61 protein-coding genes, 1 pseudogene and 1 riboswitch (1 of these 63 running past the window's edge) are annotated in these 57671 nt (G+C 45.7%); of the genes and pseudogenes, 19 read left to right on the forward strand and 43 right to left on the reverse strand.

All coding sequences use genetic code 11. The features are described 5' to 3' along the window. Positions 1-201 precede the first annotated feature (201 nt). Entirely contained in the window at positions 202-411 is a 210-nt protein-coding gene (locus ACFQU8_RS04175; protein WP_382357923.1) for a hypothetical protein, read from the forward strand. A 101-nt stretch (positions 412-512) separates the two neighbouring features. Then, positions 513-770, forward strand: coding sequence for a hypothetical protein (locus ACFQU8_RS04180; protein WP_382357924.1), 258 nt, complete (start codon positions 513-515; stop codon positions 768-770). A 262-nt stretch (positions 771-1032) separates the two neighbouring features. Here the strand turns inward: ACFQU8_RS04180 and ACFQU8_RS14225 are convergent, their stop codons facing one another. Next, positions 1033-1473: a respiratory nitrate reductase subunit gamma gene (locus ACFQU8_RS14225; protein WP_449280298.1), complete on the reverse strand. Its 441-nt coding sequence runs from the start codon at positions 1471-1473 to the stop codon at positions 1033-1035. Here ACFQU8_RS14225 and ACFQU8_RS04190 point away from each other — a divergent pair. Together ACFQU8_RS04190 and ACFQU8_RS04195 are read left to right on the forward strand one after the other, a co-directional pair. After that, positions 1427-2071, forward strand: a pseudogene (locus ACFQU8_RS04190) (ABC transporter ATP-binding protein); the annotation flags it as partial. The gene ACFQU8_RS14225 and the pseudogene ACFQU8_RS04190 overlap by 47 nt on opposite strands. A 73-nt stretch (positions 2072-2144) precedes the next feature. Continuing rightward, complete coding sequence (locus ACFQU8_RS04195) at positions 2145-2795, forward strand: pentapeptide repeat-containing protein (RefSeq protein WP_382357926.1); 651 nt, start codon at positions 2145-2147, stop codon at positions 2793-2795. Positions 2796-2854: 59 nt separating this feature from the next. Here the strand turns inward: ACFQU8_RS04195 and ACFQU8_RS04200 are convergent, their stop codons facing one another. The 6 genes from ACFQU8_RS04200 to ACFQU8_RS04225 all read right to left on the reverse strand — a co-directional run bounded on the left by ACFQU8_RS04200 (position 2855) and on the right by ACFQU8_RS04225 (position 9417). Continuing rightward, the gene (locus tag ACFQU8_RS04200) at positions 2855-4366 is read right to left on the reverse strand and encodes a potassium/proton antiporter (protein ID WP_382357927.1); all 1512 of its coding nucleotides are present in this window, start codon (positions 4364-4366) and stop codon (positions 2855-2857) included. Between the two features lie 159 nt (positions 4367-4525). After that, positions 4526-5680 (reverse strand): rod shape-determining protein RodA, encoded by a 1155-nt coding sequence (gene rodA, locus ACFQU8_RS04205; protein WP_382357928.1) that lies wholly within the window; start codon positions 5678-5680, stop codon positions 4526-4528. Positions 5681-5936: 256 nt separating this feature from the next. Beyond that, the gene (locus ACFQU8_RS04210) at positions 5937-7676 is read right to left on the reverse strand and encodes a GMC family oxidoreductase (RefSeq protein WP_382357929.1); all 1740 of its coding nucleotides are present in this window, start codon (positions 7674-7676) and stop codon (positions 5937-5939) included. A 15-nt stretch (positions 7677-7691) separates the two neighbouring features. Further along, positions 7692-8516: a gluconate 2-dehydrogenase subunit 3 family protein gene (locus ACFQU8_RS04215; protein ID WP_382357930.1), complete on the reverse strand. Its 825-nt coding sequence runs from the start codon at positions 8514-8516 to the stop codon at positions 7692-7694. Positions 8517-8698: 182 nt separating this feature from the next. Beyond that, on the reverse strand, positions 8699-8914 hold the full coding sequence (locus ACFQU8_RS04220; protein ID WP_382357931.1) for a YjzC family protein: 216 nt from the start codon (positions 8912-8914) through the stop codon (positions 8699-8701). Positions 8915-9042: 128 nt separating this feature from the next. Continuing rightward, positions 9043-9417, reverse strand: coding sequence for a hypothetical protein (locus ACFQU8_RS04225; RefSeq protein ID WP_382357932.1), 375 nt, complete (start codon positions 9415-9417; stop codon positions 9043-9045). 252 nt (positions 9418-9669) lie between these two features. Between ACFQU8_RS04225 and ACFQU8_RS04230 the strand changes: the two genes are divergently transcribed. Continuing rightward, positions 9670-10899, forward strand: coding sequence for a dicarboxylate/amino acid:cation symporter (locus tag ACFQU8_RS04230; RefSeq protein ID WP_382357933.1), 1230 nt, complete (start codon positions 9670-9672; stop codon positions 10897-10899). A gap of 53 nt (positions 10900-10952) precedes the next feature. Here ACFQU8_RS04230 and ACFQU8_RS04235 read toward each other — a convergent pair whose 3' ends face one another. Both ACFQU8_RS04235 and ACFQU8_RS04240 read right to left on the reverse strand, forming a co-directional pair. Next, positions 10953-13496, reverse strand: a complete 2544-nt coding sequence (locus ACFQU8_RS04235) for a heavy metal translocating P-type ATPase (RefSeq protein WP_382357934.1) — start codon at positions 13494-13496, stop codon at positions 10953-10955. 11 nt (positions 13497-13507) lie between these two features. Next, entirely contained in the window at positions 13508-13831 is a 324-nt protein-coding gene (locus ACFQU8_RS04240) for an ArsR/SmtB family transcription factor (RefSeq protein ID WP_382357935.1), read from the reverse strand. Positions 13832-14043: 212 nt separating this feature from the next. Between ACFQU8_RS04240 and ACFQU8_RS04245 the strand changes: the two genes are divergently transcribed. After that, on the forward strand, positions 14044-14670 hold the full coding sequence (locus ACFQU8_RS04245; protein ID WP_382357936.1) for a metal-dependent hydrolase: 627 nt from the start codon (positions 14044-14046) through the stop codon (positions 14668-14670). A 28-nt stretch (positions 14671-14698) separates the two neighbouring features. Here ACFQU8_RS04245 and ACFQU8_RS04250 read toward each other — a convergent pair whose 3' ends face one another. After that, a complete protein-coding gene (locus tag ACFQU8_RS04250) occupies positions 14699-15088 on the reverse strand; it encodes an RNase H family protein (protein WP_382357937.1) in 390 nt (129 codons plus the stop codon). Positions 15089-15131: 43 nt separating this feature from the next. Continuing rightward, the gene (locus tag ACFQU8_RS04255) at positions 15132-16373 is read right to left on the reverse strand and encodes a CynX/NimT family MFS transporter (RefSeq protein WP_382357938.1); all 1242 of its coding nucleotides are present in this window, start codon (positions 16371-16373) and stop codon (positions 15132-15134) included. 312 nt (positions 16374-16685) lie between these two features. Here ACFQU8_RS04255 and ACFQU8_RS04260 point away from each other — a divergent pair, with 312 nt between their 5' ends. Both ACFQU8_RS04260 and yidC read left to right on the forward strand, forming a co-directional pair. Then, positions 16686-17054: a hypothetical protein gene (locus ACFQU8_RS04260; RefSeq protein ID WP_382357939.1), complete on the forward strand. Its 369-nt coding sequence runs from the start codon at positions 16686-16688 to the stop codon at positions 17052-17054. After that, positions 17009-17815 (forward strand): membrane protein insertase YidC, encoded by an 807-nt coding sequence (gene yidC, locus ACFQU8_RS04265; RefSeq protein WP_382357940.1) that lies wholly within the window; start codon positions 17009-17011, stop codon positions 17813-17815. Before ACFQU8_RS04260 ends, yidC begins: the two co-directional genes overlap by 46 nt. 87 nt (positions 17816-17902) lie before the next feature. Here yidC and ACFQU8_RS04270 read toward each other — a convergent pair whose 3' ends face one another. Continuing rightward, the gene (locus ACFQU8_RS04270; RefSeq protein WP_382357941.1) at positions 17903-18253 is read right to left on the reverse strand and encodes a hypothetical protein; all 351 of its coding nucleotides are present in this window, start codon (positions 18251-18253) and stop codon (positions 17903-17905) included. Between the two features lie 212 nt (positions 18254-18465). Next, a riboswitch (guanidine-I (ykkC/yxkD leader) is annotated at positions 18466-18564 on the forward strand. Positions 18565-18619: 55 nt separating this feature from the next. Between ACFQU8_RS04270 and ACFQU8_RS04275 the strand changes: the two genes are divergently transcribed. The 4 genes from ACFQU8_RS04275 to ald all read left to right on the forward strand — a co-directional run bounded on the left by ACFQU8_RS04275 (position 18620) and on the right by ald (position 21628). Further along, positions 18620-18964, forward strand: a complete 345-nt coding sequence (locus ACFQU8_RS04275; protein WP_382357942.1) for a DMT family transporter — start codon at positions 18620-18622, stop codon at positions 18962-18964. Continuing rightward, positions 18964-19278, forward strand: coding sequence for a DMT family transporter (locus tag ACFQU8_RS04280; protein ID WP_382357943.1), 315 nt, complete (start codon positions 18964-18966; stop codon positions 19276-19278). Before ACFQU8_RS04275 ends, ACFQU8_RS04280 begins: the two co-directional genes overlap by 1 nt. A 14-nt stretch (positions 19279-19292) precedes the next feature. Beyond that, positions 19293-20345, forward strand: coding sequence for a C45 family autoproteolytic acyltransferase/hydolase (locus ACFQU8_RS04285; RefSeq protein WP_382357944.1), 1053 nt, complete (start codon positions 19293-19295; stop codon positions 20343-20345). A 164-nt stretch (positions 20346-20509) separates the two neighbouring features. Further along, positions 20510-21628, forward strand: coding sequence for an alanine dehydrogenase (gene ald, locus ACFQU8_RS04290; RefSeq protein ID WP_382357945.1), 1119 nt, complete (start codon positions 20510-20512; stop codon positions 21626-21628). A 64-nt stretch (positions 21629-21692) separates the two neighbouring features. Here ald and ACFQU8_RS04295 read toward each other — a convergent pair whose 3' ends face one another. The 4 genes from ACFQU8_RS04295 to ACFQU8_RS04310 form a co-directional block, all read right to left on the reverse strand. Next, a complete protein-coding gene (locus ACFQU8_RS04295) occupies positions 21693-22340 on the reverse strand; it encodes an SDR family oxidoreductase (protein ID WP_382357946.1) in 648 nt (215 codons plus the stop codon). A 159-nt stretch (positions 22341-22499) separates the two neighbouring features. Continuing rightward, complete coding sequence (locus ACFQU8_RS04300; protein WP_382357947.1) at positions 22500-23243, reverse strand: hypothetical protein; 744 nt, start codon at positions 23241-23243, stop codon at positions 22500-22502. Positions 23244-23306: 63 nt separating this feature from the next. Then, a complete protein-coding gene (locus tag ACFQU8_RS04305) occupies positions 23307-23909 on the reverse strand; it encodes a D-glycero-alpha-D-manno-heptose-1,7-bisphosphate 7-phosphatase (protein ID WP_382357948.1) in 603 nt (200 codons plus the stop codon). 107 nt (positions 23910-24016) lie between these two features. Then, positions 24017-24154 carry a hypothetical protein gene (locus ACFQU8_RS04310; protein ID WP_382357949.1) on the reverse strand — a complete coding sequence of 46 codons (138 nt, stop codon included), beginning with the start codon at positions 24152-24154 and terminating at the stop codon, positions 24017-24019. A 223-nt stretch (positions 24155-24377) separates the two neighbouring features. On the opposite strand from ACFQU8_RS04310, the gene ACFQU8_RS04315 reads away from it, so the two are divergent. Next, positions 24378-25616 carry a dicarboxylate/amino acid:cation symporter gene (locus tag ACFQU8_RS04315; protein WP_382357950.1) on the forward strand — a complete coding sequence of 413 codons (1239 nt, stop codon included), beginning with the start codon at positions 24378-24380 and terminating at the stop codon, positions 25614-25616. A gap of 52 nt (positions 25617-25668) precedes the next feature. On the opposite strand, the gene spx is transcribed toward ACFQU8_RS04315, so the two are convergent. The 8 genes from spx to ACFQU8_RS04355 all read right to left on the reverse strand — a co-directional run bounded on the left by spx (position 25669) and on the right by ACFQU8_RS04355 (position 34107). Continuing rightward, positions 25669-26079 carry a transcriptional regulator Spx gene (gene spx / locus ACFQU8_RS04320; RefSeq protein ID WP_382357951.1) on the reverse strand — a complete coding sequence of 137 codons (411 nt, stop codon included), beginning with the start codon at positions 26077-26079 and terminating at the stop codon, positions 25669-25671. A gap of 81 nt (positions 26080-26160) precedes the next feature. After that, positions 26161-26763, reverse strand: coding sequence for a TetR/AcrR family transcriptional regulator (locus tag ACFQU8_RS04325; protein ID WP_382357952.1), 603 nt, complete (start codon positions 26761-26763; stop codon positions 26161-26163). A gap of 183 nt (positions 26764-26946) precedes the next feature. Continuing rightward, positions 26947-27306 carry a glycosyltransferase gene (locus ACFQU8_RS04330; RefSeq protein WP_382357953.1) on the reverse strand — a complete coding sequence of 120 codons (360 nt, stop codon included), beginning with the start codon at positions 27304-27306 and terminating at the stop codon, positions 26947-26949. A gap of 210 nt (positions 27307-27516) precedes the next feature. Continuing rightward, positions 27517-28077 (reverse strand): helix-turn-helix domain-containing protein, encoded by a 561-nt coding sequence (locus tag ACFQU8_RS04335; RefSeq protein ID WP_382357954.1) that lies wholly within the window; start codon positions 28075-28077, stop codon positions 27517-27519. Positions 28078-28280: 203 nt separating this feature from the next. Further along, complete coding sequence (locus tag ACFQU8_RS04340; RefSeq protein ID WP_382357955.1) at positions 28281-29186, reverse strand: hydroxymethylglutaryl-CoA lyase; 906 nt, start codon at positions 29184-29186, stop codon at positions 28281-28283. 218 nt (positions 29187-29404) lie between these two features. After that, entirely contained in the window at positions 29405-30019 is a 615-nt protein-coding gene (locus tag ACFQU8_RS04345; RefSeq protein WP_382357956.1) for an NUDIX hydrolase, read from the reverse strand. Between the two features lie 202 nt (positions 30020-30221). Further along, on the reverse strand, positions 30222-32054 hold the full coding sequence (locus ACFQU8_RS04350; protein WP_382357957.1) for a YhgE/Pip domain-containing protein: 1833 nt from the start codon (positions 32052-32054) through the stop codon (positions 30222-30224). A gap of 4 nt (positions 32055-32058) precedes the next feature. Continuing rightward, on the reverse strand, positions 32059-34107 hold the full coding sequence (locus tag ACFQU8_RS04355) for an efflux RND transporter permease subunit (protein WP_382357958.1): 2049 nt from the start codon (positions 34105-34107) through the stop codon (positions 32059-32061). A 162-nt stretch (positions 34108-34269) separates the two neighbouring features. On the opposite strand from ACFQU8_RS04355, the gene ACFQU8_RS04360 reads away from it, so the two are divergent. Together ACFQU8_RS04360 and ACFQU8_RS04365 are read left to right on the forward strand one after the other, a co-directional pair. Continuing rightward, positions 34270-34815: a TetR/AcrR family transcriptional regulator gene (locus ACFQU8_RS04360; RefSeq protein ID WP_382357959.1), complete on the forward strand. Its 546-nt coding sequence runs from the start codon at positions 34270-34272 to the stop codon at positions 34813-34815. Positions 34816-35031: 216 nt separating this feature from the next. Further along, a complete protein-coding gene (locus ACFQU8_RS04365; RefSeq protein WP_382358105.1) occupies positions 35032-36492 on the forward strand; it encodes an aldehyde dehydrogenase family protein in 1461 nt (486 codons plus the stop codon). 67 nt (positions 36493-36559) lie between these two features. Here the strand turns inward: ACFQU8_RS04365 and ACFQU8_RS04370 are convergent, their stop codons facing one another. Genes ACFQU8_RS04370 through ACFQU8_RS04400 form a run of 7 tightly spaced genes read right to left on the reverse strand, consistent with a single transcriptional unit; the run spans position 36560 to position 42540 of the window. After that, a complete protein-coding gene (locus ACFQU8_RS04370; protein ID WP_382357960.1) occupies positions 36560-37198 on the reverse strand; it encodes a GDSL-type esterase/lipase family protein in 639 nt (212 codons plus the stop codon). An 18-nt stretch (positions 37199-37216) separates the two neighbouring features. Beyond that, positions 37217-38113, reverse strand: coding sequence for an ROK family protein (locus ACFQU8_RS04375; RefSeq protein ID WP_382357961.1), 897 nt, complete (start codon positions 38111-38113; stop codon positions 37217-37219). A 27-nt stretch (positions 38114-38140) separates the two neighbouring features. Continuing rightward, entirely contained in the window at positions 38141-39418 is a 1278-nt protein-coding gene (locus ACFQU8_RS04380) for a TRAP transporter large permease (protein WP_382357962.1), read from the reverse strand. Then, positions 39419-39895: a TRAP transporter small permease gene (locus ACFQU8_RS04385; RefSeq protein WP_382357963.1), complete on the reverse strand. Its 477-nt coding sequence runs from the start codon at positions 39893-39895 to the stop codon at positions 39419-39421. A 17-nt stretch (positions 39896-39912) separates the two neighbouring features. Then, positions 39913-40953, reverse strand: coding sequence for a sialic acid TRAP transporter substrate-binding protein SiaP (locus ACFQU8_RS04390; protein ID WP_382357964.1), 1041 nt, complete (start codon positions 40951-40953; stop codon positions 39913-39915). Between the two features lie 17 nt (positions 40954-40970). Next, positions 40971-41633, reverse strand: coding sequence for an N-acetylmannosamine-6-phosphate 2-epimerase (locus ACFQU8_RS04395; RefSeq protein WP_382357965.1), 663 nt, complete (start codon positions 41631-41633; stop codon positions 40971-40973). A gap of 31 nt (positions 41634-41664) precedes the next feature. Further along, entirely contained in the window at positions 41665-42540 is an 876-nt protein-coding gene (locus ACFQU8_RS04400) for an N-acetylneuraminate lyase (RefSeq protein ID WP_382357966.1), read from the reverse strand. Between the two features lie 181 nt (positions 42541-42721). On the opposite strand from ACFQU8_RS04400, the gene ACFQU8_RS04405 reads away from it, so the two are divergent. Beyond that, positions 42722-43564, forward strand: coding sequence for a MurR/RpiR family transcriptional regulator (locus ACFQU8_RS04405; RefSeq protein WP_382357967.1), 843 nt, complete (start codon positions 42722-42724; stop codon positions 43562-43564). Positions 43565-43578: 14 nt separating this feature from the next. Here the strand turns inward: ACFQU8_RS04405 and ACFQU8_RS04410 are convergent, their stop codons facing one another. The 4 genes from ACFQU8_RS04410 to ACFQU8_RS04425 all read right to left on the reverse strand — a co-directional run bounded on the left by ACFQU8_RS04410 (position 43579) and on the right by ACFQU8_RS04425 (position 48128). After that, a complete protein-coding gene (locus tag ACFQU8_RS04410; protein ID WP_382357968.1) occupies positions 43579-44931 on the reverse strand; it encodes a sodium-dependent transporter in 1353 nt (450 codons plus the stop codon). 166 nt (positions 44932-45097) lie between these two features. Continuing rightward, complete coding sequence (gene mqo / locus ACFQU8_RS04415) at positions 45098-46603, reverse strand: malate dehydrogenase (quinone) (protein ID WP_382357969.1); 1506 nt, start codon at positions 46601-46603, stop codon at positions 45098-45100. A 205-nt stretch (positions 46604-46808) separates the two neighbouring features. After that, positions 46809-47288, reverse strand: a complete 480-nt coding sequence (rlmH, locus tag ACFQU8_RS04420) for a 23S rRNA (pseudouridine(1915)-N(3))-methyltransferase RlmH (protein ID WP_382357971.1) — start codon at positions 47286-47288, stop codon at positions 46809-46811. Between the two features lie 177 nt (positions 47289-47465). Then, positions 47466-48128, reverse strand: coding sequence for a hypothetical protein (locus ACFQU8_RS04425; protein ID WP_382357972.1), 663 nt, complete (start codon positions 48126-48128; stop codon positions 47466-47468). 212 nt (positions 48129-48340) lie between these two features. Here ACFQU8_RS04425 and gdhA point away from each other — a divergent pair, with 212 nt between their 5' ends. Beyond that, entirely contained in the window at positions 48341-49723 is a 1383-nt protein-coding gene (gene gdhA / locus ACFQU8_RS04430; RefSeq protein ID WP_382357973.1) for an NADP-specific glutamate dehydrogenase, read from the forward strand. A 226-nt stretch (positions 49724-49949) separates the two neighbouring features. Next, positions 49950-50297, forward strand: a complete 348-nt coding sequence (locus ACFQU8_RS04435) for a hypothetical protein (protein WP_382357974.1) — start codon at positions 49950-49952, stop codon at positions 50295-50297. A 243-nt stretch (positions 50298-50540) separates the two neighbouring features. Here ACFQU8_RS04435 and ACFQU8_RS04440 read toward each other — a convergent pair whose 3' ends face one another. The 4 genes from ACFQU8_RS04440 to ACFQU8_RS04455 all read right to left on the reverse strand — a co-directional run bounded on the left by ACFQU8_RS04440 (position 50541) and on the right by ACFQU8_RS04455 (position 53845). Beyond that, a complete protein-coding gene (locus tag ACFQU8_RS04440; protein WP_382357975.1) occupies positions 50541-50945 on the reverse strand; it encodes a hypothetical protein in 405 nt (134 codons plus the stop codon). A gap of 307 nt (positions 50946-51252) precedes the next feature. Next, entirely contained in the window at positions 51253-52419 is a 1167-nt protein-coding gene (locus tag ACFQU8_RS04445; RefSeq protein ID WP_382357976.1) for a TraB/GumN family protein, read from the reverse strand. 136 nt (positions 52420-52555) lie between these two features. After that, positions 52556-53152: a YpjP family protein gene (locus ACFQU8_RS04450; RefSeq protein WP_382357977.1), complete on the reverse strand. Its 597-nt coding sequence runs from the start codon at positions 53150-53152 to the stop codon at positions 52556-52558. Between the two features lie 141 nt (positions 53153-53293). Then, the gene (locus ACFQU8_RS04455) at positions 53294-53845 is read right to left on the reverse strand and encodes an O-acetyl-ADP-ribose deacetylase (protein ID WP_382357978.1); all 552 of its coding nucleotides are present in this window, start codon (positions 53843-53845) and stop codon (positions 53294-53296) included. A gap of 192 nt (positions 53846-54037) precedes the next feature. Here ACFQU8_RS04455 and ACFQU8_RS04460 point away from each other — a divergent pair, with 192 nt between their 5' ends. Continuing rightward, positions 54038-54613, forward strand: coding sequence for a GNAT family N-acetyltransferase (locus tag ACFQU8_RS04460; protein WP_382357979.1), 576 nt, complete (start codon positions 54038-54040; stop codon positions 54611-54613). Between the two features lie 6 nt (positions 54614-54619). On the opposite strand, the gene ACFQU8_RS04465 is transcribed toward ACFQU8_RS04460, so the two are convergent. The 4 genes from ACFQU8_RS04465 to ACFQU8_RS04480 all read right to left on the reverse strand — a co-directional run. Beyond that, positions 54620-54916: a 4a-hydroxytetrahydrobiopterin dehydratase gene (locus ACFQU8_RS04465; protein WP_382357980.1), complete on the reverse strand. Its 297-nt coding sequence runs from the start codon at positions 54914-54916 to the stop codon at positions 54620-54622. 523 nt (positions 54917-55439) lie between these two features. Further along, entirely contained in the window at positions 55440-56663 is a 1224-nt protein-coding gene (locus ACFQU8_RS04470; protein ID WP_382357981.1) for a S1C family serine protease, read from the reverse strand. 59 nt (positions 56664-56722) lie between these two features. Next, on the reverse strand, positions 56723-57508 hold the full coding sequence (locus ACFQU8_RS04475; protein WP_382357982.1) for an MBL fold metallo-hydrolase: 786 nt from the start codon (positions 57506-57508) through the stop codon (positions 56723-56725). A gap of 6 nt (positions 57509-57514) precedes the next feature. Then, on the reverse strand, positions 57515-57671 hold the end of the coding sequence (locus ACFQU8_RS04480) for a two-component system regulatory protein YycI (protein ID WP_382357983.1). It continues 764 nt past the right edge of the window; 157 of the gene's 921 nt are visible here — the last part of the coding sequence; the start codon falls outside the window, past its right edge; the stop codon is at positions 57515-57517.

Genomic DNA, 57671 nt, shown 5'->3' on the forward strand with positions numbered 1-57671 from the left:
AATTACGTTAGATGGAACGCGGAATGCGGGGAAACTTGCACGTTCCGTGTGGAGCAGGGGAAAAGCCGGAGATAACTTCAAACGCTTACCTATTGCTGACGATTCCTTAATAAAGAGCAGCGCCCATATTGCGTATAAGGGCCAGATTGTGAAGTAAAATATGTTAAAATTAAAGTTAATCATCGATAAGGAGGGGGTAACTTGTCACCAGGAAAGCTATATGAAGATAAAAAAGGAAATGTTTTATTATTGGTTTCTCGAACAATAATTACAATATTTCTGGTTTTTGGTATATACACTTTTTTTAATAAGGAACCAATGGCTGCTAAATTACTTGCGACAGGTGGTTCTATCGGATTTTTGTTTTTATTAATTATTACCTTTAAGTCGTCATTAACATCAAAGAGTTAATTCTTCAAACGGGCGCAATTCTGGAATAAAAATTATACTGGAATCGGGCCAGATTATGAAATAAGAATTTGTTAAAATTAAATTATAGGGAGGTCATTTAGATGCAGTGGTCAGAAATAAGCTCAATACTAATTATGCTTTTGCTCTTAGGTTGGGGTATCAGTTTAATGCGTCAAAATAGTGCTTTAAAAAAAGAAAAACTTAGACTTTTGGAGAAAACTGGAGAATATGGCGATATAAAAAATGAAGCAAAAGAAATATTAAAAAGTTCAACAGAAGTAAAGACTGTGAAATCATTGAGAGAGAAATACGATTTGTCATTGATAGATGCAAAAAAAATCGTTGATTCAGTAAAATAGTATCCATCAGCAAACGGGCGCAGTTGTGGAAGAGTCTGGCCATATTGCAGTAAGAAGAAGGTGTCAAAGTGACGAAAGTGAGAATAATTACAACTGTTATTTGGATGTTTCTCATTCTTTATTTACCCAAGGTAATTGGGATAGATAAAAATATTTATTTTTATCTTATTGGTTTCCCAATATCCCTAATCGGGATGTTTGTAATCCAATATCTTTTTGATAAAAAATTGAGAAATACACAGACCCATAATGAAAAATAGTCTTATAACAACTTATACTGCAATCGGGCGCAGTTGTGGAACAACAGAGTAAATATATTATAAAAATCGCTCAATTGATATGAGCGATCTTTTCGTTTTAAAGTCATACTAAAACGAGTGTGATTTATTGCTGCGGTGCTCTTGCCGGATAGCCAGCCGGCAGACTGTAAAAATGAACAAGCCGGGTAAATGGAAGCAAACAGCCCAAATGCAAACACGACATGCATCTTAAAAACATACGGGGTGCCTTCCATTAGCTGATACCTTGGCTGCAGCATGAAGAGACTCCGAAACCATGGCCCGATTGTTTCGCGGTATTCGTAAGCCGTGACCGTCGTATTATAGACAAGTGCCACATATGTACCGGTTCCGGCTACAATCAGCAGTGCGATAACGGCAAAACTATTTTTAATGGACGAACCGCTGTCAAATCTAGACGCCAAACTGCGCTCGCAAATGCGTTATGAAATTCAAAAACTGCATCAGCGCCTGCAGACAACGACGATTTATGTAACACATGACCAGACTGAGGCGATGACCCTGGCAACACGGCTTGTCGTTTTAAATGATGGCGTCATCCAGCAAATCGGGGCGCCCAAAGAAGTGTATGATTATCCCGAAAACACGTTTGTCGGCGGATTTATTGGCTCGCCATCCATGAACTTTTTATACGGAACCCTGCGAAGTGGGCAGTTTATAATTGGAAACGATTCTTTTGCCATTCCAGAAGAAAAAGGGAAAGAGCTGCGTGAACACAATGACTCAAACAAGTGCATGGTTCTTGGAATCCGTCCCGAGGCTATTCACGACGAACCAGCGTTTATAAACGCGTCACCTGACACATCATTTTCGGCGGTCATTGATACTGTTGAACTGCTGGGAGCAGAGACCTGCTTGTATGCGCGTTTAAATGACTATGAGCTGACTGTTCGTGTTTCTTCAAATGCCCGGTATGATACCGGCGACACGATTAAGCTGGCGTTCGATATGACGAAAGCCTCTTTTTTCGACGCGGATACGGAAAACCGTATCTATGGCTGATCGCATTTAACCGAGAAGTCTATTGCCTCCCTCGTAATCTTCAACTATACTAGTCTAAGAGGAGGCCGTCATTGTGAAAAAACGCCAGCGATCGATCCAGACACCAGATTTACCGGAACAGCTGGATCCTCTCACCATTGAGGAGCTAACTGATCACGCGTCTTACGAAATGGGTGCCATCTATTCGGCAATCGGCCCGGTATATGCTGAGCATGTGCGATTTGAACAAATCTATTTTAAAAACGTTACTTTCAGGGATACGGCATTGCCATTTTCCGAATGGCTGGATGTTTCCTTCGAGAATTGTGACCTGTCCGCCGTTAATTTACAGGGGGCTCGCTTGAACAGAGTCACTTTCCATCATTGTAAATTGGCCGGTGCTGACTTTGACCGGGCGATCATGCAGGATGTCACCTGGATAGACTGCCAGGCCCCGTACCTTATCTGTAATGAAACCAAACTCCGGGATGTCTTGTTTGAGCGTTGTCTCGTGAAGGGGGCTAACTTTATTGATGCATCACAGGAGAATCTGCAGCTGGGTGATGCAGACATTGAGGATGTCCAGTTCAGTGGAACCTCACTCCAGGCTGTTGATTTGAGCCATTGTCAGTTCACCCATATCCATGTAGGCGAAGAAGAATTGCGCGGTGCCGTGATTGCACCGGAACAGGCAAGTGGGTTCATTGAACTGTTTGGCATCAGGCTAAACGACCAGGACACATAAATAGGCCGCCAGAGATAGCAGACTGTGGGTGCCTGCCATCGGACAGCCCTCGTGTGGCGCTACTCGCGTTTTCGTCCGAATAACTTCTCTAACTTCTGCGACTTTTGCTTTTGTTTTTCTTTTTTCGCTTTTTTCCCTAAAAAGGCCTGCCTCACCTTAGCTCGCTGATTTTTATCACTCAGCACAAATAACACATCGCCCGCTTCAATTGTTGTATCACCATCTGGTGTAACCAATTCGTCATTCCTGACAACACCAATGACAAGCGTATCATTAGGCAGCATCATATCATTCAGCGTTGACTGGACAACAGGTGCGGTTTTACTGATGGGAAGCTTCATAATTTCCGAATTGGTATCACCCAGATTAATCATTTCAAAACCGCTTGAGTCGAAGTCGTTGCGTTCCTCAGTCAGACCCAGTTTTGTTGCCAGAGGTGACAACGTACTGCCCTGCACAAGGGCTGAAATAAGCACAACGAAAAAGACGGCATTAAAAATAATCTGCGCATTTTCCACATCGGCTACAATCGGATATGTCGCCAAAACGATCGGCACAGCACCTTTCAAGCCTGTCCAGGAGAGAAAGAGCTGCTCCCGCGGACTGTACTTAAAGAAGATCATACACAGACTGGTTGCAACAGGCCTCGCTACAAACATTAGAATGATAGCCAGGAGAATACCTTGCCAGCCAACTTCCAGCAGATCACCCGGAAAGACCAGCATACCGAGAAAAATAAACATGATAATCTGCATCATCCAGGCGAAGCCTTCATTAAAGCGTACAATGGCAAACTTATGCATGAGATCACTATTGCCGACAATGATCCCCATCACATAAACTGCCAAAAAACCGCTCCCGCTCAGATAATCAGTGACACCATAAGTCATAACGGCGCTTCCCAATGCCAGAAGCGGATACATGCCTGAAACATCAAGCTTAATATTATTAATTAACAGCACACTCAGCCGGCCAAATAACAGGCCCAAAACCAAGCCCACTCCCATTTGGACGAAAAAACCGCCTATCGCGGTCCAGATTGTGCTATCCGGCACCTGAATCAGCGTAATAAAGCTGACCGTCAAAAAGACTGCCATTGGATCATTCGTTCCGGATTCAGCTTCCAGTATGGCTGTCAGCCGTTTATTAATATTCTTGCTTCCGAGTACAGAAAAGACTGCTGCAGCATCGGTCGAACCAACAATGGCCCCGAGCAGCATCCCTTGAAGCATCGACAGATCAAGAATATAATACGCAGCCAGACCCGTAATAAGTGACGTCAGCAAAACGCCAACAGTCGCTAATACACCCGCTGGTGCAAGCACAGGCCGCATATTGTTCCACTTCGTCTGTGAACCACCCTCGAACAAAATAATAATGAGAGCCATGATACCAATGAGCTGGGTTAGTTTGACATTATCAAAGTAAAAAAAGTCATTGAGCAGCATTCCGACGAACAGAAAGAGTACAAGGGAGGGCAGCCCTAGGCGGGTCGAGAATTTCGTTGTAAATACACCCACAACGAGCATGAGAGCAAATAGTAACACAAAAGATGTTACACTGGGGTCCATGGCACAAAGTCCTTTCAGAGAAAGAGTCATTTTATAACCAGTTTATCGAATTTTTCGGTAAAAAACAAAAAAATTGCTCCCTTAATTTATTCAAATGAGCAAATAATGGTATTGAACCCGGGAGCTTTTTAGACTAACTTCAAAGATGAACAAAGCTGCCTATTCACTGAACATATACTGACGTGAATGCAATTGCACACTGAACACAAGTCCCAGTGCCAGCATATTCGTAAGCAGCGAACTGCCGCCATAACTCATAAAAGGAAGCGCTAAGCCCGTAATAGGCATGATGCCAATCGTCATCGCGATATTTTGAAATATTTGAAAAGTTAATAATCCAACAACGCCAACACAAATATAGACACCGAACAAGTCCTGGGCTTTAATAGCAATAAGGATAATCCGGTAAATCATCAGGAAGAAAAGGCACAGCAAAAGGCTCGAACCGATAAAACCAAATTCCTCCCCGACAACCGTGAAAATAAAGTCGGTATGCACTTCAGGCACAAGGCCACTCTGCACTTGCGTCCCTTGATCAAAACCTTCACCAGTCAATTGTCCGGAGCCAATGCCCATCCTTGCCTGTTTTAACTGAAAGCCGAAGCCTGATCCGGACTCATCCGTATTAAGCCAACCGTAGATTCGGCCGATCTGGTGCGGTTCCAGCACTTTAGATAAAATGTCCAAATGTTCCTTATACATGTAAAGAAACCCGCCGGCCAGACTCACAGCACCTGCAAACATAGCTGCAATAATTTTAAGAGAAATACTCGATGTAAAAATCAGCACAGCAGCAATAACAGCAATGATAAGTGACGTCCCCAAATCCGGTTGCTTAATAATCAGAACAAATGGTACAAGGGCAAGACCAAGCGCTTTCAGCACGGCCGGTATGCTTGCTTTAAATCCTAAACGTTCACTGCCGATTTTGCTCAACACACTGGCAAGCGCCAGAATAAGAAATAGTTTCATAAATTCGGATGGCTGAACTTCTGTAAAACCTACATTAATCCAGCGCTGCGATCCATTATCACTGGTGCCGAAAAAGTGTACAAACAGAAGCAGCACAACACCAGCTGCATACAGAATATACGAAGACCGCTTCAGCAATTCATAATCAAAACTGGCCACCGCCGCCATAAACAGTAAGCCGATCACATACCAGATGGCCTGCCGTTTCACAAAGTGTAACAAATCACCATTATCAATATACTGCCCCGATCCGCTGTAAATGGCGATCAGACTGAAAATGGCCAGACATATGATGATACTTATTAAGGTTAAATCAATTTGTGGTTTATTTTCTCGCTGCATAGACTTAAACCTCTTTACATTCGTATAACGGAAGGTGATGATCCCTTGTGAGCCAGGACTGTTATCGCTTAACACTGATTATGGGAACGATGTCACCTTGCATATAATCGCATTATACTAGATTACTTGAGTCACACCCATTTTACCTGATTCTGGCCTTAATAAAAAGCATGAAGTGCCCGCCTGAATTCTGAAGAGCACTTCATGCTTGCCATAATGATTTAAAATTCATAAGCAGGAACCATCAGGACAGCTCCTACGCTTTCTGTTTGCCTTTTACCAGCTGACCACCATTTTTGAGATATTGTTTAATGCCATCAGCTGCTCGGTAACCCAGCGTTCCAATGGTTACGGTCGGATGATGCCCCGGAAAGTGCGGAAAGGCAGAGCCACCGACAACAAAAAGGTTATCGACATCCCACATTTGCAGATAACTATTGACAGCAGACGTCTCGGGGTCATCACCCATAATCACACCGCCAGCATAATGGCCGCCCTGGTACATATGATCAAATTCATCCGGAATCTCATCATCTTCAATAATATCAGCACCCATTTTTTCCATAATCTCATGGCACTTATCAATTCCGAATTTAGCGATATTCTTGTCCTGGTCCGAATATTTATTGGTGACACGCAGCAGCGGATCGCCGAATTCATCCTTATAAGTCGGGTCCAAATCCATATAGTTGTGGTACCATGGCATGGTTGCCGCTGTATACCACACTTCCAGGTTTCTGTAGGCATAAAAGTTGGCGTTTTTCTTGAACTCCGCTCCCCACTTAGGTGTGCCCTTTGGAACACGGTTGCTGGTTATGGCACCTTCACCATATTGTCGCTGTTCAATAGCCCCGCCATTAATAAAATTAACGTCCGAGTGATCGAAATTATCGGCTGCAAAATCGTTCATTGTTCCGCCAAGGGCACCAGCACCTGCGTAGAGATTGAATTTTTTATTTTTGAAAAAGCCTCTCGCTCCCAGAAACGTGATATTCATCTGACCGTTGAAGTTTTTGCCGATAACACCCTTTCTGGTATCCGGGTTATACCGCTTGCCGATATCCGACAGCATAAGCAGACGATTATTTGTAAATGTAAATGCCCCCAGCACAACAACATCAGCCGGCTGTTCAAACTCCTCACCGGTTTGCCTGTCGACATACATGACGCCATTCGCCTTGTTGCCGCCGTCATATAGCACACGCCGCACATAAGCCTGCGTCCGCAGTTCAAAATTGTCCTGTTTTTGTGCGGTAGGGATGACCGTTACCAGCGGGTCCGATTTTGCCCCGAAGTCGCAGCCATAGTAGTGACAGAACGCACAATACTGGCAAGCATTCAGTGTTTCGCCATCCGGATTCTTATATTGCTGGGAGACATTGGCCGATGCAACCTGATAGGGGTGATAGCCGAGTTCTTTCGCAGCATCTTTAAACATACGAATAGGCGGTGATTCCTTCAGCGGCGGATTCGGGAAATCATTTGAACGTTCTGGCCCCAGCGGATCCTCTTCACCAGAGATGCCGGCTGTTTTTTCAAACTGGTCATAGTAGGGTTCCATTTCATCATAAGTGATGCCCCAGTCCTGAATCGTCATGCCGTCTGGTATTTTGTCTTTTCCATAACGATCAACCGTTTTGCTGTAAATTTCAAAATCATACGGCGGATAACGGTAGACAGCCCCTGCCCAGTGGACACCGCCACCGCCAGTATCGGTCCCCGCCATCATCTCATCCCGAGTCCGGACTGGCAATGCCCGCTCGTCCAACTCGTTTCGCGATGTAATTGTTTCGTATGATAAATTCTGCATCATTTGAAATCGGTTCATAAAACGCAGTTCATCCTTAACACCCGTATAATCGTCCCGGGTTTTATTTTCACCTCTTTCCAGCGCTACAACCTTCTTGCCGGTCTTGGCAAGTTCCGCTGAAATAACACCGCCTGCCCAGCCTGTACCAACAACAACAACATCCACTTTATCCAGTTTCTTTGCCATAAGTATTACCTCCTATCATGATTGATAATCGATTAGACTTTTCGGTTTTTTCTTGATAAACTCCTCACTTTCCACTTCATCGGCGTAGTTCATCCGGGGTCCTGGATATTCTTTCATCTTCCAGCCCATCATATTGCGATTGCCGCCATATACCGGGTCAGAATAAGCGCCTTCCAGCGTCATTTGCCGCAGCAGGTTAAAAAATGTAATGCCGGCAACACCCTTCAAATTAATTTCGCCATCGTCAAACATTTGTAGAATCTTATCCTGCTTATCACCATCAAGATCGACAAATTTGTTATCGAACTGTTTCTGGCTTTCATCGTTCATGCGTCTCAGAGCCTGTAAATAAATGTCACCTCTGTTCAGCCTTGTTTGGTACCTCGGCGTGTCCGACGGTGCCTGTGTGCTTGTGTTGGGCCCTGATTTATTCTGCTTCGAGTCCATATGCTGATAATTATGGGTCTGTTCATCCTGATAAAAAGGGCCTTTCATATAAGCTTTATCATTCGTGCCCCATGACCCGTTTAATTGCTTATCAATGAAGAACGGAACTCCCAGCTCAATCGCACCCGGACCATCGTCATCTTTAGGGAGAATGCGCTCCGTTGCCGCCTTCAGCGTATCAAAATCCTCTTTACGGCTAAAAAATGTCCGGGCTTCCTGCAGCGTCTGAGCGTTTTCTTTATTTTTGGTTTGTGTATCCGACTCATCCTGAAACTGGTCGGTAACAAGGCCGCCTAATAAAGAACCGCCTACGACACCACCAGCAACCCAGCCTGTATTCTTCATAAATCGGCGGCGGCTTTCATCTGGCTTATTGTCGTCATTATTTGCCATTACAGTTGCCTCCTGACGATTGGTAATAGTCTCTTATAAGATTTCTATCTTATCTTTCCCTGCTTTTCCAAAATGATACATTGGATTTATTATAAAAAAAGCTGCTGATCCATTATCAGCAGCTACACTTGTCTGGTGAAAAATGCTCCGGTATTTTTTAGTTATCAAGAAAGCATGTCAATTCAGTGACTGCTGCTCCTGTCGTCCACGCCTTTCTTGGATAGATCGCGTTTATGGACCCAGATGCGATCCTGGTTCGACGTTTCCGGAAATTTGTCACCAGCTTCCATCTCGATTTGATCAGGAGATTCCACATTGCTGCCTGTTTCACCATGTTCGATGTAAACGCCGTTATTAGGGGCTTTGTCGCCATGGTTAAATTGCGATTGTTCACCCATTTTTCATCATCCTTTCATAAAGATAGCTGTATTTAGCATGCCCGAATTAGTGCAGAGCTATCATATAGATCCGATAACGGCGCATTACGTTTTGAACACGAGCGCTCTCTTTTTTTCGCTGAAGCGTATTAAACGGTCGTGTCCTGATACTGATCGTTTTCCGTCGTCTGCTCGAGTTCTTCGTTATCCTCAGGTACCTCTGCTGCATCATGATTCGGTTCGCCTTCGATGAATGGCCGGAGAGCTGCATCAAGTTCGCGTGCCTTTGTATCCAAAGCTATCATATCAGCTGCTGCATCCGCTGTTTCCTCAGCAGACAGCCGCTCACGCACCTCAGCCGCCAACTGGCTAACCTCCCAGAAGCGTTCCTGCCACTCCGCCGATCCTGCCTCAGCATCAGATTGATCAGCTCGAGTTTCAATCGAAGCTGCCAGCGTCGTACATTCTTCTGCCCACGCCTCTAAACGCGTCAGCCAGTTAATTTCAGATGATTGTGCAGACATAACAGCCGTATCCTCCTTTTAATCCATAAAGATAGTTCCATCATAGCCTATGCCAGAGGGGTCATTTTGTTCATATAAGAACATGCCGAAGATAGTCATAACAGCTGGAATCATTCAAAGGCGTATGCAGGTCAGGCACAGCGTGATTTTTTAACTTTCTAGAACAAAAGTAACCTTCTCATTTCAACTGGAGAACCGTTTGCTGTTAGAATGGGCTGGAACGGAGCAAAAATAAAGGTGTGATCATAGACAATGTCGTTATGGACGTGGTACAAACAATTATCGCTTGCTAAGAAAATGACGACCGGATTTATTCTCGGTCTTGCTGCTGGCCTTATTTTCCAAGATCAGACAGCCTTCCTCGAACCGCTTGGAACGCTGTTTATACACCTTTTGAGCCTAATAGCGATTCCCGTCATCTTTCTCACTGTCGTGCTGGCGGTAGACAGTCTGAATACGAAGCAGCTCGGCCGCATGGGCGGAAAGCTCTTGCTCTATTATATGACAACAACAGCCGCTGCCGTTTTCATTGGCGTCAGCCTGGCTCTGTGGATCAAACCTGGTGAGGGAGTGACACTGCCGGATGCTGACGTCTCGCAGCCGGATACACCGACATTCTCAGATATGCTTTTCAAAATTGTACCGGAAAACATATTTCAGGCATTTGCGAATGGGGATCTGATGGCGATATTATTTATAGCTATTATCGTCGGCATCGCCACTTCCATCATGCGTTATACGTCTAACGAGCAATCTAATCAATACGGTGAAATGCTGCACAAATTATTCTCAGCTCTTAATGAGATGTTTTATAAAATCCTCGGTGGTGTTTTGCTGTATGCTCCTGTTGGCATCTTTGCCATCAGTGCGACGTCATTTGGCGGCCAGGGCTGGGAAACCCTTAAGTCCCTGCTCACTTTTCTTGGCGTGTTCTATGCTGGGGTAGCGTTAGTGATGCTGGTGGTTTATACATCGTTTTTAAAACTGTCGGGCCATCATGTTATATCATTCTTTAAACAGGCCAAGGACGCCTATATAACAGCCTTTGTAACGTCTAGCAGTATTGCATCACTGCCGGTTGCAATCAACGCTGCCAAAAAAGCAGGCGTAAGCGACACAACAGCAAACTTCGCACTGCCGCTTGGTTCCGTCTTTAATGCTGACGGGGGTGCGCTGCGCATGGGTGTTTCAATCGTCTTTGCTGCCAATATTACCGGTCTTGATTTAGCACCAGCTGACCTTGTCGTGGTTGTTCTGATTGGCACACTTCTGTCAATTGGTACAGCTGGTGTCCCCGCAGCCGGCCTGGTCACCTTATCCGTCGTCCTGACTATGTTCGGCCTGCCGATGGAGATTGTCGCGCTGATATCCGGGATTGACGCTTTGATCGGCATGGCCGGCACCGCTTCCAATGTCATGGGAGATGTTGTTGGTGCAGCTGTGATCGACCGGACCGAATCCAAACATCGCCAACAGACCTGATACGTAACGTAAACAGGGTACGCTGCCGTTATGACAGCGTACCCTGTTGGGTGCTATGCGGGGGAAAGCCGCTGTTTATCAGACTGGCGGGATTTCCCCTTGTTTCCGTCACGTTTTAAGAGCCGAAGTGAATTAAGAATCACCAGAACAGCAGCACCTGTATCACTGATAACTGCAAGCCAGAGCGTCAGCCAGCCAGGAACAATCAGAGCCAGGGCAACCAGTTTGATGATAAGGGCGAACCAGACGTTCTGTTTAATAACCCGAAGCGCTTTCCGGCTCAGCCGCATGGTGTGCGGCAATTTTTCCAGGTTATCCGCCATCAGCACAATATCCGCTGTTTCCATAGCCGTATCGGTACCGGCACCACCCATGGCAATGCCCAGTTCAGAGGTTGCAAATGCAGGAGCATCATTGATGCCATCCCCCACCATTGCAACTTTATAGCCTTCCTTCTGCAATTGTTTAACCGCATCAACCTTATCTTCAGGAAGCAACTCCGCAAAATAGCGATTGATGTGAGCCATTTGCGCGATGTTTTTGGCCGTAACATCCTGATCGCCTGTCAGCATGGCAACTTCCTTTATGCCGGCTCCCTTCAGATTGTCGAGAGCACTGACTGTTATCGGACGAATCGTATCGGCAAGAGCAATCACGCCAAGGATTTCCGTTTCAGTTCCAACGATAACAATTGTTTTACCCTGCTGCTGCAGCTGAGTGACCTGATCTTGTAGCGACTCAGGAAACAGGCCCAGCTCATGAAACAGTTTCTGATTCCCGGCATAATAGACTGTACCCTGAATGGTCGCCTGAACGCCGCGGCCTGTAAGATTTGTGAACAATGATCCCGGTTTGGTCTGAATATTCCGCTCACGTGCATAATCGACCACTGTTTTCGCAATGGGGTGTGTCGAATATTCTTCCAGCGTCCGAACCACGGACAAAAGGTCATCTGTGGAAGCAGACACCGGAATCACCTCTGTTACATCCGGTTTGCCAGCCGTCAGCGTTCCCGTTTTATCGAACGCCATCGCCTTAACATGACCAGCCTTTTCTAAGAAGGTGCCGCCCTTGACCAGCACGCCTTCTTTGGCGGCGTTGCCAATCGCGGAGACAATCGCAACTGGCGTGGAAATAACGAGAGCGCACGGACAAGCCACAATCAGAAGTGCCAGCCCTCTGTAAGCCCACTCACTCCAGTCACCGTATCCCAGCAGCGGCGGCAGCAGAATAACGGCGAGCGCTATAATAAACGCAGTTGGTGTATAGATCGCGGCAAACTTATCAATGAATGCCTGTGCAGGCGCTCGTTGTTCCTGCGCTTCTTCTACCATGTGAATAATCTTCGACAGCGTGGTATCCTCTGCAAGTTTCGTCACTTCCATTTCGAGTGACCCGCTTTCATTAATAGAGCCAGCATAGACAGCATCACCGGCTGTTTTATCCACTGGAATCGATTCACCGGTGACAGGGGCCTGATTGACACTTGTTTCGCCGGTGAGCACTTTCCCGTCCAGCGGAATGCGGTCACCGGGTTTTACGACAATCGCATCACCAGGCGTAATCATCTCCACGGCCTTCTCAACTAATCCATTGGCCGTTTTGACCCAGGCTTTCGACGGCACCATATCCATTAGACCGCTGATAGACTGGCGGGTCTGCTCCATCGACCGCTCCTGCAGCACATTTCCGAGAGAAAACAGCCAGACAACCATGGCACCCTCAAGCCATTCACCGATGATTACGGCGCCAATCGCTGCCATGGACATCAGAACGTTCATATCAAGCGAGCGATTTTTGATGGAAAAGTACGCTGCTTTGACCGGCTTGCGTCCGCTGAGCACAATAGCAGCTGCAAACAAGATGGCCGGCAGCCACTCAGTCAGTGCAAAAAGCTGACTGGCAAAACCGGCAGCGATCAAAACGCCCGACGCAATAATGGTACCAAAGCCGGACTTTTTGCCCTGAGAACTTTCGCCATCCTGTTTATGTGCCACAGGTGCCGCAGTATAACCAAGTTTGCCGACCTCAGTCTCGACTCCTTCATTACGCATGGCGTGGGCGATCTTCAGCTGACCGGTGGAAAAGGAGACATGCGCATCTTCAACCTCGGGCAATGACAGAAGATGTTTTTCAATCGTTTTGGCGCAATTGCCGCAGTCCATACCTTCCACTTTAAATGTCTGCATCGGACTTTGCGGCTGAACAGGTTCCGCTGTGTAGCCAAGCTTTTTCACCTGATCTTCCACCGCATCAAGCGAAAGGTCCGCCGCACCGGCAAATTTCAGCTTGCCTGTGCCATAACTGACGTGTGCTTCCGCTATACCCGTTAATTTATTTAAACCCTTTTCGATGGATTCGGCACATGAGGGGCAATCCATACCATAAATCCGGTATTCAAACCTTTCCGAGATGGTGTCTGTTGTTGATGCCTTCAGGTCAGCGTCATCGCTGTGATCGGCCGCGTCCGCACCTTCGCCCTTCGTTTCAGTACTGCAATTATGATGGTTATGGGCAACATCGGGAGACACCTCATGCTCGCTGCAGCATGCCCCAGAGCTGCAGCTATCTTCCTGTGTATCTTGTTCATCTTTCATACGATTACCTCCTATTCAGCAACGTCCGATTCACACGTTATGACATCTGACTCGACATCGGTTAAGACATCATCGAACATATCGAGCAGTTCACGGATCTGGTCATTGCGCAGCCGGTAATACATGAATTTCCCTTCTTGCCTGCCTGCAATCAACCCACACCCGCGCAAACAAGCTAAATGCTGTGATATATTCGACTGACTTCCCTGCACATCAGACATAATCTCCGAAACGGTTTTTTCACCTTCCTGAATACTATCCAGTATTTGAATTCGCACTTTATGCGAAAAACCGTGCAAAAATTTAACTTTTAAATCAAGATCGACCGTTTGCATGATTCAGGACCCCCAGCGTGTCATATATTAATAATGACTAATATGTTATCATCATATTAACTCTTTCTAATATGTGTGTCAATATTGGCAGCCTAAAACTGGATTCGAACATAAGGCAATTAAGCCACAGCAAACCGTATGGCGCCAGACCCTGCACAAACGTTCTGGTATCCTGTATAATAACGATGTCATAAAACTTAAGGAGAATAACTATGGATGGAAAATTCCACGCGGTCATCGGGGCGGGAACCGGTGTTGCAGTAGCACAGACGACTGGTCAGGACGCCATCGGTACAGCTGTTTTACTGGCTGCGGGCATGGTCGCTTCACTGGCACCCGACTTGGATACAGCTGGAAAGCTTGCTAATAAAATCTCACTGTCACATAAAATGATCCAGGGGTTCGTGCGGACAGCCGGCATTTTGCTGGGAGGGTATGCATTGCTTGCCTTGTCAGGAGCCGCTATGTATATCGGTCTCGCACTGGGTGTGTTTTTACTGCTGCTTGCCCCTAAATTTTCACAGAGACTGATGCTTTTGGTCAGCGGCATCGCCATCATCGCAGCCGGAATTGCTCTGGAAGCAATCTGGGCCGGACTGGCAGGGCTTTACGTCGTCATTGCCTCAATCGCGTCGCATCGGGGCTGCACCCATTCATTGATAGGGTTGTTATTTTTTGGGGTAATTACTTTCTATATTCATGAACAGTTCCAGATAACAGGTTTATGCTGGACACTCATGCTGGCCTATCTCAGCCATTTGCTGGCGGACATGCGTTTTATACCGGGCAATAAACGCGGGATTAAATTATTCTGGCCGCTCAGCCGGAAAGCGATTTAGCCTGCTGAAGGGTGTAGCTCTTCTGGGCTCACCCGCCGGCTATCGCTTGTCTGGCCAGCTGGTCAGCATGCAAATTATGTTTCTCGGAGATCCATTTGATAAAAAAAAGCGGAAATTCCTCTATTCGTTCATTAATCGCCGTCAGCAATGGCTTAAAAGCCGCATTCCGTGCATAACCAGTCTCGATCGCATCCACGACCAATTTGGAGTCAGAGCGAAAAGATAAAATCTCACCTGTAAAGTTCTCCACGCATACGTCCAGTGCTTTGATAACAGCATGAAATTCCGCCTCATGGTTGGACATGACCGGAAGCGGGAAAGTGAACTCCCAAGCATTGTCTTCCAATTTAATATAAACACCCGCTCCGCTGACTCCAGGATTGCCGCTGGATGCTCCATCCGTATAAACCTCAATCATCCATTTTGCTCCTTTATCATTAACACGTTCGTTTGATTAATCATTAGCTGGCTTTATCTTTCTTAGCAGCCATATCCGTAAATTCATCTTCAATTGTCCGGTTTCGTCCTGCACCATAACCAAACACCGTCATTATCATACTCAAGATTAGCACAATAGCAAGCGGCAGCTGCCATCCGCCAGTCATATCATTCAGAAAACCAATAACTGGCGGGCCAGCCGCTGAGACAAAGTAACCAACTGCCTGGGCCATGCCGGATAATTCCGCTGCCCGTTGAGCGCCTTGTGTCCGCATGCCCAAATAGGCAAGCGCCAATGGAAATAAACCGCCCATTGACAGCCCAATTAATGTAACGCTGATAACCATCGTGACAAAAGAATCGCCCACCAGTAAACCAAACATACCAGCGCAGGCTACCAGACTGATACCAGCTGTCAAAAAGCTTTGTGATTTGAGTTTTCCTGCAACCACCGGAAGAAGTGCAGCCGGCAAGCCGATAAACTGGGCATACGATAACATCCAGCCCGCTGTCTGACTGCTCACGCCATAGTCCTGCAGAATCACTGGAAGCCAGGCGATTACGACATAATATAAAAATGCCTGCAAACCAAAAAAGGCCGCCACTTCCCAAGCCAGACGGGACCGCCACATTCGTGTATCACTGGCAGCGATGTATTTAACAGGCACATCATTAGCAGCCTGGCGCCGTTTCACAAAGTAAACCCAGATGACAATAGCGAACAACGCGGGTAAACCCCAAACAGCCAGGGACCACTTCCAGCCAAGTCCAGCATTAGCTGCAAGCGGTATACTGAGTCCGGAGGCAAGTGATGCAACCAGGTTCATCGCAATCGAATAAACACTCGTCATCAGAGGGACCCGATACGGAAAACGTTCTTTGATCACACCAGGAAGCAACACATTGGAAACGGCAATGCCCAGTCCGATTAAGACCGTTCCACTGAACAGAAAGAGCGAAAACGGGAGCGAGCGCACTGCAACACCCGCCATAAGCATGACCATCCCGGCAATTAATACAACTTCATTAGAGTATCGATTGCCAAGCTTCGGTGCAATAGGCGACATCACCGCAAATGCTACAAGCGGTAAACTGGTCAGGAGTCCGACACTCCAGCTTTCCAGCCCCAGATCTTTTCCAATAACATTTGCCAGAGGGCCGACCGACGTGATCGCTGCACGCAGATTAAAAGCAATACTGATAATACCAGCAATAAGCAGCGATCGAGTATAACGTCTCATGTCTTCAAACTGGTAATTGTTCATAAAAAAAGATGCTCCTTCCGCGCAGCTATAAGACAATGTTAAGTTATAGTATTCAGTTTTTCTTCCGGCGCTGAATCAATTTAAAATTAGGTTTCAGCTTGAACATTTAAACACCCACTTAGCAAAGCGTCAACCGCCGCCAGAGGCATATCCATCATTCTATGGTCTCATTATTTAACCGTTTTCCCAGTTATCCGCACCTCAGGCTTTAAAAAACAGACAGCCATGATTTTTCCTTACGATTTCCGCGAATATGTAGTATGATGACATCATACAGAAATGTTTTTGAATTTATTAAGGAGGTGAATACAGATGATCACCGAGCTCTTGTATGAGTTGTTTGTTGATACGTCACCGGTTTACTTATACGTCAGTGTCTTCCTGTCGGTCATTGGTACAATCAATCTGGCCCAGCTTGATTTGCATCAAAACCATGAACTCGCACATGTAGCAACACGCAAGTCCCACGCCATCCGGATTCAGGCCGCTCCGGTTCAGGAGTCCATTGGCGAGTCAACAGCTATTATGGACTGGATTGTTCAAAAAGCTAAGCGTATTGACGCACCAGATGATGATACTGACGATCACACCTTCTCTTTTTTCAAAACAATAACGAAAAAACGAGGAGGAGCACAATGCAACGCACATCTGTATTCACAGCTTTTAAAAAATATAGTTTAATTGGGTTGATCCTGGTAATTTTCCTTGCTGGCTGCGGATCACTCAATGAGCCGATCACCGAGGACACAGAGGGGATTTTTAATCACTACTTTGTCTACAACTTTTCTTTATTAATTAAGTCGATTGCATCCGTATTTAACGGAAGCTATGGGATGGCGATTATTATCATCACGCTCATGATCCGTCTTGTCGTGATGCCATTCATGCTGAAACAGACACGCAGCAGTATGGAAATGCAGGATAAAATGAAAGAACTCAAGCCGGAAATGGACGCGATTCAGGCAAAATATAAAGATCAAAAAGACAAGGATTCACAAATGAAGCAGCAGCAGGAAATGATGGAACTGTATCAAAGACACAATTTCAACCCGTTGTCGTCATTGGCAGGCTGCCTGCCCCTGATTATTCAGATGCCGATATTGATCTCGTTTTACTGGGCAATCCGCCGGACACCAGAGATTGCGTCACATCAATTTTTATGGTTTGACCTTGGCGAGACGAATATGATACTAGCACTTATCGCGATTGCTGTCTACTTCATTCAGTTCAAAGTCTCCCAAATTGGCTTGGAGGCACAGCAAAAGAAACAAATGGCGATCATTGGCCTTTTGAGTCCGGTTATGATCGGTATTATTTCCTTCAACACACCGGCCGCTCTGCCATTATACTGGGCCGTCGGCGGCTTGTTCACGATTGGTCAGACACTGATCTCCAAGAAGATCTTTTTAGCGCATAAGAAAAAGACAGAGGAAACGTCTTAAACGATTCGCAGCGTAAAGGCGGCAGCCACGAGCTGCCGCCTGTTTCTTGAAATGATTGAACAAACTAATGAGATAGCGTGGTTATTTCTATTGATATGCCCTATTATTATCATTTCGTTTATGATAAACAGCCAGCCATGTCTTCCGGCGCACCATTAATAAAGTGATAAGAGCTGCTTCACTGACTGCGAACAGGACTGATAAAAGCACCAGTCCGCCAAAAAAAAGTGCCTTTCCAATATCAAATGCATACAAAAACCAGCCAAATACGGCACATGCCCACAAAAATAAATTGATCATACCAGCCATCGCAATCTGTGATCCAACAAAGCCGCTCAACTCAATCATTTTCCAGCCATACAGATAACTGACAGCCCAGGCTGTGAGAATAGCCACAATCAGGATACTGATGGCTGCATTGCTGCCTTCCAGCGTCATAGGCATAATCACCTGCCATTTTGTTTAGTTTAACGAGTGTTATTCTGTCAATTCATATGTTGACAGCTAAATCATTTGAACCCGGTTTATACATGATATGATACAAGTTCGCCGTAATGGCCAAAATTCCTTCTTTTAAAACATATAGCTTTGCAAAATTACTGAAACGAAATATTTGACCGACTAAGACAGTTGTGTATAATGTGAGATAGATAATTGTTTTCTAGGGTTCCGCAGAGACATACTGGTCTGGACCAAGAGAAAACCCACAGCTGATGGCTGTGCCACGGAGGGATAAAAGCCCGGGAGAAACTGGATGATCAGTTGCTCTCAGGGCTTTTTTAATTGAGTCTGGAGGTTCTGTAAATGGATAAAAACTGGCTGAAAGTCATTATAGCGGCTATTATTGAAGTGATGTGGGTGATCGGCCTGACACATGCCTATGACGTCTGGACATGGACCGGCACCGTTATTGCCATTATTGTAAGTAACTATTTAATGATAACGGCGGCGCAAGTGCTCCCGGCCGGCACTGTCTATTCCGTATTCGTCGGTCTGGGAACAGCGGGAACCGTTCTATCAGAGATCCTTTTCTTTGGCGAGTCATTTCAATGGGCCAAAATCTTGTTAATAGCGCTTTTATTGGCCGGCGTCATCAGCTTGAAACTAATCACAGATGATGCTAGTGAACAGGAAGGAGCTGAGTCCTGATGGCTTGGTTCGTTTTAATAATAGCAGGTGGATTGGAAGCTTTTGGTGTTGCCATGATTAATCAGTTAAGCTACACGCGCAATTGGCAGACAGTCGTCCTGTTGATTCTGGGATTTGGTGCAAGTCTTGGGCTGCTCAGTTATGCACTGCGTTCACTGCCAATGGGAACAGCTTATGCTGTCTGGACCGGCATTGGGGTGGTTTTTGGCACCTTAGCAGGCATGTTTATTTATGGTGAGTCAAGAGACTGGAAGCGGTTAGTCGCCATAGCCGTTATATTGGCTGCCACCATTGGTCTGAAACTTATTTCTTAAAAAGGATGATGACTATGACAGACGTCCATACAGACATCACACAATTCCGCGGCAGCCATGATGATTTTGGCTATGCCCAGGGGCGGGCACTGCAGGGTTCAGCTATACTCAAAAACCGGCAGGCAGGCTGGCGCATCAGAAAACCGCGTTTTCATATTGCTGAAGAGGAGGTCAAAAGCGCATTCAGACAATTCGCCCCAGGTATCTGGGAGGAATTGCTGGGTCTCAGTGAAGGTCTGGATATGCCTTTAAAAGACGTTCTGCGTGATTTTGGCCACTACCGCGTGAATTGGGTACCAAGCGGCTGTTCCATTTTGACAGGCTCGGACTTCCTGGTCCGCAATTATGATTATCATCCACTCACCTATGATGGACGCTTCAGCTTTTTCCAGCCAACCGATCAGGGCTATGCGATTGCAGGACCCGCCTCCCGTGTAACCGGCCGCATGGATGGCATGAACGAACAAGGGCTGGTAATGGGCTACAACTTTATGCAGCGGCGCAAACCGGGTGATGGCTTCATCTCGCCAATGATTGGACGAATGATTCTGGAGACATGTGCCACAGTTGATGACGCCATTCACTTGCTGCGCGAGATTCCTCATCGCGGTTCATTCAGCTATGTCGTTCTTGACCGGTATGAGCGAACTTATGTGATTGAGGCGTCGCCGCGATCTGTTAGCGTGAGGGAGTCCCAGACGTGCACGAATCATTTTGAACTGCTTCAGCATGAAAACCGACACCATTTAGTGGATTCCAAACGGCGTGAGCAAATTATTGAACAGAAGGCGGCAGAGTCGATTGAGCCTCATGATGCATTTCGGCTCATGAACGATAAAGATCGGGATGTCTTCTCTGATTTGTATAAAAGCTGGGCCGGCACAATTCATACTGCTGCCTATTTTCCAAAAGATCTTAAAGTATGGTTTGCGCTGGGCGGCGATCAGGATCCGGCTGTCTTTGACTTTGCCGCCTGGCTGCAAGGTACACCTATCACAGCTAAGCAGATTCAGGGAAAACTCGACACGCAGCTGGGACTTGCAAATACACAGCCATATGGCAGCTAGTATGCTTCAGTCTCAGTTTAAATGGCAATCTAAACGAATTCGTTGCTAGAGTTCTCTAAGAAGTGGTTATGGCTATTGAACTTTGTGCTAATAAAGGATAGAATTTAATTGGAAACACTTTCAATCGCCCAAATAAGAGAAATATATGAAAGTGAGGGATGAAGATGCGTATCGGTGTACCACAGGAGATTAAAGACAATGAAAACAGAGTGGCCATGACCCCAACAGGTGTCAGCAATCTGAAAAAAGCGGGACATGACGTGTCAATTGAAGCCGGCGCAGGACGTGGCTCCAATTTCACCGATGATGAATATAAGCAGGCAGGTGCCACCATTGTTTCTTCTGCCGAAGAAGCCTGGAACCAGGAAATGGTCATGAAAGTAAAAGAACCGCTCCCGGAAGAGTTTGGCTATTTCCGCGACGGTCTGATTTTATTCACTTATCTGCATCTCGCCAACGAGCCTGAACTTACGAAAGCACTTGTCGACAAGAACGTCGTAAGTATTGCTTATGAAACGGTACAGATGCCAGACAACTCCCTGCCGCTATTGACGCCAATGAGTGAGGTAGCAGGTTACATGGCAACACAGCTCGGATCACACTATCTGGAAAAACCACAGGGCGGAAAAGGCATCGTGCTTGGCGGCGTTCCAGGTGTCAAACGCGGCAAGGTCACAGTAATTGGCGGCGGTGTTGTTGGTACAAATGCTGCTAAAATAGCTACAGGTCTTGGGGCAGAGGTATCTATCCTTGATCTTGATCCGAATCGTCTGCGTCAGCTGCGTGAGCTATTTGGCAGCTCCGTCAACGTCATTATGTCCAATCCCGCCAACATTGAACAGGAAGTCATTCAATCCGATATTGTTGTCGGCTCTGTCTTAGTGCCTGGTGCTAAAGCGCCTGTCCTGGTATCAGAAGACACGATTAAACAAATGGACGAAGGCTCTGTTATCGTGGATGTGGCTATTGATCAGGGTGGAAATTTTGCCACCAGCACGCACGCGACAAGCCATGCTGATCCCGTCTATACAAAACACGGTGTTATCCATTATACGGTTTCGAATATTCCCGGTGCCGTTCCGCGTACAGCAACGATCGGCCTGACCAATGTCACGGTGCCATATGCGATGCAGATTGCCAATAAAGGCTATAAGCAAGCATGTCTTAATAATACGGCATTGCTGCAAGGTCTCAACGTCCTGGACGGAAAAGTAACCGCTAAGGGTGTTGCCGATGCAGTGGGTCAGCCTTATCAGAATGCTGAAGAACTGCTGAATCAATAACTAATTGATCAGGAAAAGCCGCTCCTTATAATCGGGGCGGCTTAATTCAAATCAGTATCACATATTAAAGGTTTTGTAACGCCTCAGCAACTGGTGTGTCACCGGAGACCAGATCGAAAGCCCGTTTATTGGTGTCTTTCTCAGTAAGCGAGGCCACAACTGTACGCGCCACATCCTCTCGCGGAATGAAGCCGGGGTTAGCTGCGTGTTCTGCCAGGTTCACCCTGCCTGTTCCTTCCTCATTTAGCAAGCCGCCCGGACGGATGATCGTATAATTCAATTGGCTCGCCTCTAGCATTCTATCTGCATAGTGCTTAGCTGCAAAATAATGCCGGAGATTCTCATGCCAATTATCCCGGTTGTCAGCATACAGCGCACTCACCATAATAAAACGATTGGCACCTGCTTCCTCAGCTGCTTCAATCATCTTGACCGCACCGTCCAAATCCACAAGAAGTGTCTTATCAGGACCGGTGCCACCGCCCGATCCGGCCGCAAACACAACTGCGTCACAGCCTTTAGACGCTTTTGAAAGCGTGCGTTTCGGTCCTTCCAGATTGGCCATAACCGCATCAATACCCAGTTTCTTTAGCTCCTCAGCCTGTTCCTCTTTCCGGACCATTGCGCGAACTGTATGGTCATTGTGATGCGACAATTGTTTGATGATATGCCGGCCAATTTGCCCATTAGCACCGACAACCAATACCTTCATAGCTCCCACTCCTTCGTGTTCAAAATCACACTTAAGACTGTTCTTATTATTCCAAATTAACGGATTTATGACAACCAGAGTGTTTTGCAGGCTGACTCTGCAGCCTGCAGATTGACGTTAAAAACTGAGACTGGAAAACGAAAGTGATCAACAGGCGATTTAGGTATTTGTCATATGATAACCATTAAAAAACAATCCCTGGTCAGATTCAAAGGGATACAAATGCTGCTTCTTCGCTCGAACAGCATGCTGTGTCATAATTTCATGAAAAAGCTCAGATGTCTCCTGACCATCCGTTTCTAATTCCAGTGCTTGCGCAGTGCGGGTAACTTTCGCCTCATGAACAGCTTGCTGCAATTCGTGAATATCCATTCCGTCTGTTTCAAGGCCAAGTGTGTCAGCTTCTTGTTTCAGCAAAGCGATAAGAACTGCTTTTTTCAGATCATCGATTTTTTTGCCCTCTGTATCGACATCAAGATCAGCAGCTTTTTGCTTCAGCAGCGCCTCATATACTTTTTCGGCAAGCAGCTGCGGGTCTTTCCCTTTTTGCTTAATTCCCAATTTCTCTGCCTGTTCCTGTACTTCCTTATGGTGCACTTCTTTACCAAGTTCTTCGATGTCCTCGCCCTCTGTTTCCATACCTTTTTCTTCAGCTGCCCGTTTGATTTTCGTCTCCTTTACATCCTCTTCCAATTGCTGCTTATCCTTGCCCTCTGTATCAATTCCTAATTCCCGGGCCTCAAGGTTCAGGAAAATGTTATAATACGTTTCTTTTTCTGTATCCCCAATCTGATACTGATAATCGAAATCTTTGGCCGATACTTTATAAAAACCTGAATAAATTGGCATACTGAGTATAAAAGCCGCCATCATTGCGAGGGTCACTTTAAGTAAACGCTTCATACCGGATTCATCCTTTCGTAAGTAGGGTGGCCACTCGTGTAGTATGCCACAGCTCAACAAATCCTAAGCGTCATCAAGCCAGCTTGTGAATGTAAAAAGATCTGGAAACAACATGTCAGCAGATGCCGTATGCCGTTCCTTTTGACTGATCAGAACCGTTTTGACACCGGCTCGCTTTCCTGCGCTGATATCCGGTTCCCGGTCACCGATCATATAGCTTTCCGACAAATCAATGTTATGTTTTGCGGCAAGATCAAGAAGCATTTGCGGTTCGGGTTTGCGGCAAAAGCAGCCAGCGTGCGGTGCATGCGGACAATAGGCAATGTCATCAATAACCGCACCATACTGGGCCAGATCAGCCTGCATTTGCTCATGGACCATTTTGAGCGCTGCTTTTGTCATATAGCCAAGTCCTATGCCACCCTGGTTCGTGACAACAAACACAAAATAATTTTTGTCATGAAGCAGCTTAATGGCTTCTCCAACACCGTCCAGCAAGTGAAAATCACCTGGCTCGTTAACGAACGTCACGCGCTCAGTAAGCACTTCATTAATAACGCCGTCGCGATCCAGAAATACAGCCTGCGTCATTGACTCATCCTTTCGGTAACGTGGTTTGTCCGTCAAAATGCGGGTGTGGCTGGTGAGCCTCCTGTAATTGCGCACTGGAGGCTCACCTTTCCCCTTCCCGCAGAAGGAAGTCTTTCTATTTCCTCCGCCAATGGGACGATCACGTATTTTTAGAATGGATACGTTTCGTTATATCAGCCGCTTTAATCGTCTTGTTCACTTACATACTCATCCGGACGCGTATCACCGTGGACACTGCTGTTTTTATACTGGCTTTTGCGTCCGTTCTTGGATTCACCATTTGTTTTCGATTTCTTAACTGGATTGTTATTATCCTGCATGGAATGACACCCCTTTCTTAAGCTCATGGTTTGGTAAAGAGGGATTTTCTATACATGATGTCCGGTTCCAAAACGTGCCTGCTGCCGCATGGGTGAACTGCGATTTCGCTTAAAACAAAGCTTTTGACACAGCCAGCTAAACAAGGTATCGTCAGTGAATACCCATTAATTCTATCGGAATAAAGGGCATAGTCTATAATGTGAAGGGGAGGGAGATGACATCATGAAAAAACTATGGCGAGGTTATCTCGATACATCACTCATTACCAAGATCACTGTTGCGCTGGTTTTGGGAATTTTGGCTGGTCTGCTATTTGGTGAAGATGCCACTGTGCTGTCGCCGCTCGGGGATCTTTTGCTGCGTCTGCTGCAGTTTCTCATTGTTCCATTGATTCTATTCACTCTGATCGTTGGCCTGAATCAGGCTAATCTTGCAAGTCTTGGCCGCATGGGCGGGAAAGTGTTTATTTATTTTGTCGGGACATCTGCTCTGGCCATCGTTGTCGGTATTGCCATTGCCAGTCTGTTTAATCCAGGCACAGGTTTGACACTCGATGGAAGCGACTCCTTCGATGTACCAGACGACCCAGGGGTTGTCAGTGTCCTGCTGAGCATTGTTCCGAAAAATATCGTGACAGCCTTCAGCGAGCTGAATCTGTTAGGTATTATCTTTACCGCTTTTGTCTTTGGCATTGCCTTATCCATTCTCAGAGCCACTGAGTCCACTAAAGAAGTCGGGGAAGCTGCTTATAACGTTATCAGTGGACTGAATGAAGCGACCATGCGCATTATGCAATGGATTATCCAATACGTGCCGATTGGCATATTTGCCATCATTGCCAAAGTGGTCGGCAATCAAGGAGCCAGCACCTTACTGGATTTGGGGGGCATGATTGGCGTCCTCTATATCGCCTTAATCGTTCAGCTGCTTCTTTATGTCCTGATCATGGCTTTTAATAAAATTAATATAAGAGAATTTTTCCGGTTCGGGCGCACACCAATGATTACCGCGTTTGTTACTCAAAGCAGTTCGGGTGCGTTACCACTCACACTGAATGCCGCTGATCGCCTGAAGCTGCCCAAAAGTCTGTACGGCTTCAGTCTGCCGCTCGGTGCTACAATCAACATGGACGGAGCAGCGATACGCATTGCCGTATCAGCAGTCTTTGCTGCAAACGTTGTAGGTGATCCGCTCAGCTTCATTGAAATCCTGCAAGTGGTCCTGATCGGAACACTCGCTTCTGTCGGAACTGCTGGTGTTCCCGGTGCCGGTATGATTATGATCGCCACAGTCTTTTCCCAGATCGGACTGCCAATGGAAGCCGTTGGACTGCTGTCAGCCGTTGACGTGCTGGTTGGCATGGGCTGCACAAGTCTTAACGTAACCGGTGATCTGGCCGTCACAAGCCTTATCGGCCGCAAGGAAAAAGATCAGAAAAAAACGGAACCAGTCAACAGCTAACATAAAAAAACCTCTCCCGTTTTGACTATCTGCTTACGGGGGAGGTTTTCTATTAGCCCTCAACTGGCCACAAGTGATTCAAACGCCAGTTCAGCCACTCTGTTTCCCGCATTTTTCTTGGGATGAACTGACGGATTTCCTCTGCATTGAAACCGATCTGCAGCCGCTTTTCATCGATCATGATGGGGTTGCGCAATAATCCCGGATGCGTCTGAATTAAATCAAGGAGCTGCTTTAAGGACAGCGTGCTGATATCCTCCTGTAAATCCTTATAAACGTTAGACCGGGTAGAAATAATATCGTCTGTGCCGTTTAACGTCAAACGCAGGATTGCCTGCAGCTCATGAAGCGTCAGCGGTACCTTGGCCGTGTTTCGTTCCGCATAGGGAATAGCGTGATCCGTCAGCCATTCTTTTGCCTTTCGCGCCGATAAACATGGTGTACCATAAATTGTTACAGTCATATATCATACCCCATTCCTTTCAGGTTTATAGCCTCGGCCTTCACTTCATGCCAGGATTAAACACTAACGCCTCTTTTATACCTATCTATAAACACCCGACTTCAGGAGATTCATTTCCACTGTTAAGTGATCCGTCGCCGTTTGATAGGATAAATTGCGGGCGAATGTATCAACAAGATTGCGGACCAGCACAGATGCCAGAATCTGGATGATATGAAAGATGTCTTTTTCATCGCCGATGTTTAATTTCGTTTTATCAACCAATGAACTGATTTCCCTGAATTCCTCCTGATTTGTCTGATCACAGAATATCCGTGCAATCACATCCTCAATCTGATACGTCATATTTAACAGTGCATTCCGCACAAAATCCGGATTGTCATCTTCCGTAATAACCAATTGAAAAAATCCCTTGACCGCCTCAATCAGATCCCCATTATGCTGCTTCAGAAGTTCGATAAAAATGGTCTTTCGGTTGTGGGACAGATGATCCAGCAAATAAAAAAAGGCATCCTCTTTATCAGCAAAATACTGATAAAAACTCCCGCGCGGTATACCAGCTGTTTTTACAATATTGGCGATGGAGGCCTCGTAAAGCGGAGCTCGGGAGAATTCCTCTTCTGCAGCACGCATTAACGTGTGTCTTTTCGCTTCAGGCAAATTAAAGAAAGTCTGTTTTGGCATGGAACAAGCCCCCTATCGATTAAGCGACGCTTCGCTAACCCAGCGCCAGCCTTTCATAGTGCTTATAAAGCGCGTGAAAACGTCCGCTGTAGCGCTGGTGCCATGGCTTTTTCTTACCGCAGAAATGGAGAATTACCGTCTCGCGTATAATATAGTCCATGTCACAAAACCCGTTCGTTTTATTCACGTAATGACTGTAAAAACGTGTATCATAATTGTATAGCGTTTCATCAAGGGTCCGGATTTTTTGGAATACAAAGCATTCAAGATATCCTGATCCGGCATAACAAGCCGGGCATGGTTTTTCGCCACAAAGGTGAAAATATCACGTTCATCAATTGAACCCCGCTGCTCGTCCAGATTCATCAGCAGGACGCCAGAATTATAGTAAGCCTTAATGTCATAAGGTGTCAGTCGAAGCTTGTTCACTTCATTGATAGACAGCTTATCATGATAAGCTGCTGCGTAAAGGTAACCGGTCAGATCAGTCTCATAAAGCTCTTCTCTGGGATATGCTATATACACCAGCTGAAAAAGCTTCACTTAAAAAGCTCCGGCAAGCGGTGTGCAAACCCGCCTGTTCACTGCTCAATGCAGCCTTTTGCCTGCAAGTGACAAAACGTCATTTATAACAATTATAATGATAAATGACATGGTGTCACATGTCAAGTAACCACGGCATGAAATCTCAAAAAAAATACCTTTTAAAAAGGTATTTCTATTTCAGCTGATTAGCAAATCAAGCATTATGCATCATTCATCGATAAATACGGTTAATACTTTTGCGCCATCATTATCAACCGGGATGAATAAATGGGGTTTCACGCCTCTGAAGTAGCTGGTATCCCCTTTTGCCATATAATGCTTTTCACCGGCATAGTACAGCTCGATGGCGCCTTCCACAATATAAATAAACTCATCCTGGGAATGCGTATAAGGCTCATGCCGTTTGTTATAATCCTTCGGGGTTACATAGACAATGGTCGGTTCAATCCGTGATGTGCGGGAGCGGTTGGCAAGTAATTCAAACGAATAACCCATATTCTCATCATCGGCACTAAGCCTCCTGTCTGCTTTTGGAAGCATGACAAGATCGGTTTCGGGATGCCCGTCCAGCACCCAGGAGAGCGGCACATCCAAGGCTTCGGCGATTTTTGACAGTGTTGCAACCGCACTTGAGGTCTGGCCATTTTCAATTTTGGATAATAGACTTTTGGAGATACCACACTGATCTGCGATTTGCTGTTGTGTATGTTTACTTTTAAAACGCGCTTGTTTTAGTTTTTGTCCAATGGTCTGCAGGTCTATAGTCATTCGCTCCCTTCCCCAGTCAACTACGAGTCTCCTGATCATAGAATAGAGGAAAATGTTGATTCTGACAACAGGCTTAATGCTTCTTTCCCTGTTGACCGGCTAAGGAGCGTGCTGCAGAAATGAGGCAAAGCTGGGACAAACGTATCCTGTCAAACGTCATGCGTCTTTGGAATTAACGTTCATTTTGTCCCGGCTTCGGTACCTCAGCTCTTGCTGGCTGCATAAGCGAGTGACTTGCTCGGCAGTGTTTTTCCGAGTTTATCCTGAATATAAAAGGCGGCTTCCTGCAGTCTATGCTCATCCATGCCCGTCTCAATCCCAAGACCACTCAGTAAATACAGCACATCGTTCGTCGCGACATTACCAGCTGCACCTGGCGCAAATGGACAGCCACCCAATCCGCCAATGGAGCTGTCGAATCTCGTAATGCCATGCTCCATCGACCGCATGATGTTGGCGATCGCCATACCGCGTGTATCATGAAAATGCATGATGATCTGCGAACTCGGAAAACGGCTCAGCACCTTGCCAAGGAGCTGGTCGACTTGCGCCGGAACTGCCGTGCCAATCGTATCACCGAGCGATATATCATCGACACCGAAGGCAAACAGCTGCTCACACACACGCAGTACCTCATCAGGCGAGATGCGGCCTTCGTACGGGCAGTCAAACACGGTTGATACATACCCTGTCACATGTTTGCCTGCCTTTTTGGCTTCGGTCACTACGGGCTGCAATACTGGGTATGTCTCAGCTATCGACTTATTAATATTCTTACGGTTATGCGTCTCACTGGCAGACATGAAAACGGAAGCACCATCAATGCCCGCCTCAAGTGCCAGTTCCAGCCCCTTCATATTGGGAACAAGCGCGGAATAACGAACACCCGGCTTACGTGTTATCCGCTGCCCCACCTCATACGCATCTGACAGTGCCGGAATCAACTTCGGGTGGACAAATGACGAATACTCAATTTCCTGTACACCTGATTCTGACAGCCGATTGATCCAATCGATTTTATCCGCTGTGGCAATCTGCTGCTGTTCGTTTTGCAGCCCATCGCGTGGACCCACTTCCTTCATTTGCACAAAATCCGGCCAGCGTCCCATGAGATAACCATCCCTTCTTCGTAAACTCACTTTGTTGAATGCGCTTTCATAGTATGAGATAATCCGTCATTAACACGTTTTATTAATAATTGAGCTGTCACAGTATTATATTCACTTCAGTTTCGTTCTGTTCAACTAGGTTGAATAAAGTATAAAATAAAAAAACCCAAAATGTCAAATTTGGGAATAGTTTTATAATAAACGATTAATCTTTTTATTCACTGGATAATGGTGACAAAATGGGAAAGAATTTTTGCCGTCAATCCCCAGATAATCCGATCGTCATATCTATAAAAATACTCATCCATTTTCCCTGCGGCCCAATTATACTGCTCACCGCCGGGAATTAAATCAAAGGGAAAAGAATCGTCCGGTTTAACTTGTAAATGAACATGATGAATGGTCGGTTCCGTCTCCAGAAAAAACGCCAGCGGCACTGTAAACCAATCACCAACCTCTGAAGCGTTTGGCTGCAATGGCTCGCGCGGGCTGATCAATCCCACATAGGTGCTAATAAGCATGCCAAACGGTGTCACAAGATAATCCAGCGGAAAGACTCCGGAAATCGCCTGACTGCTAATACCGAGCTCTTCGGTTGTTTCCCGGATCGCAGCCTCTCTTGCGTCCTTATCGCCAGCATCAATCCGTCCACCTGGAAAACAAACTTCCCCCGGCTGCCTGCGCATCGTTTCGGCACGCACTTCAAACAGCACATGCAGTTCACCTTCTTTTTCAATCAGCGGCAGCAGAACTGCGGATTTTACCATTTGGTCATGCCCGAGAACCGATGGTGTATGCTGTTTGACTGATTGCCTGATATACGCCAGATCCATACCATCACCCCTCTATCCTGCCTTTATTTCATTATACCAGATAAGGTCTGCTGAACTCATTAAAATGTGTTTAGTCATTACTGACAGACGGAGCCCAATAGCCTTAGGAGACCCCTTTTAGCTCCCTTATCTATGACTGAACAGCCAGCGAGACGCAAAAAAACCAGTCCGCAGCACCGCGAACTGGTTTTCCATTAAGTCCTTACCGGAAAAGCTCTAATAACCGGTCCCAAATGCCTTTGTCTTTAGCCTTTTCATCATTGTTGGTCTCGTCATCTTTAGCTTCTTTCTCAATCGCTTCTGTTGATAAGGTGAATTGCACAACGTCAATCTTATCATTCTTATCTGATACGAATGATTGTGGCTCAAAATCCGAAGCATCGTAGTCATCCATCATCTCATCAACCTTATCCTGCATTTCACTCGGCAAACCGCTTGTTTCATCGCGCAGTTCCTCTGTACCATTTTTCAGATCACTGGCACCGCCCTTCAAATCAGACGCTCCAGAAGCCAGTCCCTGAATGCCGCTATTAATATCCTGATAGTTATTTGCTAACCTGCCGACACCGTCCGTGTAATCGACCAGGCCGCTATGGAATGATTCATATTGCGACGCCATTTGGGCTATCCCGCTTTTCAGCTCATCCAGCGCATCCAGCTGATCCATATCACTCAGTCCGCTTTCGATCTGATCAGCTGTGCTGGCCATATTATCGGCCATTTTCCTTAAGGAGCCTGAGGTCTGTTCTAAAGTCTGTGGCACGGAGTCAAATGCCTTCTGGACTGCCTGATAGGTTCCTTTGGCGTTTTGACCAGCCTGATACATTTCCTTCAGCTGCTTCAGGACATCGGGATCAATATCACTGTCCTTCAGCTTCTCAAATTCATCGCTTAAATCGGCATCTGGAATATTGCCTATAGCCTTATCCAGCTGCTGGTAGGCATCACTGTAATTTTGTTTTAATGTATCCAGCCCATCAGCTGCATCCCGCAGATTACCTGCAAGATCACGAATGTTAGCAGGCAGCTGTTTTAAGTCGCTGAGATCGGGTGCATCGGCAGCATCGGGTGTATTTTGCACTTTGTTATTCACTTTCTCCAGCGTATCGCGAATCTGAGCTGAACCGTTCACCAGCTGGTCTGATGACTGATTCAGGTCATTGATACCACTTAAATAGTCACTGGATCCGTTCTTGAGATCCGCTGCCCCACTATTCAAATCCGCGATGCCGCTGTTTAAATCACCAACACCATCATCAAGATCACGGATTGCACTGGACAGCGACGACATATCCCCTTTAACACCACTCAAATCTGGGTCATCGATCGGCATGGAAGCAGGTGTCGCTGATATATTAATTGGATCCATTTCAAAATCCGATACGTTGGCTGACACAATAAAGTTTTTCTCTTTTTCCGGCATAACCGTAAATGTCACCTGGGTGTCTTTGCCGGAAATTGCTTTAGTGCCGTCCGGCGCCTGGATATTTTCAAATGTATTCTGATCAAGCGTCAGGGAAATCTGCAGCATATAGTTTTTGAAAAACATCGGGTCTACAGCGTCATTAGCCGAGGTTTCAATCTGCAGCTCCAGCTTCCCGTCTTTGCCAGGCAAATCGTCAGGTGAAACGTCGTGACCATCCAGCATATAGGAAATATCGATATTCCATGGGAGCGGGCGGTCAGCAAGGTCACCCTGATAATAAAACTCACCATCGTCTTTATTGGCCTGCAGGTGGACTTTATTGTCATCAGTCTGCTTGATGTCTTGCAGGTTGCTTAAATTACGCACATCGGTATAGTCGCCATAATCGACGAATTCACCGGGTTCGCTGACATGGAACGTGTTCACAACATACATATCCTCAAGCGAACCGCCTGCGCCGAGACTGGCATATATTGTTTCATCTTTTGTTTCATAGTTACCTTCATCCGTTTTATCATCAGCGCTTTTGTCAGCTGAGGCCGACAACGGCAGTGAGCCAAACCCCAGCACAGCGCCCATCATTACGATACCTAATTTTTTTAGCCGCATAGCATCACTCCCCTTTATAAAAGTTGGCCTTCCTGGTTGTTTTTTCAATCACCCGGTCAAACACCACCAGCAATGCCGGCAGCAGGAAGATGACCAGGATGAAGGCCAATAACGCACCACGTCCGAGCAGAAGGCCAATAGACGAAACAATGGGATCTGTCGAAGTGGCCCATAAAATGAAGCCGACACTGGACAGAATCGAGGCAGAGACGCCAATTGAAAAGACTTTCTCATTAATGGTTTTCTTCACGGCATCCATGGCCTTCATTTCCTTGCGATTTTGCGTGTAGCTTTCCGTTAACAAAATCGCGTAATCCACCGTTGCTGCAAGCTGAACGGTGCTGATAATCAGATAACCGACATACACAAGTGACTTGCCTGTGAAGTAAGGCACTGATAAATTAATCCATACGGCTGATTCGATCGTCAGCAGGAGAACAACCGGGAAGGAAATGGACCGGAATGTAATCAGCAGGACAATCGCAATCGTTATGACTGTCAGCATATTGACCACTGTGTTGTCTTCTTCGACAATGTCTTTCATATCATACATGGTGACACTCTTGCCAAGCGCCTGATAATCATCACCATAGTAGTCAGCTGCCGTATTCCGAACATTCTCTACCAGATTAAACGCTTCGTCACCCTCATTATCGGTGGTGGTGTTAATGGTGATCCGGCTGTAATTCTCCGAAAAGAACTCATCCGTCTCTGATTCATCGAGATACCCCGGCGGTATGCCCGCACCAACGGTATCGACATAAGAGATCGTATTATCCACATTATCAAGCTTATCGAGGTCATCGACAAGCTTCTCTTCCCGGGCTATATCCCCTTTAGGTACGAGCAGCACTACCGGCGTGAATTTACCGAATACATCTTCAATTTCTTCCGTATCCTGACCGGCCCGGGTACTATCCGGATTGCCGCCGGTGCCATAGAGAAAATTCGTCTGACTCTGGCCAAGGAAGGCTGGCACAAGCAAAATCAGAATCACCAAAAGAACTGGGATGCGCAATTTCATAACATATTTTCCGATCGGATAAACGCTTGGCATAAATGCTCTATGCTGTGTTTTATCAAGCCACTTATAGAACATCAGCGTGAGCGCTGGCAGGAAGATCATCACACTGATAAAGCTGAGCAAAATCCCCTTGACCAGATTGAGACCCAGATCGGCGCCAATGCCAAAATCCATAAATGTCAGAGCTGTAAACCCGAAAAATGTCGTTGATGCACTTGCAGCGACAGCTGGGAATGACCGTTTCATGGCGCGGCGCATTGCCTCTGTCGGATCCGCCGTCTCCTTCCGGTAATCATCGAAGCTGTGCAGCAGGAAGATCGCATAATCGAGCGAGACAGCAAGCTGCAATATCGGCGCCACAGCCTGCGTAATAAAGGATATGTCACCCACAAAAATGTTCGTTCCCAAATTAATCAGAACCGAGACACCGATAGCTGTCAGAAAGAAGACCGGCTCGACCCATGACCGTGTTGACAATAACAGAATAATAATCACAACAGGAATAAGGATCAGCGCGGCATTCATGGCTTCCTCGCCTGTTGATTGCTGTGATATGGCTGTATTCAGCGCATCACCCGACAGAGCATTGTCCTCACCGATCACGTCATATATAGCATCGGTTGTCCCGACTTCTTTGCCATCTGCAACGTGAAAGGAGTACAGGGCATCGTCATCCTTATAATAGGACTCTACCGTATCAGTATCTGCCAGCTCAACGGGTGTCTTGATATCAATCACATCATCAAGCCATGTAACATTCGAGACACCATCAATGGCTTCAAGCTTATCCTTGAACGCAAGCGCCTCGGGAATACTGAGGTCCTTCATCATCACCCTGGCATTGTCAACATCACCGGAAAACTCATCTTCCATGACATCTTTTGCCTCAATAGATGGTGTATCATCCGGCAAATAGTCGACCATATCATGTTTAACCGGGACAGCAGACTGCACGACGGCACTGACAGCTGCCAGAATCAGAAACACGACAACAATTAATTTTTTATGTTTTAACACACGGGCTATCATAATAGTTGCGATTCATCCTCTCTTGCATCATCCGTTTGAGCACGCTATTATTATAATAGACATCATGTTGGATTTACAACAAACAGTTTCCTAACTTGCGTATAAACATCAACATTACCCGCAAAAGTGTTGTTAAATGTTTTAAAAAGGTGTGACGATTTCATGAACGAAAAACTTGACCGCCGTAAAAAATATACCCGCATGGTCTTAAAGGATAGTTTAATCAGCTTATTAAAAACCAGTTCGATTTCCGTGATTACAGTCAAAGAAATCTGCGAACAGGCCGATATCAACCGGTCCACCTTTTATACCCATTACCGGGATCAGCATCATTTGCTGGAACAGATTGAAGAAGAAATTATCGCCGACTTAAATGCCTATTTGAATCAATATGACTTTGGACAAGAACAGGAATCATTACAGATGATTGAGAGGCTTCTGGAATACGTTGCTACAAAATATGACATTTGTCAGACGCTTCTCAATGAGAATGCCGATCACTATTTTGAACGGCGTGTTATGGATATCGCCCGCACTTTTCTGGTTCGAAATTGGATGGATAGCTACGAGGTGGATAGAAATACGTTTGAATACGAGAGCACCTTTCTCATCAGTGGCAGCATCTATGTCATTAAACATTGGCTGGCCAATAATATGGATCGGTCACCAAAAGAGCTTGCCCAGCTGATTAACCGTTTCCGGATTTAGGCGTAACAGTGATTCCTGGAGCAGATCATACAGACGTGTCTGAACCATACTTTCGGAACCATGTGCCCACAATTAGCTGACTAATAACGAACTCTGTCTTTAAGGCTAAACAAGATAGTCGACAGATACAGATAGCCATTCTACAATGATAGTGTAAGGTTTCTGGTGAACATAACATTTATAGCAACACGCAAGGCCATCTACAAGGAGGCGATCATGGTGAATCAATACCAGTCGTTCAATCAAAGTTTTATCAACGGTGAGTGGACTGAAGGAAATGAAGCCAGAACTGCTGACATGGTGAACCCCTATGACAATAAAGTCTTAGCCAATGTCCACCTCGCTTCCCTTGATCAGCTTAACGACGCATTTACAGGCGCTTCTAAGGCCCAAAAAGCATGGGGCCAGGACCCTGAACAGCGTAAAGCGGTCATCAGGAAGGCAGTTAAATACTTTAAGGATCACCAAGCAGAGATACAGGAGATCCTGACGCTCGAATCAGGCAGTACAGCTGTTAAGGCCAGTCTGGAATTTGATTTAACAGTCGGCGTCATGGAAGAGTCCCTTACCATGGTTGACCAGGTTGGCAAATTCGAGGACAAGCAATCGATCATTCCGGATAAAATGAATGAATTTTACCGGCTGCCTAAAGGTGTTATCGCTTCGATTGCACCCTTTAATTTCCCGTTATACTTATCGATGCGCACCATTGCACCGGCCCTGGCACTGGGAAATGCTGTCGTGCACAAACCAGATCTTAAATGCGGCCTGATTTCCGGTTCCGTCATCGCCCGGGCCTTTGAAGAAGCAGGCCTGCCCAGCGGTGTCTTTCAATCACTTCTCACGAAATCAAGCGTAACCGGCGACCGCATGTTCAATCACGACGAAGCCAATTTCGTCAGTTTCACCGGCTCAACACCTGTCGGCCGCCAAATCGGCCAAGTGGCTGGTGAACAATTGAAGGATGTAGCCTTAGAGCTTGGCGGCAATGGACCGTTCTGTGTCCTGAGCGATGCAGATATTGACCAGGCCGTTGATGCTGCAATCTTCGGTAAGTATATGCATCAGGGGCAGATTTGCATGATGATCAACCGCCTGATTGTGCATGAGGACGTCTATGATAAATTTGTTGAGAAATTTGTCGAACGCTCCAAAAACATTAAATATGGTGATCCGCGCGATCCAGATGTTGTCGTCGGACCGCTTATTGATGATAACCAAATGGAGAAATCACTCGCTAATATCAGCAAAGCTAAAGAAGCCGGTTTCGATATTCTCCTGGAAGGTGAACAAGACGGCCGCGTCTTAACACCAACTGTTATCGGCAATGTCGACAATGACAGTGAACTGGCGCAAACGGAAATGTTCTCGCCAATTGCGCTGATTATCAAAGCCGACTCAGATGATGATGTCATTGCTAAAGCGAACGATACAGCATTTGGCCTAAGTTCTGCCATCTTTTCCCGTGACGAAGAAAAAGCCCGCAAGTACGCACTGGAATTGCAGTACGGTATGACCCACATCAATGATCAGCCGGTTAATGATGAACCAACTGCTCTTTTCGGCGGCATGCGGCAAAGCGGCATCGGCCGGTTCGGCAGTCCCTTTATTATTGATGAGTTTACAGAAGGCAAGTGGATTTCCGTGCAGAATGAACCGCGGGAATACCCGTTCTAACCAATAGATACTATAAAAGGTCCAGCCTGGCAATGAGGCTGGGCTTTTTACTGGGGAAAGTGAGCAATCAGAGGAGGGGTCTGACGCGTATAAAAATATGTTCTGCCAGAGATCTGTGGCCATCTTTAGTCAGATGCATGCAGTCGATTGGATTCATAGCTGCCTCTTCAGAAGCATCCAGAAAATCAATCCCTGTGCCTGCTAATAACTGTTCTAAATAAACGGGGAATTCGTGTGATTTAACATCACAATTCTGTCCCATCGACAGGTTAACATCCGTGTGGCGATAACCTGGATTGATCCGCGGCGGCGCAACAACTAAGACATGTGGCGTATCTGATCCTTGTCCGCTTTCAGACCTTTCAGCTTTACGGGCCAGCCGGGCAATGCCCTGTGCAATGTTATAGGCCGTTAAGCCGAAGCGTTCTTTCGTATCATTCGTGCCCAGCATGATAATGACAAGTTCCAGCGGGGCATGACTTTTTAAACAAGGATAAATATAATTCAGAGCATTGAGTCCTTCATTTAAAGGATCGTCACAGACGCTGGTGCGGCCCATCAGCCCTTCTTCAATGACTTGATAGGCATCCCCGAGCCATTGCTGCAGACGGCAGGGCCAGCGCACAGTTTCTGAAAATCTGACCTCATTTTCCGCATCATAACCCCACGTATTGGAATCGCCAAAACAGACAATCCGTTTCTGCATCCTGAATCACCACCTGTCTTACGTTTGCATTAGCTGATACACAGCTCCCTGCAAATTAGCATCATTTTCATTCTGGGCAAATCTGATTTCCAATGCACGCTGAAAAGAAGGCATAATGCATGCATTCACGTTTGTTTGCAACTTATCGCGCAGATAGCTGCCCTGCTCTGAAACACCGCCCCCAATGACAATCAGCGAGGGATTAAATATATGAACAAGGGTTTTAAGACCCAGAGCCACGTCTCCAACCCATTGATCAATGACCTTTTCTGCGTCCTGATTCCCTCGCTTGGCCTCAGCAAATAAGTCAGGCAGCGTGATGCCTTTACGAAAGTCGTTGGCTGCCCGCTGTTCCAAGGCTCTGCTGGAGGCGTATTGTTCATAGCAGCCCTGATCACCGCAAAGACAATCCTCACCACCAGGGTAGAGCGTCATATGCCCAAATTCACCGGCAGAATAAGCAGCTCCATTATAAACCTGACCATCTATAATAATGGCTCCACCAATGCCGGTGCCCAGCGTCATACAAAGAAAATCATCAAACCCTTGTGCGGCGCCTTGCCAGTATTCACCGAGTGCCGCACAGTTAACATCATTATCAACGACCACTGGCAAATCAAACACCGTTTGCAATTCCTGTTTTATATTCAAACCGGTATATCCCGGGAGTGCATCTGTCGCATGAATGACAGTCCCGTTCTGTTTATCAATTTGACCGGCTGTGCTGACAGCAATCCCGCTGAGCTCGTACTGCTCTTGCAAATAGGCAGCAAGCTTAGTTACCCGGTCAATAATGGCCATACCGCCTTCATTTGCTTTTGTCGCGGTTTTCGATTTATAGATAATCTCACCCTGATGATTCAGCACACCGTACTTAATACTGGTTCCACCAATATCAAAAGCTGCTGCCTTCACTCTAAGTTCCTCCATTCATATAATAGTTTAGTTCAGCATATTGACCAGAAATGTTGAAAGCTGCGGAACAAAGATTAATAGAATCATAACCAGTACAAGTGGTATCAAAAATGGCAGCACACCCCGATACATGGTCCCCACTGGAATATTGCCGACACGCGAGACCACAAATAAGGACATGCCCATCGGCGGTGTTAAAATTCCAATCATCAAGTTCAAAATAACAAAAGCGCCGAAAAAGATCGGATCAATACCAGCACTTGTGACAACTGGGATTAAAACCGGAACGACAAGAACAAGTAATGCCAGTGCATCAATAAATGTCCCAAGCACGATTAACAGGATACTGATTAATATAAGCAGAAAAGTAGCGTTCTCCGTAATACCCAAGAAAAAGTCTGCCAGCTTAATCGCTACTTGCTCCCGGGCTACAAACTGACCGAAAAACTCAACAGCAGCAAGCATCAAAACGACAACACCAGTCATCTTCAGAGATTCGACAATGTTGTCATAAAGTTTTTTCAGCGTCAGTTCACGGTAGACGAAAAAGCCAAGAATTAACGCATAAATCGTACTGACAACAGCTGCTTCAGTCGGCGTGAAGTACCCTGAGAAAATACCCGCAATAATGATAATAGGTGTCAGCAAGGCCCAAAAAGCCTTTAGGAACTGCTGGGCAATCGTTTTTAAATTGGCCCGATCAAGCACCTGATAGCCACGTTTTTTAGCCATAAAAAAGGTCATTACAAACAGCGCTAAGGTTACAAGAAGGCCGGGAACCAGTCCAGCAATAAACATAGAAGCAACTGATACGTTGGCAATTGATGCATAGATTATTAAATTTAGGCTGGGCGGAATAATGCCGCTGAGAATAGCGGAGGCCGCTGTCAGTCCGCCATTGAAATCATCATCGTAGCCTGCCTTGCGCATTGATCTGAGTTCCAGCTGGCCTAATCCGCCTGCATCAGCCAGTGATGAACCAGACATACCAGAGAACATTAAACTGGCCGCGATGTTTACATGGCCGACACCACCAGGTATATGCCCCACAAGGGACTTGGCAAAATTAAATATGCGGTCGGTTATACCCGATGAGTTCATCAGCATCCCTGTTAATATAAAGAACGGGATAGCCAATAATGTGAAATTATTAATCCCGCTGATTAACTCAGATGCTGCTGAGTAAACAAGATTCCAATCGCCCATCACAAAATATAACAGCGCAGCAATCATTAAAGTGAAACCGACAGGAATGCCCAACACGAGCAAAACAAGCCAGGCCAGGAATACAAGTGCTATTTCCATTTATTTCACCTCCGCTGCTTTGGCTCTGCGCCATTCTTTGACAAGACGCTCAATCAATCGATAAATCATAAGCAGCGTCAGGACAGGGAGGGCTGCAAACAAATAGATATAGGATACATTCAGCGTCACCAGTTCGAGATGGGCTTTGTTTTGTACAACCGTTAGACTGATGATAAACACTGCAACAAGTGCAGAAAGAATTAACAATTGATTAAACGCATACAACCATTTCTGGCCTTTTGCCGGGAGTTTCTTAATAAAAACATCAATAGAAACGTGACTGTTATCTTTAATACAGGCAACAATGCCCAAATAACCAGCATATATGAACAGCAGTTTGCTCAATTCTTCTGTCCACGTCAAGGAGGGTACAACCCCTTGACGTGACAGTGTTTGTGTAGCCAAAATGACTAACATAACAACAAATAAGGCACTGCCGATAATCTCCTCGAAATTATCATATAGTTTTTTTATCATGATTGACCACCTGCTTATTAATCTCGAGCTTTATCAATAGCGTCCATAAAGTCTTCGGCGCCTTCACCAATTTCGTCCATGTATTTCGGATAAACGTCTGAGACCGCGTCCCGGAATTCATCAAGATCCGGCTTTGTGATCGTTACACCTTTATCTTTAAAGAAATCAAGCAATTCATCTTCTTCATCTTCAAACATTTTGGTGTGATAATCAGCCGTATCCTGAATGCCTTCTTTCAGAATTTGCTGCAGATCTTCAGGAAGTTTCTCCCATGTCTTTTCACTCACAACATAGCTGTTGTCATTAACAACATGATTCGTTAGAGCAATATAATCCTGGACCTCATGGAAGCTTTTTGCCTTGATGGCAGAAAGCGGATTTTCTTCACCATCCACCTGGTTTGTCTGCAGAGCAAGATAAACTTCATCAAAGTTCATCGGCGTCGGATCTGCCCCTGTAGCTTTAGCATAATCAATCAGTGTATCGGCTTCGGGAACACGAATTTTCAGCCCTTCCATATCCGAGACACTATTTATTTCCGTATTTGACGATGTGACACGTGTACCGTTATATGCACTGTCAATAACACGCAAACCATGTTCGTCAACCAGTTCGTCCCTTAGCTTTTGGCCAGCATCTGTGTCATAAACAAACCGCTTAATATGATCAAAGTCGTCCATGACATAAGGAACCGCTAACAATTCAGAACGCGGGACCCATTCACCGAGCCGTCCCATTTCTGATAATGTGATATCCAGTGAACCTTCCTGCAGCTGCCCCAGCATATCAAGGTCATCGCCGAGCTGAGCATCTGGATAAAGACTGATTGTCAGCCGGCCGTCGCTTTTATCCTTAACATACTCCTGCAGATGTTCAGCTGCTTCGTATTCGTTAGACTGGTTGTTCGGCTGCATGCCGAATTCCAATTCATAGGATTCCTGACTCTCTCCATCGCCATTGTCACCGTCATTCGCCGCGTCACTTTCCCCGTCGTCACCACAAGCTGCCATAAACAGCATCATGGCCAGCCCTAATAAGAAAATGAGACTCTTTTTCACGCTTACCCCTCCCTTAATTAATTAAGATGCTTTAGTTTTTGTGAAAATTTTTCAGTAATCCGCTGCGGCCTGGTGATCGCACTTCCTACGACTACTGCTTCAGCACCTGAATCAAGTGCCTGTTTTGCTTTTTCCGGGGTGTCCAAATTTCCTTCCGCAATCACAGGAATGTCAACCGACTGAATAATACCATTCAACGTACGAAGCGGATCACCTCCCTTAGAATCGGTTGTGTAACCAACCAATGTGCTTGCGACAATATCCACACCGCAAGCTTCTGCATGGATAGCCTCCTGTACAGTCGACGTATCCGCCATCAGTTTTTGCCCGGGGAATCGTCTCTTCACCTCTTTTATAAAGGTTTCAAACGTTTCGCCTCCCGGCCGGACTCTGTCTGTTGCATCAAAAGCAATAATGTCGACACCCTCATCATATAAAGCCTTTACTTCCTCAACGGTTGGTGTAATGACCACTTCACTATCAGCGTATTCTTGTTTAATAATTCCTATAATTGGCAAATTAACTTCTGTTTTAATAGCTTGAATATCCGCTGTACTATTGGCACGAATGCCGCCTGCACCACCTTGAGAGGCGGCCAGTGCCATTTTCGACATAATAAATGAACTATGCAGCGGTTCATCCTCCAAAGCCTGACAGGATACAATTAGTTGTTTACTCATATTCTAAACTCCCACTACATAATGACGTAATTTATGTTCTTGATGGTATATCGTCAACAATTTTTTCTGCCTGTTTTCTTTCGTCGTCAGTCAGTTCTTTGAATGGAAATTTCATATAGCCAGCTTCAACACCATATTGTTTAAATACATGCTTGATCGCCTGATAAACACCAACTGCTTCCAGCTGTTCAATGACTTGATTCATTTGTTTCTGCAGATCACGTGCCTTTGGAATATCAGATTGCTGCACAGCTTCAAACAGTGCATTGGCTTCCTTGCCAATAATGTTATAAGTACTGCCAATCGCGCCATCAGCGCCGGAAGCTGCAAACTGAAGCACCATATCATCCGCTCCGCTGAAGAAAACTTTATCCTGGTGCAGCGCTTTCAATTTAGCAAGTTTCGAAAGATCTGTATCAGTGTATTTAACGCCAATGACATTTGGCAAAGCGAGAAGTTTTCCGTATTCTTCAACCGTGAACTGAGTGCCCGTGAAAGCAGGATTGGAATAGATGATCATTGGGTGTTCTGTCGCTTCAGTCAGCCGCTTGTAGTAAGCTTCAATTTCCGAGAAACTAAACTTATAGTAATAGGGTGTGATAGCCGATAAGGCGTCATAGCCAAGCCGTTTAGCCTCTTGACCCAGCCTTTCTGCCTCCTCAATATTCAAGGAGCCGATCTGGCCAATCAACGCAGCCGCATTACCAGTCTCCTCCTTAACAATTCTGAGCAAGTCTTTCCGGCTGTCTTCATCCATCAGAAAACTCTCACCAGTGGAACCGCCTACATACAAGCCATTGACTTGCATGACGTCAATATTATAGCGAACAACCTCGCGCAGTCCTTTCTCATTGAGTGTGCCATCCTCGTTAAAGGGGGTCAACAGAGCTGTCATGATGCCTTTCATATTAGTCCTCCATTCGTTTTTAGGAATACGCTTTCATTATTTATGAATTAGGTGTATCATATCAATATGAAAACTAATTGTCAATTATTCTTTCAAAATGGAGAATAACTCCATTAACTGGACAAAACATGCATGTGCGTTAAAATACAGAAAGGGATTCATTACTAAGGAAGGGATGATTATGGCCCAACAAATCAATCACCATTATGTGGACGTTACCATGCTGATGGAGCAGCATAAAAATCAATTTACCAAATCAGAGTATAAACTGTATAACTACATTACCGAAAATGCCGAAAACATTGTCTATCAATCACTTACTGAAATGGCTAATGCCTGTCAGGTTGGAGAGGCAACTGTTCTGCGGTTTTGCCGCAAGCTGGGTTATAAAGGCTACCAGGAATTCAAGCTGTCCCTGGCAAGGGAACTCTCTAATCATGAAAAAAACGGCAATGGGGGCACCTATATTGATAAAGTGAAGAACAATATGATTCAAGCTGTTGAAGATACGTACGAACTGGCTGATGATGAACAGTTGCAGCAAGCGATCAAGCAAATAATGCATGCCCGTGATGTCGTCGTTTATGGCGTGTCTTCTTCTGGAATTGCGGGCCTCGACATGCAAAACAGACTCATGCGGATCGGGATGAATATCGAAACGATTACAGATTCCCATAACCAGGTTATCCGGTCCAACTCAGTTGATGATCAAACGGTTATCATCGCCATCAGCCTTACCGGTAGTACAAAAGATATTATTGATGCTGTCAGTACAGGAAAAGACAATGGTGCCACTATTATCGCCATAACAAATTACGCTGAGTCGCCTTTAACGCGATATGCTGATATCGCTTTACCCACATCGGCTAAGGAAAACCCGCTGGACAGCGGGTCACTCGTCTCAAAAATCTCACAGCTGTTTGTGATTGATCTGTTATGCACCGGCATCACCAGACAATCCTATGAGCAGGCAAAAAGAAACAAAGAACAAGTCGCCGCAACCATATCAGATAAACTATATTAATAAGCATTATCTCTTTAAAACCGCAGCACACCGATAACATCTAAGAACACTATAATAATAGCAACCGGGACAACATATTTGATGACTAAATACCAGGAAGCGAACAGCCTGCTGCCGAATCCGGATCCTGTCTTAATTTCCTCTGTCAGTACGTTCCTGGGCACTTTAAAAGCCGTAAAGACAGCGATGGAGAAGGCACCCAGCGGCATCAGAATATTGGAGACAAGATAATCGGACAAATCAAACATGGTCTTGCCAAAAAGTGTGAAGTCACTCAGCACCCCGTGAGACAGGGCAGCTGGGATTCCAGCCAAAAAGATGCACAGACCGACAATCCATGTCGTTTTTTTGCGTTTAGCATGATCGCCTTTTGTGATAGCTGCCACAATAATCTCGACCATGGAGAATGCCGAAGTGAACGTCGCAAACAAGAATAATAGGAGAAATAGAAACAGAAAAGCGGAACCAAATGGCATTTCATTGAAAACAGCCGGCAGCACGACAAACAGAAGCCCAGGACCTGCTTCCGGCTCAAAATCAAACGAAAAGACAGCCGGGAAAATGGCCAGCCCCGCTAAAAGCGAAATAAAGATATTCATCATAACAATGGTGAACGCCGATTTGCTCAGATCCTCCTTTTTCGACAAATACGAGCTATAGGTGACCATAACGGAGACCCCAACACTAATCGAAAAAAAGGACTGCCCCAGGGCAAACAAAATGGTTTCCGAACTCAATTGGGAAAAGTCAGGCTTCAGAAAAAAGGATAGGCCTTCACTAACATTATCCAGTGTCAGGGAACGCACAATCAGAATAAGGAACGCCACAAACAAAGCAGGCATCATAATCTTACTGGCGCGCTCTATCCCTTGTTTAATCCCCTTGGCTACAACCATGATCGTGATGATCATAAATATCAGCTGCGCGACCATAACAGCAAAGGACTGAGCTGTCAGATTATCAAAAGCCGGCCCATACTCACCAGCTGTGAGTCCGGATAACTGCCCCGTTACAGTCTGGAACAGGTAAAGGAGGATCCATCCGCCGACAACACTGTAAAAGGACAACAGAATAAAACATGTGATCATGCCCAAAACGCCAACATAACGCCAGCGTGAACGAGGGGCAAACGTCGTATAGGCCCGAATAGCATCCTTCTGTGATCCGCGGCCAATGACAAATTCCGCCAGAAGTATGGGCATACCGATTAACAAAGTGAACATAATAAAGATAAAAAAGAAGGCACCCCCGCCGGACACGCCTGTCATGTAGGGAAATTTCCATATGGCACCCAGGCCAATAGCTGATCCGGCCGTTGCTAAAATAAAGCCAATTTTCGAGGTCCACTGCTCGGTCTGCTGTTTCATACATATATCTCCTCATTTTATCACGGGAACTTAATATATCCTATTATATTGAATGAGTTGAGAAATTAAAAGAACAAATAAAAAAGATGCACTTTCGCTGGCTCACCCCGCCAACGAAAAAGGGGAGCGTCTAAAAACGACGCTCCCTTTTAAAATAAACCTTTAATTACTCTGTGCCAGCCTTACTTGCTTCGGTAAGATTCAGTGCTTCCGATGTTTGTCTTCGGATGTCGCGGACAAGCTCTGGATCGTCTTCCAGAGACATGCCATAGGAAGGAATCATTTCTCTGATTTTTGGTTCCCATTCGTCCAAATATTCCGGGAAGCATGCTTCAATCATGTCGAGCATAATAGAGACCGCCGTTGAGGCTCCTGGTGACGCACCAAGAAGTGCGGCAATAGAGCCATCTGCCGAATGAACTAATTCCGTCCCAAACTGCAGGGTGCCTTTGCCGTCTTCCTTCGTATCTTTTATCACCTGAACACGCTGACCAGCTGTTATCAGATTCCAGTCGTTTCCATCAGCATCTGGTACAAACTCACGCAATGCCTCGATACGCTGTTTCTTGGTCAGCAAAACCTGCTGGATCAGATACTTCGTCAACGGAGCATTTTTAGCACCGCCTGCCAGCATCGTGAAAACGTTGCCTGGCTTCACAGAATTCAGTAAGTCCATATATGAGCCTGTTTTGAGGAATTTCGGTGAAAAACCAGCAAACGGGCCGAACAATAACGTTTTCTGACCATCAATGTAGCGTGCATCCAAGTGCGGCGTTGACATTGGGGGTGCATCGGGCCCGGCTTTCGTGTATACTTTAGCCTCGTGGTCCTTGACGACCTCAGGATCCTGACATACTAGGAATTGACCACTGACCGGAAATCCACCGACGTGTTTGCTTTCAGGAATACCCGTTTTTTGCAACAGCGGAAGAGCCAAGCCGCCACCGCCGATAAAGACGAAACTGGCCGTATGATACTCGAGCGTATCATCTTCAAAGTTTCGTACCTTCACTTCCCAGGAGCCATCGTCAGCCCTCTGGATATCATCTACTGTATGATTGTAACGGATGTTCACATTTTGCCGGTTTAAATGAGTGAGTAATTTCCCGGTTAATACGCCAAAGTCAATATCTGTTCCCGAATCGACTTTCGTTGCTGCGATGGGCTCAGTAACCGTCCGGTCTTCCATCATAAGCGGAAGCCATTCTTTCAGCGTTTCCGGATCATCAGAAAATTCCATTCCTTCAAATAAAGGATTATCCGTTAATGCCTCATGGCGTTTTTTCAGGAAATTGACATCGTCCTCCCCGTTAACTAAACTCATGTGCGGCAATGTTCTAATGAAGTCCCGCGGGTTCTCAATGAACTGCTGATTAACAAGATAGGACCAAAACTGCCTTGAGACCTGAAACTTCTCATTAACGCTGAGTGCTTTACTGATATCAATCGAGCCATCCGGCTGCTCAGGTGTGTAATTAAGCTCACACAGCGCGGAATGCCCCGTTCCAGAGTTATTCCAGACGTTGGTGCTTTCCTCTCCCGGTTTATCAAGCTTTTCAAAGATCGTGATATTCCAGTCCGGCGCCAATTGTTTTATAATTGAACCCAGTGTAGCACTCATGATGCCAGCACCAATGAGAATAACGTCATGTGAAGTTTGTCTATTACTCATTTTAATCGTCCCTTATCCCTAAATTTGAGAAAGGCTAAACGCTCCTTCTCATGCATTTAACACGTCCGAAGCTATTTATCCTGCTTTTTCCGAATTAAGTTAATCCCTATAATGAAGTTTACCACTTTTGTCATCAGATTGAAATACTCATTTATCTGAAGCCCCAAAATCAGGTATAAGAAAATTTTAGCAGCCTTATTAGGAATTATTTATGATAAGGCTCATTTCTCATAATACGAAATGCCCGGTAAATCTGCTCCAGAAGAATAAGCCGCATCATCTGATGAGGAAACGTCAGCCTGGAAAACGACATAGCCAGATCACTGCGCGTCTGGACGTCCTGACTGATACCGAGTGAACCGCCTATCACAAAGACCATTTTACTCTTGCCGTAGGTAGCCAGTTCATCCAGTTTGGCTGCAAATTGTTCCGAGGTGAGTAGCTTGCCGCCGATTTCCAGTGTGATGACATACGCATCACGGCTGATATGCGACAGAATCCGCTCGCCTTCTTTTCGTTTAACATCGTTTATGTCTGCTTCGCTCAGCGTTTCTGGTGCTTTTTCATCGGTTACTTCCACCATTTGGACGTCCGCATACGAACTAAGCCGTTTCAAGTATTCCTCGATACCCTGTTTAAGGTATTTTTCTTTCAGTTTTCCAACAGAGATAACCGACAGCTTCATCATGGAACCATCCTTTATGTACTGTGCGTTTTTTATGTTTACCAAAAAAACAATCATTAAACAAGATCCAGGCGATTGCAATGGCTTCTCTTATTATGATGCCAGAATCCAGGCAAATTGAACAGTAAGCCTAACGAAAAAAATGACGATACTTCTTACAGTATCGCCATAGCTTAATTAATCCTCCTGGCTGTCGCTGCCAGTCTTTCGCTGTTCCACATACCACGTCAGCGGCAGATCAGTGCCGTTAAACAGTTTATAAACATAAAGGTAAGTCAAATGATAACTATCCTCAATTTTTTCCGCGAGATAGCCGCTCCGCTCATACAGAATAGCGCGAAATTCACTGAGTTGCCGGTGCACTTTTTCCATGAGTGCTTCCTGATTATCCAGCCGGCTGCGCATATCATCCTGCACGCGCTCACGTTCAGCCAATGCCTGAAGCATGCGTTCATTAGCTTCAGAAAGTTTATTAACCTGCAGGATGACAGCCTGATTTGAAGCTTCATAAGCTGTAAGCCGCTTAACGATAGCCTCGTTCTCAGCACTTAATGTCTCCACCCGCTCGGCAGCATCCTTTCTCAGAGTATCATCCTGCTCTAAAATATGCTGCAGCTTATTGACAATAGTCTCCCATTTTTTGAGGTTTTCCTGCTGCTCCTTGTGCTTAAGTGTTTTGAGTTCATAAAACGCGTTGGACAGTGTTTCATTAATGGCCTTTTGTTCACTGACCATGTCCGAAAAGGTATCCTGATGGTAATATCTCTGATTGGGTTCGGCGATACTGCTGTCATTTTTAAAAACACCAGGATGGTCATCATGATTAATAAATAGTCCCATTTAATCACACCCTTTAGCCGTAATAGTAATAGCCTATGTCATCAGCACTTCACATGAGACACGTGCCTCTCGAAACCCTGCCTTGACCAACTGATTTATTTTAAAATTTTCAGCATTCTTGTGTTATTTTTTATTTTTGTGTAAAATAGGAGTACTACTTGGATAACGTGACTGATGATATGTCACAAGGTTAAGAAAAAAGGAGATGACATATGAGTACCATAGAAGCTGCATTTCAGTCTAAAACGCGAACAGCAGAACACTATGTGCAAAGCGTCTATAATGCCACTGAACAACGAAATCCTCATCAAACTGAATTTCTGCAAGCCGTTAAAGAAATCTTTGATTCCCTCATCCCGGTATTCGCCCGTCAGCCGCAATACATGAAACACGGTATTCTGGAACGTCTAGTGGAACCGGAAAAAGTCATTTCCTTCCGTGTTCCCTGGATGGATGATCACGGAAATGTCCAGGTTAATCGCGGCTACCGTGTGCAATTTAATAGTGCACTTGGCCCGTATAAAGGCGGTCTGCGCTTCCATCCGTCTGTTAACACCAGCATCATTAAATTTCTGGGGTTTGAACAAACCTTTAAAAGTTCTCTGACCGGTCAGATGATCGGAGGCGGAAAAGGGGGTGCAGACTTTGACCCCAAAGGCAAATCAGACATGGAAATCATGCGGTTCTGTCAAAATTTCATGACTGAATTGTACGAACACATTGGCCCGGACGTCGATGTCCCAGCTGGTGATGCCGGCGTTAATGCGAAGGAAATCGGCTATTTGTTTGGTCAGTATAAAAAAATGCGCGGTGCGTTTGAAGCTGGCGTGCTGACCGGTAAAGGCCTTGAATATGGCGGCAGCCTCGCACGTAAAGAAGCGACAGGCTATGGCCTCGTGTACTTTGTCCAGGAGATGCTGCAGGCAAACGATTTGGATTTTAACGGCAGTACAGTCATCGTATCCGGTTCCGGCAACGTCTCGATTCATGCGATGGAGCGTGCAGCCGAATTCGGGGCTCTCGTGGTAGCATGCAGTGATTCAAATGGCTTTATCTATGACGAAAGCGGGATTGATCTGGATGCTGTCAAAGAACTGAAGGAATCCGGCAATGAGCGGATCAGTGCCTATATTGATAAACATCCGCACGCTGAATATATCGAGGATTACACCCAGCTCTGGTCGATACCGAGTGATATTGCCCTGCCGTGTGCAACCCAAAATGAAATTGATGCAGAAGCTGCTGAATCGTTGCTTGCTAATGGGGTAAAGGCCATCGGTGAAGGTGCTAATATGCCGACCACCAACGAGGCGATTAACACGTTTCTTGACCGACATGTACTGTTTGCACCGGCAAAGGCAGCTAATGCCGGCGGTGTAGCCGTTTCCGCATTGGAAATGGCCCAGAACAGCAGCAAACTGATGTGGTCATTTGAACAAGTCGATACCCAGCTGCACGCTATTATGAAGACCATTTATCAAAACTGTATGCAAGCAGCTGAAGACCACGATAAACCAGGCAATCTCGTCGCCGGAGCTAATATTGCCGGCTTTATCAGAGTGGCTGATGCTATGATGGGCCAAGGTATCATTTAAATTTTATAACGACTGTCTCAGACATGAGGCAGTTTTTTATAGCCTTTCCCAAACAACTATTGCAAGTAACTAAAACAAGCAATGGTTCGGTCATCTTTCAGTACGGAAATCACAAAAATCAGTACTTATGACATTGATTCAGACACCTGAACATTGTAAAAATTGTCAGACGCGCTTCAGTATCCATAACCGCGTAATGGTCATTCTATAACTAGGAGGGATGACCATGTATGGGCGCTTTTTAACAGTGGAAACATTTAATGACTTATTACAGCAATGGAATGGTGAGACCATTCGAATTGTCAAACATGAGCTTGAAGACTTGGATGAGACATCGATGCAGCTGCAAGCATTATCATTTGAGATCAACACACACCGCATTGATGAGTATGAACCCATGCATACGCTGTTTCTAAATGGGACAGGCACAATTGAAACTGATGCACACCACGATCAGCCGCTCCCATCGTCCGTCTACGAAATCCCGCTCGGAGACGATACACTATATGAATTTGACGGTAATCAATTTATGCTGAGCACGTCCCGAGGTATGTACAAGATTACGAAAGAGTGAGTCCCCACGCCAGGCAGGTTCCACACAAAAGGGGCTAGGACAACAAAAGCAAATAACTCGAACTTCGAACAATGAATCGGTTCAGCGGAGGAAAAGACGGAGACTCCTGCGGGAGAAAAGGGTAGGTGAGACCCCGCAGCGCGCCAGCGTGAGGAGGCTCACCAGCCGCCCGCGGAAAGCGACGTCTATTTCCGGAGCGGTTTAATCACGGTCACGCAAGTGGTTCGCACTTTTGTCCTTAACTTATACAGCATCCTTGTGCTGATTATAAGCATTCGATTCATGAACATGTTTGAACACATTGATAATGAAGAGCACAACACCGATAGCAACTGCTGTACCACCTGTGAACGTAAATATGTGAGAAAATGACAGCAAGCCCTCGATTTGCACCATGAACATACTTAACAGCAATATTGGCAAGCCTAGATTATACAGCCAAAAGTGCCACTTGCCCAGAATGCTGTTGCCTGCCTTAGGGTAGGCCGTGTAGACAAGCCCGATAATACCAGTAGAAGCCCAGCCGGCCAAATTTACATGAGCATGCGCAGCCGACCACTGCAGCTGAAGTGTCGAGGACATAAACATACCAATGGCAATACCTAAAATAAAATAAATAACAGAAATCTTAATCCATTTCGCACCCATATTACTTCCTCCTTTTAACAAAATATTCAGTATATTATCATTGTACCATAAAACTAATATGTGTAAACCCTTTCATAAATGCCGCCACGTGATGGGACACACACTTTATAGTACAGCACGTTACATCTGCTGCCTGATACAATCTATGCAGTGACTGTCCCGACTATGTGACGGAGATAACATTTATTAAATTAACTAAAAAATGCTGGAGCGATTGAATTCCAGCACCAATCGCCCCAGCAAACTGATAATTTCTCCTGACTGTTCGGATTTATATTTAATAAAAACACTTATGCCGCAGCCTTTATCAAAGACTTTCCAGAAACAGTCGAATAACATCCGCTCCGCCAATAAAGGTTCCGATAGAACTGCCGACATTCGCCAAAACGACAATCAAGAGAATACGCGTCACCTGATTGTGCCAAAAACCTTTCAGACTGTAGACGTCATCAGCCAATTGTTCAAAATCGCGAACATGCGGCTTGCGGACAAGAGCCTGCACAATGCCAGCGAACCAGCCTGCCGCTACCAGAGGATTCAGTGACGACAGCGGCGCTGCCAGAAATGCTGATAGAATGGTCAGCGGGTGCCCAAAGGCGATAGCTGTCCCAACAGCAGACAGACTGCCATTCCACAAAATCCAGCTGACAGTCTGCTGCCAGCCAGTTGACGGATTAGCAATAAATGTATAGGCAATCATAGCGATGATCAGAATCGGGATTGCCCAGCCAATTATTTTAGGCACTTTCGACTTCGGCGGCCGCTGTCTCAGCTGTTCCAGGCTATGTTCCTTTTCGATTTCACCGGTAATCCCTGGGACATGCGCAGCACCCAGGACAGCGACTATCTTTTCACCCGGTGCCTGTTTAATTTTCTCAGCGAGGTATTGATCACGCTCATCGATTAATGGTTTTTTCAGCCGAGGAAACTGCTTAGTGAACTCCTCAAGCATACTATCCAGCATGTCCTTCGATTTAAGCTCTTCCAGATCCTCTTCAGAAATCGTCTCACGGCTGAAAATACTGGCAAACACTTGCATTAAAAGCATCGCTTTCCCTTTAAAACCGAGATTCGCCCAAATACGGGAAAACGTGATTTGAATATCACGGTCGGCCAATACCAGCTCAGCACCGGTCTCATCTGCAGAGTTAATCCCCTGAATCATCTCCTGCCCAGCATTAATGCCAAATTGGCTGGCTATGCGTTTCTGAAACGAGGAGATAGCCAGATTCACCAACAGCAGGGATGCTCGCTTTTCTTTAATCACCTGGAAGATATCCATGTCCCGCCATTTATCGCCTTCTGTGATGGATTTATACCGCTGCTGGTCCAATTCAATACAAATGGCATCCGGCTGTTCGGCTTCAACCACTTCTTTAACCTGCTCAGCACTGTCTTTCGAAACGTGGGCCGTTCCAATCAGTATGTATTCTTTATTATTGAGATGAACTCGCGTTATATTATCTTCAGCCATATAATAAGCTCCTGTCCTAACCGTGTTCAACCATGTGTCCTATTATACTGCGTACCCGGATGTATGCCAACTAAGACAACGACGAATGCTTTCATCAAACAAACAAAAAGCCCGGTGCAAGACCAGGCAATCCTTATCAGGCCATCCACTTCGGCGGTTTATTTTTATCCCAGTAAATTTCGCCAATGGCATGGTGCTCTGTAAAGCCATCACTTTTCACGTGGTAATGAAAGTTAAACCAGTAGCCCTCCATCGGCCGATTTTCACGCCTGACGTCAAATCGGGCAACAGCCTCTTTTGATCGGTCGTCATAAATATCGAAAATCCGTTCACCAAAGCCACTGGACGGCTGCTTTGTCAGATGGTAATGCTCAACGGTCCTTGCCTCTGTCCCGTCAAAAATGGTATCGAGCGCTTCTTCCATTTTCGGCAGAATATCGGCCTCAAAATCATCCTCCACTTTGGTTACGATCCGCGGCCCCATTTTCAGGAGTGCCTGTTCTCTTGCTTTGTCATGCAAATCCTGGACAGGATCCTCCGGTGTATTAACCGGCATAGTTGCGGTGAGTGCCGGTTGTTCATCATGGTCAGCTCTTTCTGAAGACGTTTTATGTGAATCCGCGGTTTCTTTTCCCGGATCAGCCTGAACATCAGCCGGCGACCCCGGAACATATAAACCTAACGTTATAAAAGCAATCAGAGCCACAGAAATTTTTCGCATCCAAAGTTTCATAGTGTTTCTCCTTTTTATTCTGCTAAACTAATGTTACCATTTATCAGATAAATGTGCACGCCTTTTTCGAATGATTTCTATGTTACGATTTTTTAACACGCCAGCGACGGACACTTTACCAAATCCCTGAGAAGTCTGCAGTCAGCCAACCAGATCATGCAATACTTTCTCATATGCAGCATAGTCCTGTTCCGAAAACAGCACCATCACGACTTGACCGAATTGATGATTCTGCAAAAAGGCTATCATCGTTTGCAAAGCTGTTTCAGCAGCTAATTTTACCGGATAGTGGTAAACACCTGTGGAAATTGACGGAAAGGCAATACTTGACGCATCATGTGTCACAGCCAATTCCAAAGCATTCTGATAACAATTTGATAACACGTCATCCTGGCCGTCATCATGCTCATTCCAAACCGGTCCGACTGTATGAACAACATAGCTGGCCGGCAGATTCTGGCCACTGGTGATAACTGCCTCGCCTGCAGGCAAATAATTCCCATCCAGCTGTTTTTCCCGGATCTGTTTACATTCTTCCAGCAATTCTTTGCCGGCTGCACGATGAATGGCACCATCAACACCGCCACCACCCAGCAATGAGCCATTAGCCGCATTCACGATCACATCCGTCTGCAGGGTTGTGATATCACCAACGACAAGCTCTAGTATGTTTCCATTTATGTCAATTTTCATCATCCTCACCCTTCCTGTGTTAATCATAGCGTTCATGACAGCCCATTTTTCTTATTTAGCCAAATACGGTAGACAGTAGCAGCAGCGCGTTTCCGGGCTCCAGTGATGTTACCCCGGCTGCAAATCAATGTTTGATAAATTTCCCAAATCTGATAAAATCAGTATAACGTTAACATGGGAGGTGCGATGCTAATGTTTATACTGACCGTTAATCAGGATATCACCTTAAAACAACTGGATATAAATGACGCTGCACCTTTATTCCAACTTACTGATGAATCAAGAGAAACCCTCAGGACATGGCTGTCATGGGTCGATCAAACGAAAACCATTAACGACTCCAGGGCATTTATTGAATTAGCTTCAAAGCAGTTTATCGACCGCAGTGGACTGACAACCGGAATAATGTATCACGGTCAGCTTGCCGGTATTGTTGGATTCAATCTATTTAACTGGCTCAATAACAGCGGCACGATAGGTTACTGGCTTGGCAGCCGCTATGAGGGAAAAGGCATTATGACACGTGCTGCCAGCAGCCTGATTGATTATGGATTCAAGTCACTGGCACTTAACCGGATTGAAATACGTGCCGCCTCCGAAAATCAAAAAAGCCGGGCGATTCCGGAGCGACTCGGCTTCGTCAAAGAAGGCCGGCTGCGTCAGACTGAATGGCTCTATGATCATTACGTTGATCATGTGATCTACAGCATGCTTACAGAAGAGTGGCCAAGTGCCAGGAATTCGCTGAAGCCGGACTGGAAACACTGAGTTATTTTAGTTCGTTGTTTGCTGATATAGTTCTTCAAAATGGTTAACCATTTCAAAGTCCAGATCTGTTAAACCCTTCATTTGCCACGACGAGATTCGCAGCGTAACAATCTTATAATCAATCGAAATAAAAGGATGATGGTTACGGCTTTCCGCGTATTCTGCCACTTGATCAACAAAGCGGACCCCGCTCAAATAATCATTAAAACGGTAGCGGCGGCCAATCCACTTGTCATCAATACGTTTCCAATCAGGCAGCTGTTCCAGTTCTTTTTCAATCTGCTCCTCACTCAGACGTTCCATTACATTCGCCTCCATTCGATTATTATTTAACTCACTATCCACAGTCTAACAAAAATAAAACAGCTAAACAGTGTTAAGTATTATCCACAGACTATCAACAAGTTTTTGGGGATAACTAAATTGTTAATTTAAAAAACCGGTTTCATTACCTGTGGATGGCTTGCTGAAGGGTTACGCCTATAAAACTGAAGCTGTTTAAATAAACCTTTCCAGTATTTTAAGTCATACTTGTCCAGGGAAAGTGTTATCCTGATTCATCCCCTATTATGACGCGAATTTATCTGAAGTTATCCGTTTGTGTTATGCACTGGTTTCTGTATTTTAGAACCAGAAACCAAAACAAAATTTGTCCACAAAGTTATAAACATGTGCACAAACGTTCCCGGTTATTTTGTTGTGGAATTTATGTTCCGTACGAGATATGGACTTATCTACATTTTGTGCACAGTCTGTGGATAAAAAATAAGCCATCCCACTAAGAGGATAGCTTATCGTCCTGAACCGCCCGGCCACATTGGTCATCCTAGCGTTGTTCCACCAGTTCAAATGAAGCCTCTTGCTTCTTGCCATCACGGTAATAGGTCACCGCTATTTGGTCGCCAATTTCTTTCTGCTGGTACAAAATCTTGCGCAGACCAATCATGCCCTTCACTTTCTCGCCGTCAAGGGTTGTTATGACATCAAGCCGTTTAATCCCTGCCTGATCGGCCGGCGTACCCGAATCAACGGACCAGACATAAACACCGCCTTCAATACTGTTTGGAAGGTTTAATGTCTTATCCCATTCCGACTGGGGAACTTCATCAAGCGAGTAGATTTCCACACCCATATAAGGCCGTTTCACATCACCTGTCTGTTCCAGTTCTTCGATAATTGGCCTTGCTGTATCAATTGGTATGGCAAAGCCAATTCCTTCAACAGACTTCTGATTAATTTTCATGGAATTAATGCCAATTAACTGGCCATCCGCATTAATCAGAGCTCCTCCACTATTTCCGGGGTTAATAGCGGCATCTGTCTGAATAACTTCAACCTGCCAGTCCGCACGTCCGTCCTGGTTAAAATCCTGGGGAATTGTCCGCTGAGTACCACTAATGACGCCCTGAGTCACCGACCCAAGAAACATACCAAGCGGGTTGCCAATCGCTATGGCAGGCTCTCCAACGTTTACATTTTTTGATGTTCCCATGTTAATTGTCTGCTTAACCTGCTTGCTGTTCATTTGTAAAACAGCTAGATCAGAAAATAAATCACTGCCGATAATATCCCCTTGAACACGGGTATTATCTGAAAGGACAATCTCAACGGCATCCGCATCTTTAATAACGTGATGGTTCGTAATCACATAGGCTTTTCCATTTGTTTTTTTATAAATGACGCCGGATCCCGAGGCCGTTTTTTTTCCTTTCTTTTGCTTGTCATGCTGATCCCAATAATTACCCTGACGCTGAATATTAAGCACGCCGACAACCGCCGGACTGGTTGCATTGACCACGTCAGTTATTTGCGACGACACATCCACTGAGAGGTAACCACCTGACTCAGGCGTCTTAATTGGATTACTGCCGTCATTATCTATCGCTTCATTTCCGCCTGTCCACGCTTCCGGAAGCATACCACTGCCCCGGAGACCTCCCAATGCCAGGAAGGCAATCAGAACACCAGCAACAACACCGATAAGAGCGGGCCAGAACCAGCGATATTTTTTCGAATGATCTGTCTGATGATCATTATCAAAATAGGCCATTTACCTTTCCCCTTTATTCGCAATACTTCCGTTATAGTATTGCACAAAAGAGGCCAGAATTATCCTACATGATATAATTTTGTGGGCATTTTAGGATCGGTATCACAAATATCAAGATTAATACCGCGTTCCTGCAGAATATTATCGACCGACATACGCGCCAGATCCTTCATATTATTGTCCTGGCTTAAGTGAGCCAGATAGATACGATTGGTCCGGTTCGTGATTAAATCTGACAGTGCCAGCCCAGAATCTTCATTCGAAACATGTCCCGAATCACTTAAAATGCGCCGCTTCACATTCCAGGGATAACGGCCCATCCGCAGCATGCCAACATCATGATTCGCCTCAAATATATAAGCATCAGCATCTTCTACAGTCCGTTTTATCCGTTCGGAAACATAACCGAGATCCGTCACAAGTGCGACTTTTTTGCCCTCATTCCGGAATGTAAAAAACATCGGTTCTGCTGCATCGTGTGAAACACCAAACGACTCCACTTCGATATCACCAAAGCTTTTAACTTCCTCCATGCCAAAATGGAATTTCTGATCAAGTGCTATCGAGCCAATAGAATCTTCCATAGCCCGCCACGTTTTGTCATTGGCATAGATGGGCAGCTGATATTTACGGGCTATAATCCCCAGGCCCTTGATGTGATCACTGTGCTCATGCGTAACGAGAATGCCATCCAGGCTCGCAGGGTCGACATCGACCTCGCGAAACAGCCTGTCCAGCTGTTTCCCGCTCAGTCCGGCATCGACAAGTAATCTTTCCTGATCCGTTGCAATATAAAAAGCATTTCCGGTACTTCCAGACGCCAATACACTAAAACACAAACTCATTAACCGTCACTCCGAATCCTGAATCATTGCTAATTTATTCTTTAAATGTGCCGTCATGTAAGCTTTTAATTCATTATCCTTTTCAAGCGTCTGTAATTTCTCAAGGGTGCTCGTTACCGCACCCGTCAAAAACGTCACTTCATCACTGGGGTAGATCTTATTC

The sequence above is a fragment of the Lentibacillus kimchii genome (genome assembly GCF_042666895.1).
Taxonomy (GTDB): domain Bacteria; phylum Bacillota; class Bacilli; order Bacillales; family Amphibacillaceae; genus Lentibacillus; species Lentibacillus kimchii.

Bases quoted from the DNA above. Each gene is read 5' to 3' on its own strand.
- ACFQU8_RS04450 (WP_382357977.1), bottom strand. From the start codon at position 53,152: ATGAAACTTTGGATGCGAAAAATTTCTGTGGCTCTGATTGCTTTTATA.
- ACFQU8_RS04435 (WP_382357974.1), top strand. From the start codon at position 49,950: ATGTATGGGCGCTTTTTAACAGTGGAAACATTTAATGACTTATTACAG.
- ald (WP_382357945.1), top strand. From the start codon at position 20,510: ATGCGTATCGGTGTACCACAGGAGATTAAAGACAATGAAAACAGAGTG.
- ACFQU8_RS04340 (WP_382357955.1), bottom strand. From the start codon at position 29,186: ATGGGACGCTGGCCGGATTTTGTGCAAATGAAGGAAGTGGGTCCACGC.
- ACFQU8_RS04370 (WP_382357960.1), bottom strand. From the start codon at position 37,198: ATGCAGAAACGGATTGTCTGTTTTGGCGATTCCAATACGTGGGGTTAT.
- ACFQU8_RS04270 (WP_382357941.1), bottom strand. From the start codon at position 18,253: ATGACGCTGGAAGGCAGCAATGCAGCCATCAGTATCCTGATTGTGGCT.
- ACFQU8_RS04405 (WP_382357967.1), top strand. From the start codon at position 42,722: ATGGCCCAACAAATCAATCACCATTATGTGGACGTTACCATGCTGATG.
- ACFQU8_RS04245 (WP_382357936.1), top strand. From the start codon at position 14,044: ATGGATGGAAAATTCCACGCGGTCATCGGGGCGGGAACCGGTGTTGCA.
- rodA (WP_382357928.1), bottom strand. From the start codon at position 5,680: ATGCAGCGAGAAAATAAACCACAAATTGATTTAACCTTAATAAGTATC.
- mqo (WP_382357969.1), bottom strand. From the start codon at position 46,603: ATGAGTAATAGACAAACTTCACATGACGTTATTCTCATTGGTGCTGGC.
- ACFQU8_RS04385 (WP_382357963.1), bottom strand. From the start codon at position 39,895: ATGATAAAAAAACTATATGATAATTTCGAGGAGATTATCGGCAGTGCC.
- ACFQU8_RS04470 (WP_382357981.1), bottom strand. From the start codon at position 56,663: ATGGCCTATTTTGATAATGATCATCAGACAGATCATTCGAAAAAATAT.
- ACFQU8_RS04180 (WP_382357924.1), top strand. From the start codon at position 513: ATGCAGTGGTCAGAAATAAGCTCAATACTAATTATGCTTTTGCTCTTA.
- ACFQU8_RS04240 (WP_382357935.1), bottom strand. From the start codon at position 13,831: ATGCAAACGGTCGATCTTGATTTAAAAGTTAAATTTTTGCACGGTTTT.
- ACFQU8_RS04280 (WP_382357943.1), top strand. From the start codon at position 18,964: ATGGCTTGGTTCGTTTTAATAATAGCAGGTGGATTGGAAGCTTTTGGT.
- ACFQU8_RS04325 (WP_382357952.1), bottom strand. From the start codon at position 26,763: ATGCCAAAACAGACTTTCTTTAATTTGCCTGAAGCGAAAAGACACACG.
- ACFQU8_RS04295 (WP_382357946.1), bottom strand. From the start codon at position 22,340: ATGAAGGTATTGGTTGTCGGTGCTAATGGGCAAATTGGCCGGCATATC.
- ACFQU8_RS04210 (WP_382357929.1), bottom strand. From the start codon at position 7,676: ATGGCAAAGAAACTGGATAAAGTGGATGTTGTTGTTGTTGGTACAGGC.
- ACFQU8_RS04445 (WP_382357976.1), bottom strand. From the start codon at position 52,419: ATGGCTGAAGATAATATAACGCGAGTTCATCTCAATAATAAAGAATAC.
- gdhA (WP_382357973.1), top strand. From the start codon at position 48,341: ATGAGTACCATAGAAGCTGCATTTCAGTCTAAAACGCGAACAGCAGAA.
- ACFQU8_RS04220 (WP_382357931.1), bottom strand. From the start codon at position 8,914: ATGGGTGAACAATCGCAATTTAACCATGGCGACAAAGCCCCTAATAAC.
- ACFQU8_RS04475 (WP_382357982.1), bottom strand. From the start codon at position 57,508: ATGAGTTTGTGTTTTAGTGTATTGGCGTCTGGAAGTACCGGAAATGCT.
- ACFQU8_RS04255 (WP_382357938.1), bottom strand. From the start codon at position 16,373: ATGAACAATTACCAGTTTGAAGACATGAGACGTTATACTCGATCGCTG.
- ACFQU8_RS04260 (WP_382357939.1), top strand. From the start codon at position 16,686: ATGATCACCGAGCTCTTGTATGAGTTGTTTGTTGATACGTCACCGGTT.
- ACFQU8_RS04350 (WP_382357957.1), bottom strand. From the start codon at position 32,054: ATGCGGCTAAAAAAATTAGGTATCGTAATGATGGGCGCTGTGCTGGGG.
- ACFQU8_RS04200 (WP_382357927.1), bottom strand. From the start codon at position 4,366: ATGGACCCCAGTGTAACATCTTTTGTGTTACTATTTGCTCTCATGCTC.
- ACFQU8_RS04335 (WP_382357954.1), bottom strand. From the start codon at position 28,077: ATGACTATAGACCTGCAGACCATTGGACAAAAACTAAAACAAGCGCGT.
- ACFQU8_RS04460 (WP_382357979.1), top strand. From the start codon at position 54,038: ATGTTTATACTGACCGTTAATCAGGATATCACCTTAAAACAACTGGAT.
- rlmH (WP_382357971.1), bottom strand. From the start codon at position 47,288: ATGAAGCTGTCGGTTATCTCTGTTGGAAAACTGAAAGAAAAATACCTT.
- ACFQU8_RS04250 (WP_382357937.1), bottom strand. From the start codon at position 15,088: ATGATTGAGGTTTATACGGATGGAGCATCCAGCGGCAATCCTGGAGTC.
- ACFQU8_RS04425 (WP_382357972.1), bottom strand. From the start codon at position 48,128: ATGGGACTATTTATTAATCATGATGACCATCCTGGTGTTTTTAAAAAT.
- ACFQU8_RS04315 (WP_382357950.1), top strand. From the start codon at position 24,378: ATGAAAAAACTATGGCGAGGTTATCTCGATACATCACTCATTACCAAG.
- ACFQU8_RS04360 (WP_382357959.1), top strand. From the start codon at position 34,270: ATGAACGAAAAACTTGACCGCCGTAAAAAATATACCCGCATGGTCTTA.
- ACFQU8_RS04440 (WP_382357975.1), bottom strand. From the start codon at position 50,945: ATGGGTGCGAAATGGATTAAGATTTCTGTTATTTATTTTATTTTAGGT.
- yidC (WP_382357940.1), top strand. From the start codon at position 17,009: ATGCAACGCACATCTGTATTCACAGCTTTTAAAAAATATAGTTTAATT.
- ACFQU8_RS04455 (WP_382357978.1), bottom strand. From the start codon at position 53,845: ATGAAAATTGACATAAATGGAAACATACTAGAGCTTGTCGTTGGTGAT.
- ACFQU8_RS04410 (WP_382357968.1), bottom strand. From the start codon at position 44,931: ATGAAACAGCAGACCGAGCAGTGGACCTCGAAAATTGGCTTTATTTTA.
- ACFQU8_RS04300 (WP_382357947.1), bottom strand. From the start codon at position 23,243: ATGAAGCGTTTACTTAAAGTGACCCTCGCAATGATGGCGGCTTTTATA.
- ACFQU8_RS04380 (WP_382357962.1), bottom strand. From the start codon at position 39,418: ATGGAAATAGCACTTGTATTCCTGGCCTGGCTTGTTTTGCTCGTGTTG.
- ACFQU8_RS04230 (WP_382357933.1), top strand. From the start codon at position 9,670: ATGTCGTTATGGACGTGGTACAAACAATTATCGCTTGCTAAGAAAATG.
- ACFQU8_RS04345 (WP_382357956.1), bottom strand. From the start codon at position 30,019: ATGGATCTGGCGTATATCAGGCAATCAGTCAAACAGCATACACCATCG.
- ACFQU8_RS04465 (WP_382357980.1), bottom strand. From the start codon at position 54,916: ATGGAACGTCTGAGTGAGGAGCAGATTGAAAAAGAACTGGAACAGCTG.
- ACFQU8_RS04355 (WP_382357958.1), bottom strand. From the start codon at position 34,107: ATGATAGCCCGTGTGTTAAAACATAAAAAATTAATTGTTGTCGTGTTT.
- ACFQU8_RS04400 (WP_382357966.1), bottom strand. From the start codon at position 42,540: ATGAAAGGCATCATGACAGCTCTGTTGACCCCCTTTAACGAGGATGGC.
- ACFQU8_RS04235 (WP_382357934.1), bottom strand. From the start codon at position 13,496: ATGAAAGATGAACAAGATACACAGGAAGATAGCTGCAGCTCTGGGGCA.
- spx (WP_382357951.1), bottom strand. From the start codon at position 26,079: ATGACTGTAACAATTTATGGTACACCATGTTTATCGGCGCGAAAGGCA.
- ACFQU8_RS04310 (WP_382357949.1), bottom strand. From the start codon at position 24,154: ATGCAGGATAATAACAATCCAGTTAAGAAATCGAAAACAAATGGTGAA.
- ACFQU8_RS04365 (WP_382358105.1), top strand. From the start codon at position 35,032: ATGGTGAATCAATACCAGTCGTTCAATCAAAGTTTTATCAACGGTGAG.
- ACFQU8_RS04225 (WP_382357932.1), bottom strand. From the start codon at position 9,417: ATGTCTGCACAATCATCTGAAATTAACTGGCTGACGCGTTTAGAGGCG.
- ACFQU8_RS04285 (WP_382357944.1), top strand. From the start codon at position 19,293: ATGACAGACGTCCATACAGACATCACACAATTCCGCGGCAGCCATGAT.
- ACFQU8_RS04395 (WP_382357965.1), bottom strand. From the start codon at position 41,633: ATGAGTAAACAACTAATTGTATCCTGTCAGGCTTTGGAGGATGAACCG.
- ACFQU8_RS04215 (WP_382357930.1), bottom strand. From the start codon at position 8,516: ATGGCAAATAATGACGACAATAAGCCAGATGAAAGCCGCCGCCGATTT.
- ACFQU8_RS04275 (WP_382357942.1), top strand. From the start codon at position 18,620: ATGGATAAAAACTGGCTGAAAGTCATTATAGCGGCTATTATTGAAGTG.